The 56,570-nt window shown below is 69.7% G+C and carries 53 protein-coding genes and 1 other RNA gene (2 of these 54 cut by a window edge); 22 read left to right on the top strand and 32 right to left on the bottom strand.

What is annotated here, in order from left to right:
- Positions 1-894, bottom strand: partial view of an FtsX-like permease family protein gene (locus tag LDL49_RS30160; RefSeq protein ID WP_225295803.1) — the 5' end (the start) only. Its footprint begins 1,500 nt before the window's first position; the window shows 894 of its 2,394 coding nt (coding positions 1-894); it begins with the start codon at positions 892-894; its stop codon lies off the left edge, out of view.
- On the bottom strand, positions 888-1,619 hold the full coding sequence (locus LDL49_RS30165) for an ABC transporter ATP-binding protein (protein ID WP_225296063.1): 732 nt from the start codon (positions 1,617-1,619) through the stop codon (positions 888-890). Before LDL49_RS30165 ends, LDL49_RS30160 begins: the two co-directional genes overlap by 7 nt.
- Before the next feature lie 284 nt (positions 1,620-1,903).
- Here LDL49_RS30165 and LDL49_RS30170 point away from each other — a divergent pair, with 284 nt between their 5' ends.
- The gene (locus LDL49_RS30170; RefSeq protein WP_225295805.1) at positions 1,904-2,422 is read left to right on the top strand and encodes a DUF4142 domain-containing protein; all 519 of its coding nucleotides are present in this window, start codon (positions 1,904-1,906) and stop codon (positions 2,420-2,422) included.
- A 12-nt stretch (positions 2,423-2,434) separates the two neighbouring features.
- Here LDL49_RS30170 and LDL49_RS30175 read toward each other — a convergent pair whose 3' ends face one another.
- On the bottom strand, positions 2,435-4,321 hold the full coding sequence (locus tag LDL49_RS30175; protein WP_225295806.1) for an MOSC domain-containing protein: 1,887 nt from the start codon (positions 4,319-4,321) through the stop codon (positions 2,435-2,437).
- Positions 4,322-4,596: 275 nt separating this feature from the next.
- Between LDL49_RS30175 and LDL49_RS30180 the strand changes: the two genes are divergently transcribed.
- The 3 genes from LDL49_RS30180 to LDL49_RS30190 all read left to right on the top strand — a co-directional run bounded on the left by LDL49_RS30180 (position 4,597) and on the right by LDL49_RS30190 (position 6,132).
- Positions 4,597-4,848, top strand: a complete 252-nt coding sequence (locus tag LDL49_RS30180) for a hypothetical protein (protein ID WP_225295808.1) — start codon at positions 4,597-4,599, stop codon at positions 4,846-4,848.
- Between the two features lie 69 nt (positions 4,849-4,917).
- A complete protein-coding gene (locus tag LDL49_RS30185) occupies positions 4,918-5,079 on the top strand; it encodes a hypothetical protein (protein WP_225295810.1) in 162 nt (53 codons plus the stop codon).
- 138 nt (positions 5,080-5,217) lie between these two features.
- A complete protein-coding gene (locus tag LDL49_RS30190; RefSeq protein ID WP_225296065.1) occupies positions 5,218-6,132 on the top strand; it encodes a M55 family metallopeptidase in 915 nt (304 codons plus the stop codon).
- 74 nt (positions 6,133-6,206) lie between these two features.
- On the opposite strand, the gene LDL49_RS30195 is transcribed toward LDL49_RS30190, so the two are convergent.
- The 5 genes from LDL49_RS30195 to LDL49_RS30215 all read right to left on the bottom strand — a co-directional run bounded on the left by LDL49_RS30195 (position 6,207) and on the right by LDL49_RS30215 (position 11,157).
- The gene (locus tag LDL49_RS30195) at positions 6,207-8,054 is read right to left on the bottom strand and encodes a hypothetical protein (protein ID WP_225295812.1); all 1,848 of its coding nucleotides are present in this window, start codon (positions 8,052-8,054) and stop codon (positions 6,207-6,209) included.
- Complete coding sequence (locus tag LDL49_RS30200) at positions 8,039-8,800, bottom strand: ABC transporter ATP-binding protein (protein WP_225295813.1); 762 nt, start codon at positions 8,798-8,800, stop codon at positions 8,039-8,041. Before LDL49_RS30200 ends, LDL49_RS30195 begins: the two co-directional genes overlap by 16 nt.
- Complete coding sequence (locus LDL49_RS30205; RefSeq protein WP_225295815.1) at positions 8,797-9,402, bottom strand: TetR/AcrR family transcriptional regulator; 606 nt, start codon at positions 9,400-9,402, stop codon at positions 8,797-8,799. The genes LDL49_RS30200 and LDL49_RS30205 overlap by 4 nt, the downstream gene beginning before the upstream one ends.
- Positions 9,403-9,595: 193 nt before the next feature.
- Positions 9,596-10,465 (bottom strand): LysR family transcriptional regulator, encoded by an 870-nt coding sequence (locus LDL49_RS30210; protein WP_225295817.1) that lies wholly within the window; start codon positions 10,463-10,465, stop codon positions 9,596-9,598.
- Entirely contained in the window at positions 10,462-11,157 is a 696-nt protein-coding gene (locus tag LDL49_RS30215) for a CTP synthase C-terminal region-related (seleno)protein (protein WP_263655680.1), read from the bottom strand. Before LDL49_RS30215 ends, LDL49_RS30210 begins: the two co-directional genes overlap by 4 nt.
- Positions 11,158-11,659: 502 nt before the next feature.
- On the opposite strand from LDL49_RS30215, the gene LDL49_RS57260 reads away from it, so the two are divergent.
- On the top strand, positions 11,660-11,782 hold the full coding sequence (locus LDL49_RS57260) for a hypothetical protein (protein ID WP_263655681.1): 123 nt from the start codon (positions 11,660-11,662) through the stop codon (positions 11,780-11,782).
- Between the two features lie 75 nt (positions 11,783-11,857).
- On the opposite strand, the gene ssrA is transcribed toward LDL49_RS57260, so the two are convergent.
- The 5 genes from ssrA to ftsE form a co-directional block, all read right to left on the bottom strand.
- Positions 11,858-12,241: a transfer-messenger RNA gene (gene ssrA, locus LDL49_RS30220) on the bottom strand.
- A gap of 282 nt (positions 12,242-12,523) precedes the next feature.
- Positions 12,524-14,398, bottom strand: a complete 1,875-nt coding sequence (locus tag LDL49_RS30225; RefSeq protein WP_225295821.1) for a penicillin-binding transpeptidase domain-containing protein — start codon at positions 14,396-14,398, stop codon at positions 12,524-12,526.
- Positions 14,395-14,862: an SsrA-binding protein SmpB gene (gene smpB / locus LDL49_RS30230; RefSeq protein WP_225295823.1), complete on the bottom strand. Its 468-nt coding sequence runs from the start codon at positions 14,860-14,862 to the stop codon at positions 14,395-14,397. Before smpB ends, LDL49_RS30225 begins: the two co-directional genes overlap by 4 nt.
- A gap of 23 nt (positions 14,863-14,885) precedes the next feature.
- On the bottom strand, positions 14,886-15,791 hold the full coding sequence (gene ftsX / locus LDL49_RS30235) for a permease-like cell division protein FtsX (RefSeq protein WP_225295825.1): 906 nt from the start codon (positions 15,789-15,791) through the stop codon (positions 14,886-14,888).
- 20 nt (positions 15,792-15,811) lie between these two features.
- Positions 15,812-16,501: a cell division ATP-binding protein FtsE gene (ftsE, locus tag LDL49_RS30240; protein ID WP_049564761.1), complete on the bottom strand. Its 690-nt coding sequence runs from the start codon at positions 16,499-16,501 to the stop codon at positions 15,812-15,814.
- A gap of 203 nt (positions 16,502-16,704) precedes the next feature.
- On the opposite strand from ftsE, the gene LDL49_RS30245 reads away from it, so the two are divergent.
- Positions 16,705-16,896 (top strand): hypothetical protein, encoded by a 192-nt coding sequence (locus LDL49_RS30245; protein ID WP_225295827.1) that lies wholly within the window; start codon positions 16,705-16,707, stop codon positions 16,894-16,896.
- Here LDL49_RS30245 and prfB read toward each other — a convergent pair.
- Complete coding sequence (prfB, locus tag LDL49_RS30250; protein WP_225295830.1) at positions 16,882-17,997, bottom strand: peptide chain release factor 2; 1,116 nt, start codon at positions 17,995-17,997, stop codon at positions 16,882-16,884. The genes LDL49_RS30245 and prfB overlap by 15 nt on opposite strands.
- Positions 17,998-18,044: 47 nt before the next feature.
- Here prfB and LDL49_RS30255 point away from each other — a divergent pair, with 47 nt between their 5' ends.
- Positions 18,045-19,061: a DUF8094 domain-containing protein gene (locus LDL49_RS30255; RefSeq protein WP_225295832.1), complete on the top strand. Its 1,017-nt coding sequence runs from the start codon at positions 18,045-18,047 to the stop codon at positions 19,059-19,061.
- A gap of 243 nt (positions 19,062-19,304) precedes the next feature.
- On the opposite strand, the gene LDL49_RS30260 is transcribed toward LDL49_RS30255, so the two are convergent.
- Positions 19,305-19,691, bottom strand: coding sequence for an MmyB family transcriptional regulator (locus LDL49_RS30260; RefSeq protein ID WP_225296067.1), 387 nt, complete (start codon positions 19,689-19,691; stop codon positions 19,305-19,307).
- 50 nt (positions 19,692-19,741) lie between these two features.
- Between LDL49_RS30260 and LDL49_RS30265 the strand changes: the two genes are divergently transcribed.
- A complete protein-coding gene (locus tag LDL49_RS30265; protein ID WP_225295834.1) occupies positions 19,742-20,566 on the top strand; it encodes an NAD(P)H-binding protein in 825 nt (274 codons plus the stop codon).
- Between the two features lie 270 nt (positions 20,567-20,836).
- Here LDL49_RS30265 and LDL49_RS30270 read toward each other — a convergent pair whose 3' ends face one another.
- From LDL49_RS30270 to LDL49_RS30285, 4 genes are all read right to left on the bottom strand, one after another.
- Entirely contained in the window at positions 20,837-25,708 is a 4,872-nt protein-coding gene (locus LDL49_RS30270; RefSeq protein ID WP_225295836.1) for an NAD-glutamate dehydrogenase, read from the bottom strand.
- Positions 25,709-25,746: 38 nt separating this feature from the next.
- On the bottom strand, positions 25,747-26,550 hold the full coding sequence (locus tag LDL49_RS30275) for a tryptophan 2,3-dioxygenase (RefSeq protein WP_225295838.1): 804 nt from the start codon (positions 26,548-26,550) through the stop codon (positions 25,747-25,749).
- Positions 26,551-26,634: 84 nt separating this feature from the next.
- The gene (locus tag LDL49_RS30280; protein ID WP_225295840.1) at positions 26,635-26,832 is read right to left on the bottom strand and encodes a zf-HC2 domain-containing protein; all 198 of its coding nucleotides are present in this window, start codon (positions 26,830-26,832) and stop codon (positions 26,635-26,637) included.
- The gene (locus LDL49_RS30285; protein ID WP_225295842.1) at positions 26,832-27,497 is read right to left on the bottom strand and encodes a sigma-70 family RNA polymerase sigma factor; all 666 of its coding nucleotides are present in this window, start codon (positions 27,495-27,497) and stop codon (positions 26,832-26,834) included. The genes LDL49_RS30280 and LDL49_RS30285 overlap by 1 nt, the downstream gene beginning before the upstream one ends.
- Between LDL49_RS30285 and LDL49_RS30290 the strand changes: the two genes are divergently transcribed.
- A complete protein-coding gene (locus tag LDL49_RS30290) occupies positions 27,496-28,137 on the top strand; it encodes a DUF4142 domain-containing protein (protein ID WP_225295844.1) in 642 nt (213 codons plus the stop codon). The two genes, LDL49_RS30285 and LDL49_RS30290, sit on opposite strands and share 2 nt — an antisense overlap.
- A gap of 149 nt (positions 28,138-28,286) precedes the next feature.
- Here LDL49_RS30290 and LDL49_RS30295 read toward each other — a convergent pair whose 3' ends face one another.
- Positions 28,287-28,496 (bottom strand): hypothetical protein, encoded by a 210-nt coding sequence (locus LDL49_RS30295; RefSeq protein WP_225295846.1) that lies wholly within the window; start codon positions 28,494-28,496, stop codon positions 28,287-28,289.
- Between the two features lie 15 nt (positions 28,497-28,511).
- Here LDL49_RS30295 and LDL49_RS30300 point away from each other — a divergent pair, with 15 nt between their 5' ends.
- From LDL49_RS30300 to LDL49_RS30345, 10 genes are all read left to right on the top strand, one after another.
- Entirely contained in the window at positions 28,512-29,633 is a 1,122-nt protein-coding gene (locus LDL49_RS30300; protein WP_225295847.1) for a DUF1996 domain-containing protein, read from the top strand.
- Between the two features lie 54 nt (positions 29,634-29,687).
- A complete protein-coding gene (locus LDL49_RS30305; RefSeq protein ID WP_225295849.1) occupies positions 29,688-30,467 on the top strand; it encodes a hypothetical protein in 780 nt (259 codons plus the stop codon).
- A 55-nt stretch (positions 30,468-30,522) separates the two neighbouring features.
- Positions 30,523-31,998 carry a ferredoxin gene (locus LDL49_RS30310; protein WP_308016210.1) on the top strand — a complete coding sequence of 492 codons (1,476 nt, stop codon included), beginning with the start codon at positions 30,523-30,525 and terminating at the stop codon, positions 31,996-31,998.
- A gap of 155 nt (positions 31,999-32,153) precedes the next feature.
- Positions 32,154-33,590 (top strand): FAD-binding oxidoreductase, encoded by a 1,437-nt coding sequence (locus LDL49_RS30315; RefSeq protein ID WP_225295851.1) that lies wholly within the window; start codon positions 32,154-32,156, stop codon positions 33,588-33,590.
- A gap of 42 nt (positions 33,591-33,632) precedes the next feature.
- The gene (locus LDL49_RS30320) at positions 33,633-34,262 is read left to right on the top strand and encodes a GNAT family N-acetyltransferase (RefSeq protein WP_225295853.1); all 630 of its coding nucleotides are present in this window, start codon (positions 33,633-33,635) and stop codon (positions 34,260-34,262) included.
- Positions 34,263-34,637: 375 nt separating this feature from the next.
- Positions 34,638-35,009: a YybH family protein gene (locus LDL49_RS30325; RefSeq protein WP_225295855.1), complete on the top strand. Its 372-nt coding sequence runs from the start codon at positions 34,638-34,640 to the stop codon at positions 35,007-35,009.
- Positions 35,010-35,146: 137 nt separating this feature from the next.
- Entirely contained in the window at positions 35,147-36,454 is a 1,308-nt protein-coding gene (locus tag LDL49_RS30330; protein ID WP_225295856.1) for an MFS transporter, read from the top strand.
- Positions 36,451-37,488 carry a hypothetical protein gene (locus LDL49_RS30335; RefSeq protein WP_225295858.1) on the top strand — a complete coding sequence of 346 codons (1,038 nt, stop codon included), beginning with the start codon at positions 36,451-36,453 and terminating at the stop codon, positions 37,486-37,488. The genes LDL49_RS30330 and LDL49_RS30335 overlap by 4 nt, the downstream gene beginning before the upstream one ends.
- On the top strand, positions 37,485-38,606 hold the full coding sequence (locus LDL49_RS30340) for a DUF917 domain-containing protein (RefSeq protein ID WP_225295860.1): 1,122 nt from the start codon (positions 37,485-37,487) through the stop codon (positions 38,604-38,606). Before LDL49_RS30335 ends, LDL49_RS30340 begins: the two co-directional genes overlap by 4 nt.
- The gene (locus tag LDL49_RS30345; RefSeq protein ID WP_225295862.1) at positions 38,603-40,324 is read left to right on the top strand and encodes a helix-turn-helix domain-containing protein; all 1,722 of its coding nucleotides are present in this window, start codon (positions 38,603-38,605) and stop codon (positions 40,322-40,324) included. Before LDL49_RS30340 ends, LDL49_RS30345 begins: the two co-directional genes overlap by 4 nt.
- Before the next feature lie 33 nt (positions 40,325-40,357).
- Here LDL49_RS30345 and LDL49_RS30350 read toward each other — a convergent pair whose 3' ends face one another.
- The 3 genes from LDL49_RS30350 to LDL49_RS30360 all read right to left on the bottom strand — a co-directional run bounded on the left by LDL49_RS30350 (position 40,358) and on the right by LDL49_RS30360 (position 45,081).
- Complete coding sequence (locus tag LDL49_RS30350) at positions 40,358-41,986, bottom strand: hydantoinase B/oxoprolinase family protein (RefSeq protein ID WP_225295864.1); 1,629 nt, start codon at positions 41,984-41,986, stop codon at positions 40,358-40,360.
- On the bottom strand, positions 41,983-44,031 hold the full coding sequence (locus LDL49_RS30355) for a hydantoinase/oxoprolinase family protein (RefSeq protein WP_225295866.1): 2,049 nt from the start codon (positions 44,029-44,031) through the stop codon (positions 41,983-41,985). Before LDL49_RS30355 ends, LDL49_RS30350 begins: the two co-directional genes overlap by 4 nt.
- A 90-nt stretch (positions 44,032-44,121) precedes the next feature.
- Positions 44,122-45,081 (bottom strand): AraC family transcriptional regulator, encoded by a 960-nt coding sequence (locus LDL49_RS30360; RefSeq protein WP_225296070.1) that lies wholly within the window; start codon positions 45,079-45,081, stop codon positions 44,122-44,124.
- Positions 45,082-45,171: 90 nt separating this feature from the next.
- Here LDL49_RS30360 and LDL49_RS30365 point away from each other — a divergent pair, with 90 nt between their 5' ends.
- The gene (locus tag LDL49_RS30365; protein WP_225295868.1) at positions 45,172-46,074 is read left to right on the top strand and encodes an NADP-dependent oxidoreductase; all 903 of its coding nucleotides are present in this window, start codon (positions 45,172-45,174) and stop codon (positions 46,072-46,074) included.
- A complete protein-coding gene (locus tag LDL49_RS30370; RefSeq protein WP_225295870.1) occupies positions 46,071-46,631 on the top strand; it encodes an NADPH-dependent FMN reductase in 561 nt (186 codons plus the stop codon). The genes LDL49_RS30365 and LDL49_RS30370 overlap by 4 nt, the downstream gene beginning before the upstream one ends.
- Positions 46,632-46,639: 8 nt before the next feature.
- On the opposite strand, the gene LDL49_RS30375 is transcribed toward LDL49_RS30370, so the two are convergent.
- The 3 genes from LDL49_RS30375 to LDL49_RS30385 are packed head-to-tail and all read right to left on the bottom strand — an operon-like array spanning position 46,640 to position 50,431.
- A complete protein-coding gene (locus tag LDL49_RS30375; RefSeq protein WP_225295872.1) occupies positions 46,640-48,601 on the bottom strand; it encodes an acetoacetate--CoA ligase in 1,962 nt (653 codons plus the stop codon).
- A 58-nt stretch (positions 48,602-48,659) separates the two neighbouring features.
- The gene (locus LDL49_RS30380; protein WP_225295874.1) at positions 48,660-49,517 is read right to left on the bottom strand and encodes a serine hydrolase; all 858 of its coding nucleotides are present in this window, start codon (positions 49,515-49,517) and stop codon (positions 48,660-48,662) included.
- The gene (locus LDL49_RS30385; RefSeq protein WP_225295877.1) at positions 49,514-50,431 is read right to left on the bottom strand and encodes a LysR family transcriptional regulator; all 918 of its coding nucleotides are present in this window, start codon (positions 50,429-50,431) and stop codon (positions 49,514-49,516) included. The genes LDL49_RS30380 and LDL49_RS30385 overlap by 4 nt, the downstream gene beginning before the upstream one ends.
- A gap of 114 nt (positions 50,432-50,545) precedes the next feature.
- On the opposite strand from LDL49_RS30385, the gene LDL49_RS30390 reads away from it, so the two are divergent.
- The gene (locus LDL49_RS30390) at positions 50,546-52,102 is read left to right on the top strand and encodes a penicillin-binding transpeptidase domain-containing protein (protein WP_225295879.1); all 1,557 of its coding nucleotides are present in this window, start codon (positions 50,546-50,548) and stop codon (positions 52,100-52,102) included.
- A gap of 64 nt (positions 52,103-52,166) precedes the next feature.
- Here LDL49_RS30390 and LDL49_RS30395 read toward each other — a convergent pair whose 3' ends face one another.
- From LDL49_RS30395 to nagZ, 6 genes are all read right to left on the bottom strand, one after another.
- Positions 52,167-52,931, bottom strand: coding sequence for an HAD family hydrolase (locus LDL49_RS30395; RefSeq protein WP_225295881.1), 765 nt, complete (start codon positions 52,929-52,931; stop codon positions 52,167-52,169).
- A 30-nt stretch (positions 52,932-52,961) separates the two neighbouring features.
- Positions 52,962-53,588 (bottom strand): HAD family hydrolase, encoded by a 627-nt coding sequence (locus LDL49_RS30400; protein WP_225295883.1) that lies wholly within the window; start codon positions 53,586-53,588, stop codon positions 52,962-52,964.
- 104 nt (positions 53,589-53,692) lie between these two features.
- Positions 53,693-54,145, bottom strand: a complete 453-nt coding sequence (locus LDL49_RS30405) for a DUF2690 domain-containing protein (RefSeq protein WP_225295885.1) — start codon at positions 54,143-54,145, stop codon at positions 53,693-53,695.
- A 97-nt stretch (positions 54,146-54,242) separates the two neighbouring features.
- Positions 54,243-54,755, bottom strand: a complete 513-nt coding sequence (locus LDL49_RS30410) for a DUF6912 family protein (protein WP_225295887.1) — start codon at positions 54,753-54,755, stop codon at positions 54,243-54,245.
- 31 nt (positions 54,756-54,786) lie between these two features.
- Entirely contained in the window at positions 54,787-55,431 is a 645-nt protein-coding gene (locus LDL49_RS30415) for an HAD family hydrolase (protein ID WP_225295889.1), read from the bottom strand.
- Between the two features lie 139 nt (positions 55,432-55,570).
- Positions 55,571-56,570: the 3' portion of a beta-N-acetylhexosaminidase gene (gene nagZ, locus LDL49_RS30420; protein WP_225295891.1), read on the bottom strand. The gene runs 254 nt beyond the window's last position; the window shows 1,000 of its 1,254 coding nt (coding positions 255-1,254); its start codon lies beyond the right edge, outside the window; its stop codon occupies positions 55,571-55,573.

A 56,570-nucleotide genomic window follows, 5' to 3' on the forward strand; every position in this document is an offset into this window, starting at 1 on the left:
CAGCGCCCCCAGCGCGGAGGCGGCCACGGCGACGAATCCGGCCTCCCCGTACACCATGCGCCGCACCTGACGGCGGGTCGCGCCGACGGTCCGCAACAGCGCGAACTCGCGCCGCCGCTGCGCCACCGCGAACGCGAACGTCGACGACACCACGAAGACGGCGATGAACACGGCGAATCCGGCGGCGATGCCGACGATCGTATTGGCGTTGTTACGGGCCCGCTCGTCACCCTCGCGGTTAGGGTCCATCAGCGCCCGCTCCTGCCCGGTGAGCACGGGTACGCCGCTCGGCCTCGTCCACAGGGCGAGCGCGTCGATGCGCGGAGACAGCCTGGCGGCCTGATCGTCGGTGAAGAACACGGTGGGCGGGCCGTCCGTCACACCCACCACGGTGTACGGCTTCGTCCCCGACCGCGTGATCACGCGCACCTTGTCGCCCACCCGGGCTCCCGCGCTGACCACGATTTCCCGCGCGGTCCGCGGCGCCCGGCCTTCGACCAGCCGCTGCGGCGCCGTACGGGACGCCGACCAGGGCCGGCCCACCGCGTCCTGTCCCCCCTCGCCCTGCCCCTGGCCGCTCGCGATCTGCGCGGGGAAGATCCGGTCGACGACCGCACCGGGGAAGCGGGCGGCCAGCTCGGCGGTCAGGCCGTGTCTCTCCGCCAGCGGCCGGCTCTGCTCTCCCTGCCAGGTCTCCACGCGCAGCCGCTCGTCGGGCACGACCACGTACGGCGCGGCGGCGTAACGCTGCGGGGCGCGGTCGGGAGAGTCCACAGTGGTGGCCAGCACCTGACCCATCGCGGCGATCAGGGCGGTGCCGAGCGCGAGTGCGAGGAAGGTGCCGACGAAGGAGACCAGGCGAGTGCGCAGGGTGTGCCACGCGATGTTCAGCACGACTCCTCCAGCATCAGCATGCGGGCCGAGACGGCCTCGGCCGTGGGGTCGAGCAGCTGACCACAGATCCGGCCGTCCGCGAGGAACAGGACCCGGTCCGCGTACGCCGCCGCGGCCGGGTCATGGGTGACCATCACGACTGTCTGCGCATGCCGGTCCACCAGCGAGCGCAGCAGCCTCAGCACGTCCCGGCTGGTGTTGGTGTCCAGCGCGCCGGTCGGCTCGTCGCCGAAGAGCACGGCGGGTCTGGCGACCAGCGCCCTGGCGATGGCCACGCGCTGCTGCTGGCCGCCGGACAGCTCGGCGGGACGGTGCCCGGCCCGCTCCGCCAGACCGACCGCGTCCAGGCTCTGCCGTACCAGCTCACGGTCCACCCTGCGGCCCGCCAGCTTCAGCGGCAGCGCCACGTTCTGCTCCGCGGTCAGGGAGGGCAGCAGGTTGAACGACTGGAACACGAATCCGATGCGGTCGCGGCGCAGCAAGGTCAGCTTCCGCTCCGTAAGCCGGGTCAGGTCCCTGCCGTCCACCATGATCCGCCCCGACGTGGGCTTGTCCAGACCGGCCGCACACTGCAACAAGGTGGACTTGCCCGATCCGGACGGCCCCATCACAGCGGTGAAGGTGCCCCGGCCGAACCCGACGGTCACGTTGTCGAGCGCGGTGACGCCGTGCGCGTAGTGCTTCGTGACCGCCGTCAACTCAACCGCGGAGTCCAAGGCTTCCATGAGTTTCACGATCAGAACGCTAGGGACGCCGGCCCGCCCGCGGTATCGGACAAGTGACTAGGACCAGACCTCCGCCGCCGTGTCCCCGTAGAAGCACGCACGAAGAACCCGACGTTCGTCCTCCAGGACCATCTTCAAGAGCATCTTCCAGGGCGGCGCGCCCCAAGAACCTTGGTGGCCGATTGGGTGCGACCCATGCGTTCATTTTGATCACACATGAGTTCCCCTGGAGCCAGCGGAGGGCACCAAGCAGAGACGGATAAACCGACCAAAGGGGACATTCAATGCCCAAAGCGATCATCCCCATCATCTTCGCCCTTGCGATTGCCGTGATGCCCACTGCGGCCGCCGGCGCGCTCACGCGCCTGGACCTGAACGAACAGGACCGGACCTTTCTCCGGCAGGCACACCAAGGAAACCTGGCCGAGATCCAGGCCGGACAGGCCGCCCAGGACAAGGGCGCCAGCCATGCGGTCAGGGAACTGGGCGCCAAACTGATCAGCGATCACACCAAGATGGACGACGACGTGAGCCGGGTCGCCAAGCAGGCGGGGGTGGACCTGCCCACCCAGCCGAGTGCCGCCCAGCGCCGCCAACTCGGGGAGGTGGCCGGCAAGAGTGGCGAAGCATTCGACCGAGCATGGCTGGCCGCGCAGATCGCCGGGCACCGCCAGAGTCTCGCCAACGGCGCCAAGGAACTGCGGAAGGGATCCTCGCCGGAGGTGAAGAAGCTCGCCACCGATGCCAAGCCCATCGTCCAGATGCACCTGGACCTGCTGCAGGAGGCCAAAGGCGGCACCTGAGGCGTGAGCGCGTCAAAGGTCCAGAATGACGTCCTCTCGTGGGCGGGAGCAGCAGATGAGCGCGTCGCCTTCGGCGGGCGCGTCGAGCGGCTGGGGCGAGTAGTCGACGCTTCCGGCCAGCAGTCCGCTCTCACAGTTGTGGCAGACGCCGGTGCGGCATGACCAGCGGGTGGGCACGTCGCAGGCTTCGGCGAGCTCCAGCAGGCTCATGTACGCGCTGCTCCAGCTCACCGTCAGCCCGCTGCGCGCGAAGGAGACCGCAGGCCCGTCGCCCGGCGGACCTGCGGGCGGGTGCACGGGAGTCACCGAGGCGCCCGTGACACCGGGTGTAAGAGACGGACCGGCGCCGAAGATCTCCGTACGGACATGGGAGGGAGCCAGCGCGGAGCCGACGAGCGCGGCCGGCAGGTCCCGCATGAGCGCGGGAGGGCCGCACACGTAGGTGTCGGCACCGCGTGGCAGGCCGAGGCCGCAGAGCAGGTCGAGGGAGAGCCGGCCCCTGGAGTGGTAGTCGACGCCCTGCCGGTCGCCGGGGGCCGGACGGCTGTAACAGACGTGCCGGTGCGCGTTCGCCAATCGGCCGAGCAGGTCGCGGCTCTCGTCGGCGAAGGGGTGCTCGGTGCCGTCTCGAGCGCCGTACAGCCACCACACCTCACGGGAGGATCGCTCGGCGGCGAGCGTGTGCAGCATGGCCATGACGGGGGTGGCGCCGATGCCCGCCGAAATGAGGACGACGGGACCGTCACCGGCCACGAGCGTGAAAGCGCCTCGCGGAGCCGCGCACTCGAGAACGTCTCCGGTACGCAGATGGGCACGCAGGTATCCGCTGGCCACCCCGTGCGGCTCCTGCTTGATGCTGAGGCGATACTCCCCGCCGCCCGGCGGGCCGGACAGCGAGTAACTGCGGATGAGCGACGCCCCGCCTTCCTCGGCCGGCACCCGGACGGTGAGGAACTGGCCCGGCAGCGCGGCAGGGAGCGGGCCGCCGTCGCCAGGCGCGGCAGGACGCGGGCCGCCATCGGCGGCGGGAGGACGCGGGCCGCCATCGGCGCCGTCGGCGGCGGGAGGGCGCGGGGTGCCGTCAGGGGCGGCAGTGAGTGGGGCGCCGTCGGCGGCGGCCAGCGTCACGGAGAACACGCTGGCGCTCTCCGCCGCGATCCGCTTCACCCGCAGTGGCCGGAACCCCGTCCAGGCCGGAGGCGGAGAGACGGCGGGGGCCAGGCCCGCGTTGCCGCCCGCTGCGCCGGAACCGTCGTCGGCCTGGTCGAGCAGCGCCTGCAACGACGTTCTCCAGCCGGGGCTGAGAGCGGGAATGCGCAGCGCCCGCGCGAGCTGCCGACGGGAGTGGCCCGGCAGGTACAGCAGCGCGTCTATGTCGGCGACCGTCACCCCCTCGGGACCGGAGGCGACCTTGACGAGCTCCTGTCCCGCCTCCACCCGGCCCTCGACGAGGACCTTCAGATAGAAACCCGGCCGCCGGTGGGACACCAGCAACGCGGCCATCTGGGGCTCCCCCATCCGCAGCCCCACCCGGTAGCAGGTGACACGCGGCTGGGTGACCTCGAACAGCGCGTCGCCCACCTTGAACTGGTCTCCGATGCAGACCTCGTCGTCCGGCAGCCCGTCGACGGTGAAGTTCTCCCCGAACTGCCCGTAGGCGAGGTCGTCGCGGCCCAGGTACTCCTGCCAGTGGCGGTAGGAGTCGAGCTGGTAGACCAGGACGGCACGGTACTCACCGCCGTGCCCGTCCAGATCCCCCTGGCCGTCCCCCTCGATGTTGAGCCGCCGCACCATCCGCGGGCCGGTGACGGCGTGCTTCCACACGCCGGTGTGCACCGTCTTGCCCTGCCAGGCGATGTCCTGCGGAAGGCCGACGTTGACCGATACCAGCCGCGCCATGCGTCCCTCCTCGCGTCTGAGTCCGCGTACGGGGTACGGAGCCGGGCCACCCCTGGCAGACGGCAGTGGTGACCATCCCGGGTCACCGCGTGCGAAACCCCTTGACCCGCTGGACCATGGATCTCCATGGAAGTCGCCCTCTTGGGTTCCGGGCGGCGAGTCGTGGCGTAAAACCGAACGTACAGAACGAATAGCAATAAAACGGTCAGGCGCCCTTTGCCGGAAACGGGCGGCGGTGCATTGCCTGTCATGGAATTATTAGTTAACTTTCCTGTATGAAGTCGCGCCCCCTAGCCGCGCTCACCTTGGCCGCGGCCACCCTCATCACCACATTCAGCCTCGCTTCGCCCGCCCAAGCAGAAATACCCGGCTACGTCAAGCAGGGCACCTACGGCTGGCCCGACCAATGCGCCGGGATCGGCTACAACGGTCAGACCAACCACACCTGGAGCCTGTACTACTGCGAGACCGTCATCCCGACCAACTGGAACGCCCCCGGCCTTTACTACCTGTGGGTTCAGTACTAAACGCAACGCGACGGCAGATCTACGCCGGACCGGCACCGTCAGCGACGTGCGGAAGAACCATCTCGACCAGTGCGGCGACCTCGGCGTCGACCATCTGACGACGACGTCGCCGAAGAACAGGACCCGGTCCTCCGGCTCGCCGAGCGCCTCCTGGAGCGCGAGCCGGTACGGGTCCTGCAACCGCGCGGACAGGATCTCGCCCACGGCCGGATCACCTGGCTGGGTGAGTAGTCGGGCCTGTTCATGAACGTCCTTCTGGCCGACGCCGCAAATGGCGGCAAGTGTGCCGCCTCTCCGGCAAACCTTATATAGAGGGCTTTCGCCTAATTGCCAGAGGTTCGTCGTCGAACCATTCGGTCGGCTTTGGAGGTGCTGGCGAGCAATTTCTCCACCGCGAAAGCGCTCGATACCATGGCGCTTCAGCCGCAGGCGCACGTGCGAACGACCTGGAAAGGCGTGATCGAGATGCGGGTGCTCGTCTCGGTGGACATGGAGGGAATCGCCGGGGTGGTCGACGGCGATGATGTCATTCCCGGCCACAGCGAATACGAGCGCAACCGCAAGCTGCTCACAGCGGAGGCCAGCGCAGCAGTCCGCGGCGTCCACGCCTACGAGGCAGGCGCCCAGGTGCTGGTCACCGAGGCCCACGCGCGTTTCCGCAACCTTCTCCCCGAACTGCTGGACCGGCGTGCCGAATTACTCCGTGGCGCGCCCAAGCCCGGCGGAATGATGGCCGGACTGGCGGACACCATCGACGCGGTGCTGTTCATCGGCTACCACGGCAAGGCGGGCACGCCCCGCTCGGTCATGGCTCACACCGTCTCTGGCGGAGTGATCGCCGACGTGCGCTGCAATGGCCGCTCCCTTGGTGAGATCGGCCTGAACACCGCACTCGCGGCGCACAGTGGCGTACCGCCGGTGCTGGTGAGCGGCGATGACACCGTGGCGGCAGAGGCGGCAGAGGTTGCCCCGGGCATCCGCTCCGTGGTGGTCAAGCAGGCGCTGGGCGCTCGCGCCGCCGCGCTGCTGCATCCCGACGAGGCATGCGACAGGATCGAACAGGCGATACCTGAGGCATTGGCCGGCCGCGGGGCCGTCCGTCCACTGCGCTTCGACGGCCCGGTGCGGTTGGAAGTACGGGTACATCGGCCGCGGATGACCGAGCACGCGCTGCTGGTGCCGGGAATGGAACTCGGAGACGGCTGCACGCTGCGCTACGCGGCACCGGACTTCCCGACCGCGTACCAGGTCACCGAACTCATCGCCACGCTCGGCGCCGTCTGAAAAGGAGACGGCAGGCAGACCGTGCCTGGCCGGCACCGCCGTGGCCCGATCGCCACCGGTATGACCCAGATGGATCAGGAAGCCTTCGGTTGTTTCCGGTGCCGCCATGGGATCCACAGGCCGAGACCGGACATGGTCAGGCCGAGCAGTGTCATGAACACGATCGTCGGCCACTGCAGCCATTCGGGCAGGTAGAGGGCCAGGAACCAGCCGCGTGACCCGGCCCCGGTCAGCTTGAAGATCCCCGGCACGATGCCCTGCGGGATCAGCGGGATCGCGCCGAAGCCCCAGCAGATGGCGGTGATGATCCGCTCGCGTTTGGGCAGGTTGTACGGGGTGTTGGTGGGACGGCGGCCGGTTCGCATCAGGTCGAGCAGCTCGGGCCCCTGCGCGCTCAGCCGCCGCTGGGCGAGGAGGCCGAAGCCCCAGGCACACAGGAGGCCGGTCACCACGCCGACGGGGACTCCCGGCCAGCCGTACAGCCAGGCCACCAGCCCGGCGGGGGCGGCGGTGAGCGCGCACAGGGCGAGCATGGCGTACACCAGCCCGCTGGCCGAGCCCTCGTCCTCGGTGGAGCGCAGCGGGTTGCCCGACCTGCGGTGCGGGTCGGTGCCGGGGACCAGCGCGTACGCCGACATCAGCGGCACCAGCCCGGCCCCGCCGCCGAGCAGCGCCGCCAGCAGCGCGAGCACCACCGGCCACGGGCCGTCCACCGCCGCCGTCAGCGCCAGGGTGAGGACGGTTGCGGGCGGGGCGACGCTCAGCAGCCAGGCCAGCTGCCTGCCTCGTACGTCTTCGGCGTTCGGGGTCATGATCGTGAGCCAGAGGGCGGTGCCGTCGCCGCTGTACAGGTTGGCGGACATGCCCGCGGCCATGACGATGAAGATCGGACCGGCCCAGGGGAGCATGCCCGGCCAGCCGAGGATGAGCGGAGCGGCGGCGAACGCCAGGCCGTAGGCGAGGGCGAAGGTGAGCTGGTGGGTGCGGACGAGGTCGCGCGACCAGGTCCGCAGCTCCTTGCCCAGCACGGCCCGGCTCTGCCGCGTCGCCTCCCGGCCTTCCGGCTCGACACGCCGTTCCCCGCCCGCTCGTCGGCCCGTCCGTCCGCTTGCTCGGCTGCCCGTCCGTCCGCTCGTTCGGCCGCTCGTTCGGCCGCTCGTTCGGCCGCTCGTTCGGCCGCTCGTCCGGTTCGCGCTCGTACGCCTGGTCAGCAACGCGGCCCACGCGGCCAGCAGGAGGGCCACCAGCAGCGCCAGCGCGGCCAGCGCCACGACCGCCTGCCGCCAGTCGCCCTGGACCGCCAGCACCCCCCACCCGGACGGCAGATACCGGACGAACTGCGGCACCTCGCCGCTCACCCCGAACGCCACGGCGAACACCCAGCCCTGTCCGAGCGCCGCCAGAATCGTCCCGTTGATCACCCCCGCCAGCACCGCGCCCAGCCGCGAGCGCAGTACGATCCCCAGCACCGCCACGGCAACCTTCGACAGCAGCACGAACGCGGCCAGCTGCAACACCACCGCCGGCACGGTCACGAGGACGGCACCGGCGCCGTGCCGCACCCCCTCGGCCACCAGCCCACCCAGCGCGAGCAGACTCGTGGCGGGCGCGACCCCGACGAACGCCGCCGCCAGCAGCCCCGCGGCCAGCCGCCGCGGCGGTAACCCCAGCAGCGCGAAGTATTCAGGGCGCAGTGTCTCGTCCCCGCCCCCGGCGAAGACGGGCCCCAGCATCCAGCCCAGCATCCACACGGCGTACGCGGCGGGCAGCAGCGCGGGGGCGGACACGGCCAGCACGATCGTGCCGCCCGCCAGCGCCACCCCCAGAATCCCGCCCGTCGCCACGATCCCGGCGCGCTGGCCGGTCATCGAATGCCGCAGGACGGCGGTCTTCATCCGCACCATGATCAGCTCGACAGCCACGTCAGTCCCTTCATGGCGCCGCCGTCGCCGGTCGCGACGAGTTCCACGAACCTGTCCTCCAGCGACTCATCGCCCTTGACGTCCACCAGCGTGCCCGCCGCCACGACCTTGCCCTTGTCGATCACCGCGACGTGGTCGCACAGCTGCTCGACCAGCGCCATCACGTGGCTGGACAGCACCACGGAGCCGCCGCCCGCCACGAACCCGCGCAGAATCTCCTTGATCGTCGCCGCCGACACCGGGTCCACCGCCTCGAACGGCTCGTCCAGCACCAGCAACCGGGGCGCGTGCAGCAGCGCCGTCGCCAGGCCGATCTTCTTGCGCATGCCGGTCGAGTACTCGATCACCAGCGTCCTGTCCGCCTCGGCCAGCTCCAGCACCTCCAGCAGCTCCCCGGCCCGCTCGGCCACCACCCGTTCGGGCAGACCCCGGAGCAGACCGAGATAGGTCAGCACCTCCCGCCCGGTCAGCCGCTCAGGCATGGCCAAGCCGTCGGGCAACACCCCGACCAGCTCCTTGGCCCGCTGCCGCGGATCCCCCCAGACGTCCGTCCCGAAGATCCGCGCGGTGCCGCTGTCGGGCCGTAACAGCCCGACGGCCATCGACAGGGTGGTGGTCTTGCCTGCCCCGTTCTGCCCGACCAGGCCGTAAAAGGAGCCCTGGGGGATGGTGAGGTCGAGGTGGTCGACGGCGGTGTTCGTGCCGAAGACCTTGGTGAGACCGGCGAGATCGAGCGCCGCCGTCATGGCTGCCTCCGCGTGGCGATCGTGAACAGGGTGGTCAGTTCCCGGGCCAGCAGCTCCAGGTCGAAGTCGGGGTTCCGCAACAGCTGCGCCGGCACGGCGTCCACCGCCCCCCGGATCGCGATGGCCATCGACCGCAGATCGAACTCACGGAACTCGCCCGTCCCCTGCCCCCACGCCAGCACCCTCTCGATGTCCTTGAGCGCGAGCTCGTGCTGCGCCGTGTAGGGGCCGGGCGTGTCGGTGCCGCCGCGCGCGTGCGTGATGATCTCCACCAGCGCGAGGAGCGGCTTGCGGTGGCGACCCATGAACTCCAGGTTCGTCTCCAGGTAGACGCGCAGCGCGTCGGTCGCCGTGGGCTGGGCGACGATGGCGGGTTCCATCATCTCGGTCGCCAGCTTGGCGACCTCGCTGACGACGGCCTGGATGAGCTCGTCCTTGCTCCCGAAGTGGTACGAGATCGACCCGGGCGAGAGCTTGGCCAGCTTCGCGATCTTCGCCAGCGACGTTCGGGCGTACCCGAGGGTGGCGATGGCGTCGATGGCGCACTCCATGATCTGCGCCCGCCGCGCCTCTTCAATGAACGTTCGACTTTCTGATGGCACGTTCAGGATTTTAAACGCCCATTCAAAGATGTGGCAATGCCTTAGTGCCCCCCGTTCGAAAGTTCATTTCTTCTGAAGGTGCTTCAGTCTTCAGATCAATCAATTGATCTTGTTGTCGTTCTCATCGTGATCTTTGGTTCTGTCGATGACAAGTAACAGCCCTGGGGGCTTGCGGTGAGAGCGGCAGCGTGATTCAGACCCTTTCGAGCGCATGTTCGAGGAGCGCGGTGGCCGCAGGGAGCGGGTCGGCCGGGAGGGCCAGCAGGATGGTGCGCACGGAGGCCGGTTCGAGGGGGATGGCGTGAACGCCGGCGTGGTGAGCGGGTAGGGAGAGCTCGGGCAGGATGCTCACGCCGAGCCCTTCGGCGACCATGGCGAGGATGCTGTTGGTGTCGCGGACTCGATAGTGGCAGCGCAGGCTCGCGCCTGCTTCCCGCGCGAGCGCCGTGATGAGCGGCTCGCATCCGCCCGTCGACATGATGAACGGCTGCCGGGCCAGGTCCGCGACCGGCACGGAGTGACGTACGGCCAGGTCGTGACCGCTGGGTAGGGCGGCCAGCATCTGGTCGGTGGCCAGCGGGCGCATGACCAGATCGGGCCCGCCGGCGGAGACGGCCCCGGCCGTCAGGGTGCCGATGTCGGCGGCCCCGGTCTGCAGCCAGTCGAGTACCTCCCCGTCCGACCCCTCGATCACGGTGAGCCGCACGTGTGGATGCGTCTCGCCGAACGTCCGCAGGATCCGCGGCAGCAGGCGGGCGTTGGCGCTGGGGATGGCGCCGACGCGCAGGCTGCCGCGGTCCTGCCCGCGCGCCGCGGCCACCTCCTGCTCCAGGGCTTCGAGCTGGGTGAGGATGAGCGTGGCGCGGCGGCAGACGGCTCGCCCGGCGGCGGTCAGGCTCACCCCGTGGCTGCCTCTGACGAGCAGGGCCAGGCCGAGTTCGCTCTCCAGGCCGCGCAGCGCATGGCTGACCGCGGACTGTGTGGTGTTCAGCTCCTCGGCCGCGCGGGTCATGTTGCCGGTACGCGCGACCGTCTGCAGGATCCTGAGCTGTGTGAACGTCATAGCGCCGCGCGCAGCAGCCCCACGACCAGCGGGTGCGGGCGCCCGGGCCACGAGCTCGTCTGTGGCACGAACAGTGTGGCTAGGTAGTACGGGTGGCCGGGGATCTCCAGCACTCGGGCCTCGCCGGTGTCGTCCACGCCAGTCACCCGCAGTCCGCCCTCGTGCAGGGCACTCTGGTAAGCGGGATTGAGGCCGAAGTTGCAGTAGTACTGCTCCTTGACCTCCTCGCGCCCGTACACATCGGCCACCAGGGAGCCGGGCGTGAGCGTGACGGGCATGGTCCGGCCGGCGAGCGAGCAGGCCAGCTCGGTGACGAACAGGCTGGAGGCGTAAGGGTCGTACTCGGCGTGCTGCGCGTCCTCGAACCGGAGTACGTGGCGGGCGTACTCGATGATGATGTGCTGGCAGCCGCCGCACGTCCCCAGAGTGGGGACGCCGTGCTCGCGGCCGTGCCGAAGCGCGGCCAGCGCGCCGCGCAGGCTGCGGTACGGGCTTCCCGGGGCGCACCACAGCACGTCCGCGGCGCGCACGGCGGACAGGTCCGCTTCGAGCGGCTCGGTGGCCAGCCAGCGGACCTCGATCTCGACCCTGAGGTGGTCGGCGGCGTGGCGCAGCGCATCGTCGGTGGCCATGTGCGGGGGGTATGTCTTGTCGTAGTCGCCGATGACCGCGACCTGCAAGGAGGGCTTCATGCGCCCACTATGCGGGGACGGCGGCATGAGTTCCAATACCTGATCACGCGAACGTCATGAGCGCGAGCTCATGACAGCAGGGGGCCATAAGTGCCGGCGAGCCGACGTCCGGGTACGGCCAGAGGGCGGCCGTTGTGATGCGAGTGACCGCGATGTCCGTGACACGCACGCTACCGACGCCAGTGCCTTGCAACCTGGCTCTCCTCAGCCACCGGCAGCAGCACCTGCATATCGATGAATCTCCTGATGTCCTTGGACAGCGAAGGCGGCCCGATGTTCGGCCGTTGACCTGGGCGGGCCTGATCAAGTGGCACGACGAGCCGGACGGTTTTGCCGCCGACGATCGAGACCCCCAACCTGGGGCGGGCCTCATTCGATGGCACAGGGCCGACTTCGCCGGCAACGGACACCTGATGGTGGGTGCTGCTATATCTCACCAACACTCCGCGCCCGGCCAGCCCTCGAGTGCTGAGTCGGCGGTTCGGCTGCGTGGCTGTCGGCCTTGCGCGTACACGACAGCACAGATCTGCCCGAACATTCGGGCCACCTCAGCGTCGTACGGCAGGGGATCGCCGAACGCCGCCTCGGCATGCTGGAGCACCGCGACCGTGGAAACAACGCCTGAGGCCCAAGCGCGCCAACGAAGTCCTTAGCAGCAAAACGGCGGCACCCATGACAGGTGCCGCCGCTTCATGATCAACAGTGGAGGTGGCGGGAATCGAACCCGCGTCCTTCAACCCCAAGACAGGGCTTCTCCGGGCGCAGCCTGCTGTGCTTTTCTCAGCCCCGGCAATCACGCAGGCGTGTCGCCGACGGGCTCAGCCACTGTTTGATTTCCCGCTCTCCCCCGTGGCCGGGTTGAGCGGTTGAGCCTTCTAGCGATGCCAGATCCCGGGCCGAAGGCACTCCCGGGCTGACAGTGGCTACGCTACTTAGGCAGCGAGGGCCAGGGAACCCTGGCCGACCACAGTGCTCTTAGAATTGGCACTTGTTGTTTGCGGTCACAGTGTTAACGAGGTTATGTCCGCAGTCCTCGGCCCGCTTCACCTGACTTGCAAAGTCGAAGTCGAAGCCAGTCACCCCCATGTGCAGTTGTCAACACGGCCCCGAAGAGCCGAGCAACATGACCTTACATCCCCCAACGCCTGCGACGTCAACTTGATTCCCCCGCATGGCGAAACCCCCGGAAACGCGTAGGCGTTCCCGGGGGCCGACCGGCAGGGTCGAGCCGGTCCGGACGGCAGGACTTCCCCCGAGATGAAGTCCTGAACTCATCACGGCGACTGCACCCGCAACCCCCCGAGCGGGGCAGTCACTGGGTAAGACGCAGCCGGCCACCCGAAGGGTTGCCTAGGGTGACAAGAAATCACTTAGCGTCGCGGAGGCCGGAGAAGAAGTCACCCGCGACCGCCGCGGGATCGTAGTTCTTGGCCAGGACGGCTATCGCCACGTCACCCTGCCAGCCCACGAACCAGCCCATCCGCTTCTCCTGATCGCCCGCGGCCGTCACGCCGTAGACCTGGCCGCGGCCGGCCTGGGCGGGCGAGCCGGTGGCGCCGGCGAGCATCATGGCGGTCAGTGCCGTGCGCACCTTGGGTTCGACGGCGACCGGCTGCGGCGGCTTGACCGAGACCGTCTCCGTCGAGGAGTCGGGCGCCTTGGGGTCGGTCACCAGCACCGGCGGGCGCCAGGTGCCCGAGGCGATCGCCCCCGCAACGAGGGCCATGCTGAGCGGGCTGACCTCGACGTTCTGGCCCGCGATGGCCCTGGCCTTGTCGGCGTCACTGGCCAACGCGGGCAGCGAGCCGCTGAACGACTTGAGCGGCAGCCGCCAGTCCTGGCCGATGCCGAGCGCCTCGGCACTCTTCTTCAGGTCCGCGGCGTCGACGCGCCGGGCGAGGGAGGCCAGGGCCGTGACGCAGCCCTTGGCGAAGTTGTCCTTGAACGTCGGCGAGGTGCCGGCGACCTGGCTCGCCGTCACGAAGCGCGCGCCGCCCACCGTGCGCTCGGCCGGGCAGGCGAGCTTCTGCTTGGTCTTCATCCCGGCATTGATCAGCGCGTCGGCGGCCACGATCGAGAAGGCGGTGCCGGCCGGGAACTTGCCGGCGAGGGCGTCCTTCTCCTGGTTGAGGCCATTCGTGCCCACCGCCAGGATCTGGCCCGTCAACCGGTCGACCGCGACCAGCGCGCTGGTCTCCGTCTGCGCCACGGCGGCGTCGGCGGCGCGCTGCTTGGCGCTGTCGATCGTGGTGTGTACGGGTACGTTCTTGCGGCCGGGCCACTCCTTTAGCTGCGCCACCTCGTTGTCGGTCTTGAGGTCGAGGATGACCACCCGGGTCTGCGTGGATCCGGTGAGGTAGTCCTGATAGGCGCGCTGGAGCCCGCTCTGTCCGTAGGAGTCACCCGCCCGCTGGGGGCCGCCGAGTTTCTGCTCGGTCTCCGGGGTCAGCTCGCTGACCTTGCCGACGATGTCCTTGGGGTCGTCGGGCGCGACAGGCTGCCTCTGCGGTCGGGTGATGAGCTGCGGGATCTTTTCGAGCCTGTCCTTCACATCGCGGTAGCGCTTGGCGCCGAAGTTGGCGAGCGGGACGAACTGCTTCGGCGGCGACGACCTGATGCGGCTCAGCAGCCGGTCCTGGGCGAACAAGGTGATCGCCGAGAGCTGCTCGACGACCTCCTCCGCCTGGTCACCGAGCTGCGACGGGGTGACACCGACCACGTAGAGGAACTGGGGGCTCTGAAGCGGGTTGTTGTTCCTGTCGACGACCGACTCGCGCGGCTTCGGGTCGGTGGAGACGGCGAACCGCTGGCCGTCCTTCAGCTGCGGGTGCAGCACGGAAGGCGACCAGCGCACCTTCCACAGACCGTTCACCAGGTGCAGCGGCAGTACGCCGTCATACCCCCAGAGGGGGTTGTTCTCCCCCAGGTCGACCTCCGCGTGGAAGTCGGCCCGCGTCTGGTCGCCGGCCCGGGTGATGCTTTTGATCTTGAATCGGAACGAGGCCGCGTCGAGTTCCGCCTTCGCGTCCGACAGCGCCTTGCGTACGGTCGCCCGGTCACCGTCGGTACGGCCGGCCGCGAGGTCGTAGTCCTCCGACTGCCAGCCCACCAGGAAGTCCCGCACGGCATCGTGCGGGGACGACTCCTCGAAGCAGGCGGTCAGCGACATGCTCGCGACGGCCAGCGTGACGGTCGCGGCCAAGCCGCGGCGTACGCGGCCCAGGCGTACGGGACGGCTCATCGGTTGCGTTGCCGCACTGCCCGGGCCATCTCGCGCTTGGCCTGCTGCTCCGCCAGCGTCTGCCGCTTGTCCCAGTCCTTCTTACCGCGGGCGATGCCGATCTCGATCTTGGCCCGGCCGTCCTTGAAGTAGAGGGACAGCGGCACGATCGTCAGCCCGCCCTCCTTGGTCTTGGCGGCGAGCTTGTCGATCTCCTTGCGGTGGAGCAGGAGCTTGCGCTTGCGGCGGGCGGCGTGGTTCGTCCACGTCCCCTGGGTGTATTCGGGGATGTGGACGTTCAGCAACCACGCTTCGCCATCGTCGATGGAGGCGTAGCCGTCGCTGAGGGACGCGCGTCCCTCGCGCAACGACTTCACCTCGGTGCCCTGCAGCACGAGCCCCGCCTCGAAGGTGTCCTCGACGTGGTAGTCGTGCCGGGCACGCTTGTTCTGGGCGACGACCTTCCGCCCGGTCTCACGTGGCATGCTACGACCTTACCGGCGATTCGTCAGACCCTGAGGTAGCGGCGGAGCGTGACGAAGGACGCCAGCACACAGATGAACACACCGATCACCATGGTCAGCGTGATCACCGAGGCCACCGAGTCCCAGCCGAGCTGACTGCCGAACGCGAAATAACGCGCGATCTCCTCGAACAGGAAGACCTTCGCGACGATCAGCATCACGGCGGCGATCACCCCGCCCATCAGCCCGGAGATCACGCCCTCCATGACGAAGGGCAGCTGGATATAGAGGTTGGACGCCCCGACCAGCCGCATGATCCCGGTTTCTCGACGGCGGTTGAAAGCCGACAGCCGCACGGTGTTGCCGATCAGCAACGCCGCCGCCAGCACAAGAACGATGGCCACCGCCAACGCACCTGATCTCAGCTTGTCGAGCAACCCGAAGAACTGGTTGACCAGGTCCTTCTGGTTCGTCACCTGCGACACGCCGGCCTTGCCCTGGAGCGCCTGCACTATCGGCTGGTAGTTGTTGGGGTCCTTCAGTTTGACGCGGAAGGACGTGGGCATGTCGTCGACCGTCATCGCTTCGACGAGCAGCTTGTTGCCGGCATAGGTCTTCTGGAAGTTGGCGTAGGCAGCGGCCTGGTTCTCGTAGAGGACCTGCTCGACACCGGTCATGCCCTGGATCTCACCTTGCAGATCCTTGGTCTGCTGGGCGCTGATCGCCTTGCCCTTGCAACTGGGCATCGGCGTGTTCTTGCCGCACAGGAAGACCGATACCTCGACCTTGTCGTACCAGAAGCCCTGCATCATCGTGACCTGGGCGTTGATCATCAGGCCGATGCCCAGCATCGCCATGCCGACGGCCACGGTGATGACCACCGCGATCGTCATGGTGAGGTTGCGACGGAGGCCGATCCAGACCTCGGAGAAGATGAAGTTCGCCCGCATGTTCTGTCTACTGCTCCCTGTCAGTACGCCTGGCCGTACACGCCACGCGACTGGTCGCGGACGATCTTGCCGTCCTCCAGCTCCACGACACGCTTGCGCATGGAGTCGACGATGGCCGCGTCGTGCGTGGCCATGACGACCGTAGTGCCAGTCCTGTTGATCCGGTCGAGCACCTTCATGATGCCGATGCTCGTCGCGGGGTCGATGTTGCCCGTCGGCTCGTCGGCCAGCAGGATCATGGGCCGGTTGACGAAGGCGCGGGCCATGGCGACGCGCTGCTGCTCGCCGCCTGACAGCTCGTCGGGCATCCGGTGGGCCTTGCCTTCCAGGCCGACCAGCTCGATGACCTCGGGCACCACCTTGCGGATGAACCGCCGCGGCTTACCGATGACCTCGAGCGCGAACGCCACGTTCTCGTAGACGTTCTTGTTCGGGAGCAGCCTGAAGTCCTGGAACACGCAGCCGATGCGGCGGCGCAGGTGCGGCACCTTGAAGTTGGACAGGCGGGCCAGATCCTTGCCGGCGACGTGAATCGCCCCGGAGTTGGGCCGCTCCTCCTTCAGAACCAGACGCAGGAAGGTGGACTTGCCTGATCCCGAAGGACCGACGAGGAACACGAACTCGCCCTTGTCCACGTCAACGGAGACATGGTCGAGAGCGGGCCGGTTCTGGTTCGTGTAGACCTTGGTGACATTATCGAAATGGATCACGAGAGCATCACGGCATGCCAGTCTAGGGGTCAGGACGGAAGCGAGGGTGGCACATGCCCACTTCCCGCCACACACCTATCGGGGACGGCTTTCTTTACTGATGATCGACGTTCCGATTGGCCAGAGCACAGTCTAGGGGGAAGACTGGCATGGAACGTCCATAACGGAAACAAAACGATTGTGCGGCTAGACTTGGGGCTGACATGAGTTGCCAACACCTCGTATGCGCGCAGTGCGCCCACCCTGTGATCGAGGGCCGCTGCCCCCTGTGCCGAGCCAACCGCGAGCGGATGCACAACCACGGCTTCGCCGGGCTGTCACCCGCCCTTATCCTGCTGCTGCTGGTCGTGCTGCTCTTCCTGGCCCTGGTGCTCAAGCACCTAAGCGGGCTCTGACTCCTGCCGGCGCATCCAGCGGATCTCCGACTCGATGAACTCATCGATGTCGCCGTCGAGAACGGCGGTCGGGTTGCCCGCCTCCGTGCCCGTGCGCAGATCCTTCACGATCTGGTAGGGGTGCAGCACATAGTTGCGGATCTGCGTGCCCCATGACGTGGTCGAGGCGCCACGCAGCTCGGACATGCGCTCAGCCTCCTCCTGCCGCTTGCGCTCCAGCAGCTTGGCCTGCAGCACGTTCATCGCCGAGGCGCGGTTCTGGAGCTGCGAGCGCTCGTTCTGGCAGGAGACCACGATGTTGGTCGGCAGGTGGGTGATGCGGACCGCCGAGTCGGTCGTGTTGACGCCCTGGCCGCCGGGTCCCGACGAGCGGTAGACGTCGATGCGGAGCTCGTCCTCGTTGATGTCGATGTGGTCGGTCTGCTCGACGACCGGCACGATGTCGACCCCGGCGAACGAGGTCTGCCGGCGGCCCTGGTTGTCGAACGGGCTGATGCGGACCAGCCGGTGGGTGCCGTGCTCGCCACGGAGCGTGCCGTAGGCGTAGGGGGCCTTGATCGTGAAGGTGGCCGACTTGATGCCGGCCTCTTCCGCGTAGGAAGTGTCGTAGACCTCGGTCGAGTAGCCCTTGCGCTCGGCCCACCGCAGGTACATGCGCAGCAGCATCTCCGCCCAGTCGGCGGCGTCGACGCCGCCCGCCTGCGAGTTGATGGTGAGCAGCGCCTCGCGCGCGTCGTAGGGGCCGGACAGGAGGGTGCGGACCTCCAGCGCGCCGATGTCGGACCGGAGCGAGGCCAGCTCCTTGTCGGCCTCGGCCCTGGTGTCCTCGTCACCTTCCTCGGCGGCCAGCTCGTAGAGGACGCTGAGGTCGTCGAGGCGGCGCACCAGCCCCTCGACGCGGTTGAGCTCACCCTGCATGTGCGAGAGCTTGCTGGTGACCTTCTGGGCCTGCTCAGGGTCGTCCCACAGGTCGGGCGCGGCTACCTGCCCCTCCAGCTCCTCGATCTGCTTGCGCATGGCGCCGAGGTCGAGCACGTCCTGGATGCTCCGCAGGGTGCCCGCGAGCTCGTTGATCTCTTCTGCTGGATCGATGCCTGCCACGTTTCCTTAGGGTACGCGACCCTCGCGGGCCCGAATAACATGGCCACGTGCGTAGTTACGGTCGGCGGAAGGTGCTGGCGCTCGCCGCCGGCCTGCTGGCCGCGGCGGTCGGCTGCTCGGCCGCGCCACAATCCGAGCCCAGTCAGGTGGCGGCGACCACGGCGAAGCCCGTGACCCCGACACCCTCGGCGGAGACCCCGCTGATCACGCCGGCCGACGCGGCCAAGGCGTTCGCCACGTTCACCGCCACCGACGACCTGCTGCGGGCCGGAGGCGATCTACGGCTGGCGATGCAGCTGACCCGCGACGCGGAGGCCCAACTCACCTCTGCCGCGTTCCTGTCGACGGGCAACCGGCCGCCGCGCTACACGTGGGGTGCGCCGACGCTGATCGTCCCGCGGTTCAAGCCGGGTGAGGCGGCGCCCTGGTTCACGGTGCTGGCCACGCGCAACGGCCATCCGACGCTGCTGACGTTCGCCAAGGACGACGACTGGCGGCTCAGCGCGGCGACGCAGCTGCTGCCGGGGCAGGACCCGCCCCGCATCCAGTTCGACGCGGAGGGCTACGCGACGGTGCTGGCGCCCGACGACAAGAGCATCACCATCAGCCCGCAGTTCATGGGCCCGCTGCACGCCACGGTGGCGGAGGCGGGCGAGACGGGCGTGGCGGCCGGCCTGATCGAACGGGGTCCCTACACCACGGACGTGGCGGAACAGATCACCACCGACCGGGAGCGGGCCAAGATCGGCGGGTTCAGCTACGACTCGATCTTCAGCGCGGGCGACTACCCGGTCTACGCGCTGCGCATGGTGGGCGGCGGGGCGCTGATCCAATACGCGATGACGCGCACGACGACGACCACGGTGGAGACGGACAAGGCCGACTTCGTCCCGGTGCCTGAGTCGGCCCGCTGGCTCTATCACAACGACAAGGCGCGCCGCTTCCTGAAGACGACGGAGATCAACCAGTACGCGACGGTCGTCCCGCCGTCCGGCACCCCCACCCCGGCCGCCATCATCGCCCACACCGGCGCCCTCACCAAGGCCGTAGGCGGCGATCCCTAAACCCCCTTTTTTCTTTTACGGCAGGCACGGTGGGCCCCACCCGCCGTACGGGGCTGGGGCCTGTCCAGGGGCACGCTCCTCCGGTGGAGGTGGCTTGGCGCCGTTACGTGCGCATTCTTGGCCCCGGCCGTGGTCGTCCCTAACCCACCGCACAGAGTCGGGACACGCTGCTCCCGTTGATGTGGCTGAGCGCCGTGACGTGCGTCTTCTTGGCCATGGCCTTCCCACACACAGTGGTGGTCGCTACGCGAAGGTCTCCCGTAGGCGTTGGAGGGCCTTGTGGGAGGGGGTGCCGGGGGCGGCGGTGTAGAGGACCAGGCGTTGGTCCGCGCCGGCTATGGGGAGGAAGTCGCAGTCGAGCTCGATGGGGCCTGCGATGGGGTGGGTCATGTGCTTCGTCAGGGTGCGCTGGACCTCGATGTCACGGGTCGCCCACAGCTCGGCGAAAAGGGGGCTGCGCTCTTTCAGGTCGTCGACCAGGGTTCTGATGTCGGCGTCCCCTGGGTAGCGGCCGGTGGCTCGGAGGTCGGCCACGCACTTGCGGGCGAGTTGGAGCTTGTCGGCCGGCGCGGCCTGCTCGCCGAAGAGCCAGCGCAGCGTGTTGCGTTCCCGGGGTGGCGTCTCTGACAGGGCCTGGCGGTGCCTACCCGCCCGGTACGGCCCCCGACCAGCATGTCCGCATGACGATCCTGGTAACCGGAGCCCGTGGACACGTGGCCCGGAGTCTCATACGACAGCTCCTGGCGGCCGGCGAGCGGGTCCGCGCCGCCAGCAAAGATCCCGCCGCCACCCACCTGCCCACCGGCGTGGACGTGGTCGACGCGGGCAGTGCGGCACTCGCGCTGGACGGCGTCGACCGGATGTTCCTCTACGCCGACCGGCAGGGGCTGGACGCCTTCCTGGCGAAGGCCCGCGAGGCCGGAGTGCGCCACGTCGTCCTCCTGTCGGCCGCTCTGGCGGACCCCACGGCCTCGGACGCGATCGCCCGCATGCACGGCGTGGCGGAAGAGTCGGTCACCGCCTCAGGGCTCTCCTGGACCGCCCTGCGCCCCGGCAGCTTCGCCACCAACACCCTCGGATGGGCGCCGAAGATCATCGCGGAAGGCAGGGTCACCAGCCCGTTCCCTGACACCCACTCGGCTCCCATCCACGAAGCCGACATAGCCGAAATCGCGCTGAAGGCCCTGACAGAAGATGGCCATGAGAACACCGTCTACAAGTTGACCGGCCCCGAGTCCCTCACCCAACGCGACCAGATGAACACGATCGCGCGAGTGATCGGCAAGCCGATCGAGTGGCACCTACAGGACATGGAAGCCCACCGCCAGGCTCTGTCCAGCTGGGGCTCACCGGAAGTAGTGGAGTCACTCGTTCAAAACTCCATAGCGGCCATAAACACCCCAGAAACGCCATCAACCACATTCGCTGACCTAACCGGCAAACCCTCAAGAACCTTCGCCCAGTGGACAGAGGACCACAAGCACGCCTTCACGGCCACAAACTAGCCAGACGTCGAGGCCAAGACGCGACCACGGTCGGGGTCAAGAACGCGCGCGTCACAGCGCCCAGCCACCCCACCAGAGCAGCGTGCCCCGGGACGGGGGTCCGGCTCTGTGCGGTGGGTGGGGAGTGACCACGGCCGGGGCCAAGAAGACGCACGTCACGACGCCCAGCCACCCCCACCGGAGGAGCGTGCCCCTGGACAGGCCCCAGCACCGTGCGGCGACTGGGGCCCACCGGGCCTGCCGTAAAGGATGGAAAAGCTCTGAAAGCGATCAGCCCTCGGTGTGGGGAAGGCTGCTTGAGGCGACGAGTGTGCGGATCGCGCGGAGGGCCACGGAAAGCGTCGCGAGGTCGAAGTTGTCGCTTTCCCAGATTTCCGAGAGCGTCTGACGGGCTCGGTGGACCGCCGCCGAGTTCGCCTCCGTCCAGCGGGCCAGTCGCTCCTCCGGAGACAGCCCAGGCGTGCTGTGGGCCAGCACATCGCGGGTCAGCGAGGCGTGGGCCGCGTACAGGTCGTCCCTGAGTGCCGCCCGCGCCATCGAGTTCCAGCGGTTGTCACGCGGCAGCGCGATCACCCGCTCCCTGAGGAGGGCCAGCTGGAGGCGGTCGGCGAGGTCGAAGTACACCTCCGCCGCCTCGTTGACCGGACGACCCGTGAGCGACGAGATCTCCACCAGGTCGAACGTCGAATAGGCGGGCACCATGGCCGCCACCCGCTCCGCGAGGTCCAGCGGCACGCCGCGGGCCGCGAAGGAGTCGCGGCGCTCCTCGAAGGCCGCCAGGTCGGGCCCGGCGAGCAGCTTCGGGATGTGGCCGAGCAGGCCGTTCACGCCCTTGACGAAGAAGCTCACCGACCCGGCCAGGTCGAGCGGCGGGCGGCGGTTGCCGAGCAGCCAGCGCGTGCCGCGTTCGGCCAGCTTCCTGGCCTCCAGCAGCATCGCGATCTGGATCGACGTGTCGGCCTTGTTGTCCAGCGCTTCCACCGCGCGGTGGAAGCTGGCCAGGTCGAACACCTCGCGGGCGACGAGGTAGGCGCGGACGATGTCGGGCGTCGAGGCCCCGGTCTCCTCGCTGAAGCGGAACATGAACGTGGTGCCCATCGAGTTGACCAGCTCGTTCACCACGCAGGTGGTGATGATCTCGCGGCGCAGCGGATGAGCGTCCATGTACGGCCGGAACCGTTCGCGCAACGCCGACGGGAAGTACGACACCAGCCACGAGGCCAGATACGGGTCGTCGGGCAGGTCGGAGGCGAGCAGCTCCGCGTCGGCCACCAGCTTGGTGTAGGCCAGCAGCACCGAGAACTCCGGCGCCGTCAGGCCCAGCCGGGCCTGGCGGCGTTCGGCCAGCGTCTTGTCGGAGGGCAGGAACTCCAGCTCCCGGTTGACCAACCCGTCACGCTCCAGGCGCCGCAGATAGCGGGAGTGGATGTGAAGCATCTCGGGGGCCTGGGCGCGGGTCGCGGCCAGCACCACGTTCTGGGCGTAGTTGTCGCGCAGCACCAGGTCGGCGACCTCGTCGGTCATCGAGGTGAAGACCTGGTTGCGCTGCTTGTCGGTCAGCTCGCCGTCGCGGACGACCTGGTCGAGCAGGATCTTGATGTTCACCTCGTGGTCGGAGGTGTCGACCCCGGCCGAGTTGTCGATGAAGTCGGTGTTGACCAGCCCGCCGCCGCGCGCGAACTCGATGCGGGCCAGCTGGGTGAACCCCAGATTGCCGCCCTCGCCGATGACCTTGCAGCGCAGCTCCGCGGCGTCGACCCGGAGCGGGTCGTTGGCCTTGTCGCCCACGTCGGCGTCGGACTCGGTGCTCGCCTTGACATAGGTGCCGATGCCGCCGTTCCACAGCAGATCCACGGGGGCCCGGAGGATGGCGCTGATCAGGTCGTTCGGCGCCATCGAGGTGATCGCCGCGGGGATGGAGAGCGCCTCGCGGATCTGCGGCGTGATCTGGATGGACTTGGCCGTACGCGGGTAGACGCCGCCACCCGCCGAGATCAGCTGGGTGTCGTAGTCCGCCCAGGAGCTGCGGGGCAGCTCGAAGAGCCGTTGCCGCTCGGCGAAGCTACGGGCGGTGTCGGGGTCGGGGTCGATGAAGATGTGGCGGTGGTCGAAGGCGGCCACCAGCCGGATGTGCGGCGACAGCAGCATGCCGTTGCCGAACACGTCGCCCGACATGTCGCCGATGCCGGCCACGGTGAAGTCGGTGGTCTGTATGTCGGTCCCGATCGTGCGGAAGTGGTACTTGACCGACTCCCAGGCGCCGCGCGCGGTGATGCCCATCGCCTTGTGGTCGTAGCCGATCGAGCCGCCGGAGGCGAAGGCGTCGCCGAGCCAGAAGCCGTACTCCTTGGCCACGCTGTTGGCGATGTCGGAGAAGGTGGCGGTGCCCTTGTCGGCGGCGACCACCAGGTAGGGGTCGTCGCCGTCGTGCCTGACCACCTCCGGCGGGGGCACCACCTTGCCGTCGACCAGGTTGTCGGTGACATCGAGCAGCCCGGAGATGAACGTCCGGTAGCACGCCACGCCCTCGGCGAGCATCTCCTCCCGCCCTCCGCCCACAGGCGGACGTTTTACGACAAATCCGCCCTTGGACCCAGTGGGCACGATAACGGTATTTTTCACCATCTGGGCTTTGACCAGGCCGAGGATCTCCGTCCGGAAGTCCTCCATCCGGTCCGACCACCGCAGCCCGCCTCTGGCCACCTTGCCGAAGCGCAGGTGCACGCCCTCGACCCGGGCCGAGTACACGAAGATCTCGTACTTCGGCCGCGGCAGCGGCAGCACGCTGATCGCCTGCGGGTCGAACTTCAGCGAGATGTACGGCTTGCGGCGCCCGCCGACGGTCTGGAAGTAGTTGGTACGCAGCGTCGCCTGGATCATCTCCAGGTACGCCCGCAGGATCCGGTCCTCGTCGAGCGAGGCGACCTCGTCGAGCGCGCCCAGGATCTCCTCGTTGAGCGCGTCGGTCAGGTCGGCCCGCACATCGTCGCCGCGCCGGGGGTCGAGCCGCGCCTCGAACAGCCGCACCAGCAGCCGGGCCAGCCGCACGTTGCCCGTCAGCACCCGCTCCATGTAGCGCTGGGAGAAGGCGGAGCCCGCCTGGCGCAGGTATTGGGCGTAGACGCGCAGGATCTCGACCTGCTCCCAGGTCAGTCCGGCCCGCAGGATGAGGGCGTTGAAGTTGTCGGCCTGGACCTCGCCCTTCCACAGCGCGGTGAGGCCGTCCTGGAAGAGCCGCTTGAAGTCCTTCCTGTCGACCTCCTCGTTCGGCGTGTAGCGCAGCCCGAAGTCGTAGATCCAGGCGTTCTTGGTGGCGGGGTCGTTGTCCCGGTCGATCTCGTACGGCCGCTCGTCCACGACCTCGACGCCGAGCCGCTGGATCAGCGGGAGCGCCCGCGACAGCGAGATGGGCGTGCCCAGTTTATAGATCTTCAGCCGCCGCTCGCCCTCGGCCGCGTCATAGGGCTCGTAGAGGTTGAGGCCGATCTCGTTCTCATCAGCGCCGACCAGCTCCTCCAGGCGGCGCAGGTCCACCACGGCCATCTGCGGAGGGAAGTCGGCCTTGTAGCCCTCGGGAAAGGCCGACTGGTAGCGCCTGCTCAGCTGGGGGGCCTCCACCTCGGAGGTCTGCTCCGCCAGCGCCGCGGCCAGGTCGTCCTCCCAGGACCGGGTGATCGCGGCCAGCCGCGACTCGAGCTCCTGCACGTCGACGCTCGGCGGCGGCAGCTGCCGGCCGCGCTCGCCGCGGATGACCACGTGCAGCCGGGCCAGGGCGGACTCGCCGATCATCGCGCTGTAGTCGAGCGTCTTGCCGCCCAGCGCCTTGAGCAGGAGCTCCTGCATCTTGTAGCGCACCTGAGTGGTGTAGCGGTCGCGCGGCAGGTAGATCAGGCAGGAGATGTAGCGGCCGTAGTCGTCGCGGCGCAGGAACAGCTTGACCTGCTTGCGCTCGCGCAGCCGCAGCACGCCGAGCGCGATCGGCAGGAGCTGGTCGAGCGAGGTCTGGAAGAGCTCGTCACGCGGGAAGGTCTCCAGGATCTCGATCAGGTCCTTGCCGTCGTGGCTGTCGGGGGCCAGCCCGGCCTGCTCCAGCACGTCGGCGAGCTTGCGCCTGAGCACCGGGATCCTGGAGATCGACTCGCTGTAGGCCACGTGCGTGAACAGGCCGAGGAAGCGGCGCTCGCCGATCACCTCGCCCTCCGGCGAGAACAGCTTCACCCCGATGTAGTCGAGGTAGGCCGCGCGGTGCACGGTCGCCCGGGAGTTGGCCTTGGTGATGATCAGCAGTTGCTTCTCGCGCGCCTTGGCGCGCACCTCGGGGGGAAGCACGGAGAAGCTCTCCGAGCCGATCTTGTCGTCCCGCAGGATGCCCAGCGCCGCGCCGGGCAGCGCGCGCAGCGCGTCGCCCTCGTCGGTGTGCTCCAGGCGGTACTCGCGGTAGCCGAGGAAGGTGAAGTGCCCGTCGGCGAGCCAGCGCAGCAGGTCGAGGCTGTCCTCGACCTCCGCGGGCTCCAGCGGCGGCGGGTTCAGCGTGAGGTCCTCGGCGGTCTGTACGGCCACCCCCCGCATCTTCCTGAAGTCCTCGACCGCCTGCCGCACGTCGGACAGGACCCGCTGGAGGTCGGCCTCCAGCTGCCTGAGCACCTCGGGGTCGGACTGCCGGTCGATCTCGAAGTGCATCCAGGACTCGACCAGCATCTGGCCGGTGACGTCCTCCTGGCCCCGGCCGAGCATCTTGCCGGTCATGTCACGGCGTACCCGCATCTGCGGGTGGACCACCAGATAGGTGTTGATGTCATGCCTGGCGAGCTCCATCGTCACCGAGTCGACCAGGAAGGACATGTCGTCGGTGACCACCTCCACCACGGAATGTCCGGGGTCCCACCCGTTCTCCTCGAGGGTCGGCGTGTAGACGCGGACCACTGCCCGGCCCTGGGGGCGTACCTCGGCCAGCTGCTTCTGCGACATCGCCGGGCCGTACACGTCAACGGGGCTGCGGTCGAGCAGGTCCTCCGGCGCGATGTGCCGGTAGTAGACGCGCAGGAAGGCCAGTGCGTCCTCGGGGCTCACATGGTCGCTGCCCACCGCGCATCGTTGCGCGGCTCGCTGGAGCAACTCATCCTTGGCCTCGTCGAGCGGCATTTCGCTCTCACTCCTTTGTGAGGGTTCGCCATGGCTTGTCACAGCCAGGCCCTTAGTTCCCACAACAGTGGGAAGTAGTGCAGGCGGGTCCTACCTCGCAGGTAGGGGGCACCCGTCGAGCCGCCGGTGCCCGACTTGGTGCCGATCTGCCGTTCGACCATCTGCACGTGGCGGGTCCGCCACTGGGCGGCGGTCTCGTCGTGGGTCAGCAGATCTTCGGCCAGTTGCCACAGGTCGTCGTGCGACCCGCGATCCCTCGCCACGGCCAGCAGCGTGCCCATGATCTCGTCGTCGGAGACCGGCAGCCCACGCTGGGAAAGGGCGGTGACATAAGCATCCCACAGCGTCGGCTCGGCCAGCCGACGGCGCAGCCTGCCGAGCTCGGCTTCGTCGGCGTCCCTGAGCCGGCCGAGGTAGCTCGGATCCTTCAGGCCAGACAGGAACTCCAGCTCGCGGAACTGCACCGACTGGAAGCCACTCGCCGGGGAGAGCCTGGCCCGGAACTCCAGAAAGTCCTGGGGCGTCATAGTCTCCAGCACGTCGACCTGCTCGATCAGCACCCGCTCCACCGCGTGCACCCGCTTGAACACGTGCCTGGCCTGCCAGAGCTCGCCGTTGAACATGGCTTCGCGGCCGGCCTCCAGCTCGTGCAGCAGCAGTTTGAACCAGAGCTCGTAGACCTGGTGGATGGTGATGAACAGCAGCTCGTCAGGCGCCTGCGACTGCGGCCGTTGCTGGGCGAGCAACTCGGGCAGGCGTAGATAGCCGCCGTAGGAGAGCCGGCCGCCCTCCTCGCCGAATCGCCTGTCGGGAGGAACGGCCGCATCACCGTCGATGCCCACCGAACACCTCCCCAAGCCGCCCGGTCTGCTCGACCGGGCGTACACGCCTCGCCGTACCGATATCACCCGAAAAGGGGAAAAAGGTCAACGTGACATCGACATCGGCGGGTCGTCCTCAGCGGCTGAGGGCAGGTGTTTGAGCTCGTCGAGCCGGCTCGGAATCTCGGCCATGTCCTGGAGCTCCGCCTGGCACCTTGCGCATGTGTCGAGGTGGCGCTCGAACTCCTCCAGCTCCTCTTCATCGAGGACACCGAGGACGTAGGCGGCCACCCCTTCATGCATTACCCGGCTACCCCCTTGTCCCGCAGAAGCACACGGAGAGCCCGGATCCCGTAGTAGAGCCTGGACTTCACCGTGCCCGGCGGGATCCCCAGAATCTCCGCCGCTTCATTTATCGTACGGTCCCGAAGGTAGGTCTGCTCAATGACTTCCCGGTGTTCTTCTGACAGGCTCCGCAGCGCGTCAGCGACCACCATGGCCGAGAGCGCCCGCTCCGAGCCGTCAGGGACCGCCAACATGTCGACTTCCGGCGGTTCGACCTCGTGCGGCCGAACACTCTTACGCCGGCGACCGTCGATGACGATACGGCGGGCCACTGTCAGTAGCCATGCCCAGATGAGGCTGGGCTCCCATTGAAGTCTTGCCGAGTGACGCCAGGCTCTAACGATCGTCTCTTGAACGACGTCTTCGGCCCATTGAAGATCGTTCCCGGTCGACTTGCGTACGTGGCGCAGCAGAGGGCCGCCGAACTCCTGGTAGAGCACCGCAATGCGGTGTTCCGCCTCGGCATCCGTACTCTCTAACTTGCCGGCGAGATGACCTAGCACGGGGCACATCTTTACACCTTCGTTATCACTCCGGTAGCCACTCCGATAACTCCAGTCATTTCTGACTATTCCGACCCCGTGAGTGAACCGGTTCCCGAAGGCCCACGTACCTCCGATCATGCACAGGCTTTTGCGCGGCGAACTGCTCATGTTCGGCGGCTTCGCAGTGGCTGCCACGGTCACGATCCTGCTGGTCCTGCCACCAGGGAGCTCCGCAGGATCCACTCAGTACACGCAGTCGGCCGCCGGTCCCCTCGGGCCGGCGGACCGCGACCTGCTAGTCAGAGTACGCCAGGCGGGCCTCTGGGAGATTCCTGTTGGCCAATGGGCCCAGACACGCGCCGAGTCAGCGAGCGTGAAGGAGACCGGGAGGCACCTGGTCGAAGATCACACGAAGCTGGACGAGGCGACACGCGCGCTCGCCGCGAAACTCGGCGTGCCCATCCCAGACGTGGCCAATGCCGATCAGCAGAGCTGGATGGCCCAGCTGTCCGCGGAGAAGGGTCCCGCCTTCGACAAGGACTTCGCCAACCTGTTGCGAGCCGCGCACGGCAAGGTCTTCGCCGTCGTGGCAAACGTGCGGGCGGGGACCCGCAACAGCGAGATCAGGAAGTTCGCCAACACCGCCAACACGGTGGTGCTGAAGCACATGACGCTGCTCGAAGGCACTGGCCTGGTCGACTTCGGCGAGCTTCCCGAGCCCCCCACGCCCTCACCGGTTCCACCCGTCGCAACGGCGGTCGATACGAGGAGACAGTAATGAGGAGATCCAGACGCACGGCCGCGGCCGTGTCCGCCCTGGCCGTGATGGCCAGCGGCCTGGTGTCCGCGGCCGTGATCGGCGTCGGTCCGGCGCTTGCGGACCATTGCGATCCGGCGCAGCAGAGCAACAACCAGCAGCCGTCTCAATCACCGACGCAACAAAGGCGACAGCAGCAGGCTCCGGACAACCAGGACCAGCAACAGCAGCAGGACCAGGGTCAGCAACAGAACAACCAGGATCAGCAGCAACAGGACCAGGGGCAGCAGGACCAGCAAGGTCAGCAGCAACAGGACCAGCAGGGCCAGCAGCAGCAGGACCAGGGGCAGCAACAGCAGCAGGGTCAGCAGCAGCAGCAAGGCGGCGGAGCCCTCTTGGCCGCGCCGACCCCGGAGCCGGGAACGCAGGACACCGGTAACGGCCAGGACCAGCAGAACAACAACCAGGACCAGCAGCAGGACCAGCAGGACCAGCAGGACCAGCAAGGTCAGGATCAGCAACAGGACCAGCAGGGCCAGCAGCAGCAGCAGTTCCGCCGCCGGGGCAACAACAACAACCAGAACCCGACGAAGCGCCCGTCTGCCACCCCCTCCCCCACCGAGAGCGACCACGACGAGGGCGAGTGCGCCGACCTCGGCCCGTTCGTCGAGGACTTCGTCGACATCCGCCAGGTCGGCCGCGGCCAGCTCGCCAACCCCCAATTCGGTAGGAACGGTTCAAGGGGCACCTTCGTCTCCTCCTGCGGGACGAACGGCAACAAGCACAACAACCCCGACAACTTCATCGTCGCTCCGGGCGTGAGCAACGGCGCTCACCACCTGCACGACTACGTGGGCAACCTGACGACGGACGGGTTCTCGACGGACCAGAGTCTCGCCGCGGGCGGCACCACCTGCCGGTTCGGCGACAAGTCGGCCTACTTCTGGCCGGTGCTCCGCGATCGCAAGGTGGACGTCAACACCAGCGACCAGGACGGCAACGTCGGCCAGGTCCTGCGGGCCCGCCAGGTGACCCTCCAGTTCCGCGGCAACGCCTCGTCCAGGGTGGTCGCGATGCCGAGGTTCCTGAGGATCATCACCGGTGACGCCAAGGCGGCCACGAACGGCGGGGCGAACGCGAAGGCGGCGTGGACGTGTACCGGCTTCCAGAACCGCATCACTAATAACAAATATCCACTCTGCCCACGCGGCAGCCAGGTTGTCCGTATTCTAGATTTCCCAAGTTGCTGGGACGGCCAGAACACCGACAGCGCCAACCACCGTACGCACGTGGTGTTCCCGGGACAGGGTGGCGCCTGCCCGCAGGGAACCAAGGCCATCCCACAGCTGCGCATGTCCCTCACGTACTCGGTTCCACAGGGGCCGTCCTTCGCCGTGGACGCGTTCCCTGAGCAGAAGCACAATCCGGTGACCGATCACGCCGACTTCGCCAACGTGATGTCTGACCAGCTCATGAACTTCGTGGTCAGCTGCATCAACCGCGGACGTCGTTGCTGACGTAGATCGGCCCTCCCGAGTCGCACCCTCAATCGACGACCATGGAGGGAATCGATGCTCCACAGAAGACTGCCCCGGCACGCTCCGAGCAAGCTGGACTCCAGGTATGTCCGGTTCGGAGTAAGCGCCGTGCTCGCCGCGTTGGTCCTGGCGGGGTTCGCCCTGACCAGGACCGACAGCGGAATCTCCGTGCTCGGCCAAGGGGTGGCTTTCCTCGAGTTCTACGCGGGCGTGTTCGCCCTGGTGCTGCTGAGCGCGACGGTCGGGCTCGGCCTGCTCACTACCGAACGCGTCTTCCTGTCCCCGTCCAACAGGGTCAGGGCACAGCTGGCACACCGGGCCACAGCGATGATCGGGATGGCCTACCTGGTCACGCACATCACGCTCATGGTCAGTCTGGGGCATGCCCCACTGGCCGCGACAGTGGTCCCAATTGCCGGTATCTATGTGGGATTCGGCGCTGTAGCCTTCGACATGATGGTGATCATCGTTGTGTCGGGGATGGTCCGAGGACGGTTCGCGGTGACGGCCAAGCCATGGATTTGGCGGGCGCTCCACGCCACCGCGTACCTGTCCTGGCCCGTGGCCATCATGCATGGCCTGACCGCGGGCCGCCCTCCGGCGGCCTGGGTGGCGTGGTCCTACATCGCCTGCCTCGCGGCGGTCGGTGGGGCGCTGCTCGTACGAGTGCTCGCCACCATGCTCAGGCCGGCTCTCCAGCCGGAATGGGTGAAGACGCCGGAGGTCGACACCTCACCGGTCGAGCGGCCGGTGGACGTCAACGCGCCGGTGAGCCTGGACGCGGCGCGCAGGAAGTACCGGGAGGCGGGATGAGACCGCACAGGAATGCCCAGGAGGCGCCAGAGTGATCCCGCATAGAGTCCCACGCGTGTTACGCGTGGGCCCGGCCCGGCTGACCGCCGGGCTGGAGCACACGAGGCGGATCGATCTGCCGGCGCACCGGACGCTTCATGGCGAGCCGGTGTTGCGCGATATCGAGACCCTGATCGCCCAGGTGAACGAGGTCGACATGCGCGGCCGAGGCGGAGCGGCGTTCCCCGTCGGCCGCAAGCTGCGCGCCGTCGCCGACGCCGCCGGGGCCCGCGAGAGTGTCGTGCTGGTCAACGGCTCGGAGGGCGAGCCGGCCAGCTTCAAGGACACCATGATGCTCATCCGCAACCCGCACCTCGTGCTCGACGGAGCGGTTCTCGCCGCCGAGGCCCTGCACGCGCGCGAGGTCGTCGTGGCGATCGGGTCCGGCGGCGAGGTGGCCGAGTCGTCGGTCTCCGCGGCCGTGGCCGAGCGGCGCGCCGCCAATGTGGCGGGCGGCCAGGAGAGCCACGTACGGATCCGGGTGGTCGGCCTGGAGGAGCGGTTCATCTCGGGCGAGGGCGGCGCGCTGGTGCGCGGCGTCAACGGCGACCTGGCCATCCCCAACGGCCGCAAGAAGCGCGCCGCCGAGAGCGGCGTGGACGGCCTGCCCACACTGCTGTCGAACACGGAGACCTTCGCCCAGCTCGCCCTGCTCGCCGAGTTCGGCCCCGAAGGCTACGCCGAGTACGGCACCGCCAAGGAGCCCGGCACCGTCCTGCTCAGCGTGAGCGGCGGCGCCACCAACCCCGCCGTCGTGGAGGCGCCCACGGGCACCCCGCTGATCGACGTCCTCGACCTGTGCGAGGCGGAGATCGGCGACGGCGTCCTCATGGGCGGCTACCACGGCGCCTGGATGAGCTACGAGAACGCCCTCTCCGCGGTGATCTCGCGCGAAGGCATGAAGGCGATGGGCAGCGAGCTGGGAGCCGGGATCATCGTCCCGCTCGGCGACTCGACCTGCCCACTCGGCGAGACCACCCGGGTGGCGGCCTACCTCGCCGCCCAGTCCTCGGGCCAGTGCGGTCCGTGCCGCCTCGGGCTGCCCGACGTGGCGCGGGCACTGCTCGCGCTGGCCGAGGGCACCGGGTCCACGGACGCGGTACGCCGCACCGTACGGGCCGTCGAGCGGAGAGGCGCCTGCTTCCACCCCGACGGCACCGCCAGGTTCGTCCTCTCCTCCCTGGACGCCTTCGAGAGCGACATCGCGCTTCACCTGGAGTACGGCTCCTGCGGCCGGCCGGTCCGCGGCGTGCTGCCCCTCCCGGAGCACGAGGACGAGCCCGAGTACCGCCTGGACGTGGACTGGACCCGTTGCGAGGGCCACGGCCTGTGCGCGCACCTGCTGCCGGAATTCGTGGAACTGGACGAATACGGCTTCCCGTCCTTCAAGACCGTGCCGGGCTGGATGGCGAAGGAGGCGCGTCGGGCCGTCGACATGTGCCCCGCGCTGGCCCTGCGCCTCAACGAGTCCATAGCGGTACGGGCGGGTTAATCCCCCGGTCCGTCCGCCTGAGCGCGCTCAGGCGGACGGACCGGGCGCCCCTCCCGCACCCTGACCGGGCTCCCCTGGTTATGCATTTGTGACCAACCCGGCGGCTTCCAGGGTCGTCTCACCGATCGGTTCACCACGATCACCAGGAGACGACCATGGACCGCCGCGACTTCCTCCGCGCCGCCACGCTGGCACCGGTACTGGGCTTGGTCTCCGTACCGCCCGCGCTCGCCTCCTCCGCCCCCGACTGGCCGGGGTTACGCCGCCGCCTCACCGGCAAGCTGGTCCTGCCGGCCGACGCGGGGTACGGCGCGGCGCGACGGCTGTTCAATCCCGCCTTCGACGGCATCAGGCCGGGCGGCGTCGCCTACTGCGCGACCCCCGCGGACGTCTCCGCGTGCCTGTCCTTCGTCCGCGCGAACCGCCTGCCCGTCACCGCCCGCTCGGGCGGCCACTCCTACGCGGGCTGGTCCACCGGCACCGGCCTGGTGATCGACGTCTCCCGGATGAACTCCGTCAGCTACGCGGCCGGCCGCGCCACCGTGGGCGCCGGGGCCAAGCTGGTCGACGTCTACGACAAGCTGGCCCGCCACGGCGTGAGCATCCCCGCCGGTTCGTGCCCCACGGTCGGGGTGAGCGGCCTGGCGCTGGGCGGCGGGATCGGCGTGGTCTCCAGGAAGTATGGGCTGACCTGCGACACGCTCGAGTCCGTACGGATCGTCACGGCCGACGGCCGCCTCCTGACCTGCGACGCCGACCACCACCCCGACCTCTACTGGGCGTGCAGGGGCGGCGGCGGCGGGAACTTCGGCGTGGCCGTGTCCTTCACCTTCCGCACCCACCAGACCCGCGACACCACCGTGTTCTTCCTGCACTGGCCGTGGGCCAAGGCCGAGGCGGCGGTCAAGGCCTGGCAGTCCTGGGCGCCCACCGCGCCGGACGAGCTGTGGTCCACGCTGCACCTGACCCGGAACAACGGGCTGGACGTGCAGATCGGCGGCACGTACCTGGGCGGGAAGGCGGCGCTCGACCGCCTCCTGGCACCGCTCGTCGCCGGGATCGGCCGCCCCTCCTCCCGCTACGCCTCCACGACGTCCTACGGACACGCCATGATGGTCATGGCGGGCTGCTCGTCGCTCTCGGTCGCACAGTGCCACCTTCCGGGCCAGACCGCCGCGGGCCGCCTCAGCCGGGACACCTTCGCGGCCAAGTCGCACCTGGCCTACCAGAAGCTGTCGGCGGCCGGGGTCAGGGCGCTGGTCGCCGGGGCGGCCCAGGCTGGGGAGCACACCGTGCAACTGGACGCGCTGGGTGGCGCGGTCGCCCGCGTCCGCCCGGACGCCACCGCCTTCCCGCACCGGGCGGCGTTGTTCGGCGTCCAGTACTACTCGAAGGGCACCGGCCGGGCCTGGCTGCGCGGCATCCACGGCGACATGCGTGCGCATCTGGGCGATCACGCGTACGTGAACTACATCGACCCGGACCTGACCGACTGGCGGAGCGCCTACTACGGAGCCAACGCGCCGCGCCTGGCCGCCGTGAAGGCCGCCTACGATCCCGGCCGGGTCTTCCACCTGCCCCAAGGTGTCTAAATCGGTCGCCGGACCGGGCCGTGAGCTGGGAAGATCAGTGACATGCGCAACTGGCCGCTCTTCGGGCTCTCCGTGACCACCCCGCGTCTCGAACTCCGCGTGCCGTCGCTCGCGGACCTCGACGAGCTCGGTGATCGAGCGGCCGAGGGCGTGCACGAGCCGGGCTACATGCCGTTCCTGTTCCCGTGGTCCGACGCCGAGCCGCAGGAGCGGGCCAAGGCCACCGTCCGCTACCACTTCCGTACCTGGGCCGAGTTCAGCAGGGAGAAGTGGACGCTGGAGTTCGCGGTGGTCTCCGAGGGGCGGGTGGTCGGCGTGCAGGCGCTGATGGCCTCCGACTTCCTGGTCACCCGGGAGGTCGGGACGGGCTCGTGGCTCGGCAAACGCTTCCAGGGCAGGGGCATCGGCAGGGAGATGCGCGCGGCGGTGCTCCACCTGGCCTTCGAGGGTCTGGGCGCGGAGTACGCGACGACGGAGGCGTTCCACGACAACCACGCCTCACTCGCGGTGACGCGCCGCCTCGGCTACCACGAGGACGGCATCATCCTGCACAACCGAAAGGGCACGGTGGCGACGGGCCGCCGCTTCCGCCTGCCCCGTACCGACTGGAAACCGATGGACGGCATCGACATCCACAACCTGGACCCCTGCCTCCCCCTCTTCGGCCTCTAGCACGACGCCCGCGGGCCCCTTTCGTCCTCTCCCTCGGAAGGACCCATGGGGCGGACCGCCTTCTTCCCCGCCTCCGAAGGCTGCGTCCCTCCCGAGAGGCCCAGCCACCACTCCTCGCCACGGAAGAGGGCGTCCGTCCATAGGACCTCTGCCACAACAGGCCCTCCCCTTGCCCGCCCCCGAAAGGGGACCCCAAAGAGCCCAGCCACCACGGACCGCCTTCTTCCCCTCCCCCAGAGGGGGTATCTCCCAAAGGAACCCCAGCCACCACGGACCGTCACAGGGACCGAGACGGGTCGGAGAGGCTGACAGGGCCTTTAAAGTGACTGGTCGACCGCAGGCCATCAAGCAAGCGACCCGAATGAGAGGCCAACGATGACTCGCCAGGCAGTGTGGGCGGTGGTGACGAACATGTACGACGCCTACGCCAGAGGCGACAGGGCCGGCATCGACCGCCTGCTGCACCCCGAGGCCACGATCTTCGACTCCGAGGCGCCCGACCTGATCACCAGCAGAACCCAGCTGGACAAGGTGCGCGACGCCCGCCCGGCCGACGGTCCCAAGGAGACGGGGGTGACGCCGTACGACGAGGTCGTGGACGTCTGGGGCGACACCGCACTGGCCCGCTACCTCCTGCGCGTCGACTACGAAACAGGCAAGCCCGAGATCGTACGAACCACGACCGTGCTGCGACGCTTCGCCAGCGGCGAATGGCTCATCGTGCACGTCCATGAGAACACCCGCTGACCTGCACGTATCCTGAAATATCAGGGCAAGGTGCACAAGGCGGCAGGCCAGGCATGGGCGCCGTGCACACAGGGAGGAAAAGGGGCGGTCCTAGGGTGCGCCATATCCCAGCAGCGCCCCTGCTCCGAGGAGTACCCATGACCGCCACCGACGCCAGGACACTGCCCATCGGGGCGGCGTTCGACCGGATGCCGTTCACCCGACGGCATCTGCTCATCGCCGCGGCCCTGTTCATCGCTTTCGTCATCGAGTCGTGGGAACAGCTCGCGCTCATCTACGTCTCCGGCGACCTGGGCGACGACCTCGGCATCGGACCGGCGGGCATCGGCGTGGTCCTCTCGGCGGTGGCCTTCGGCATGATCCCCGGCTCGCTCGTCTGGGGACCGCTCGCCGACCGCATCGGCCGCAAGCCCGCCTGCTTCTGGTCGCTGCTGGCCTACGGAGTGATCGCCTTGGCCTCGGCCTTCGCCCCGAACATGGCCACCCTCGTCACCCTCCGCGTCGCCTCGGGTCTGGCCCTCGCGGGCGTCTACACCATCACCTTCCCGTACTTCCTCGAACTGCTGCCCACCAGGAGCCGAGGCAGGGCGGCGGTCTACCTGTCGATCGGCTGGCCCATCGGCATGCTCGCCGCCATCGGCGCCTCCGTGACGCTGGGCCACCTGGGCTGGCACATCGTGGTCCTGGCCAGCGCGGCGGCGGGGCTGTGGGCGTTCGCGATCAGGGCGTGGGTGCCCGAGTCGCCGTACTGGCTGGCCGCGCGCGGCCGTCAGGACGAGGCCCGCCAGGTGCTGCGCGCCCTGAGCAGCCCCGACGCCGACGCCACCTTCACCGTCGCGACCCAGCGCGTGGGCCACCCGCTCGACCTCCTGCGCGGCCGGCTGACGAAGATCACCGTGGTGATGCTGCTGCTGAACTTCGCCTTCAACTGGGGCTACTGGGGTCTGCAGACCTGGCTGCCGTCACTGCTGCAGGAGAAGGGCCTCACCCTCGACTCCTCGCTCGGCTTCGCCGCGCTGAGCGCGCTGATGATGATCCCCGGCTACGTCAGCGCGTCGCTGCTGACCGGCCGGTTCGGCCGCAAGAAGGTCTTCCTCGTGTACGTCGTGGCGGCCGCGCTCGGCGGCCTGTGGTTCGCGCTCGCGGACTCCACCTTCGAGCTGTACGCGGGCAACTTCGTCCTGTCGTTCTTCAGCCTGGGCGCGTGGGGCGTCTGGAACACGTGGAACGGCGAGTTCTACCCAACCGCGCTGCGTGGCACCGGCTACTCGTGGGCGACGGCCGCGCAGCTGGTGGCCACGACGATGGCGCCCTCGGCGGTGGGCGCGCTGCTGGCGAACGCGACAGGGTTCACCGCGACGATGCTGGTGATCAACGCGTTCATGGCGGTCACGGCCCTGCTCGCGGTGCCGCTGCCGGAGACAGAGGGACACGAGCTGGAATGATCCTCGGCCTCGCTCCCGGACGGCTCACGACCACCGTCGTGGCCGTCCGCGATGGCGTCCCGGTGTCCTCATGGTCCTTGCCCGGTACGGCAGACACCGCGTTCCCCGCAACAGGCGCGCTGGACGCGCTCGCGGAGGCCCTCCCTGACAGCAGCCGGGCAATCCCGGCCAGCGGCTTCAGCGCTCTCGGGGCGGAGCGGCCGGGGGAGATCCGCGCGGCCTGCGTGGCGATGGATCTCGACGCCGAGCCGACCGCGCCGGTGGCCGCGATCAGGGTGGGAGGGCCGTGTCCCCCGGCTCTCGCCCCGCACGTACCGCACCCTCAGGGAGCCGCGACGATCGTGCGCGGCGGGCACAGCCTCACCGGCCGCCCCCTGGCCGCCCTCGACACCGACGCCGTACGGGCCTTCGCCGCTGGGTGCGGCCTGGTGGACTTCGCGGTGACGGCCACCGGGTCGCCTGCCCTCGCCGACCACGAGCTGGCGGTGGCCGACCTGGTGGCCGCCGAGGTGCCAGAAGCCCGCATCACGCTGTCCTACGAGTTCGGCAGGCCGGGACTGCGCGAACGGGAACGCGAGGCGATACTCAACGCGTCTCTGCGCCCCCAGGCTGAACGGCTGGCCGACCTGGTGGCCTCGTGGCTTCCCGGCATCCCCGTGTACTTCGCGCGGACCGGCGGTGGCCTCGTCTCGGCCCACTACTTCCGCCGCTACCCCCTGGTGTGCGCCCGAGGCGCCACCGCCGCCGCCCTCCGTGGCGGGCAGCCGGAGGCGGATCGCCCCGATGCCGCAGTGGCGTTCGGTGCGACGCTGGCGGTGCCGGTGGCTGAGGTGGAACGCATCGTGCAGGCCAGAGGCAGGGCCGAGCTCGACCGGGAGCTGGGCGACGCCCGTGACGAGGCGCTGACCCGAGTGGTGAGCGCGGGCGCCGTCCCAGGCTCGGCCCGCATCGAGGAGATGACGGTCAACCCGGTGTCCTACCTGCCCGACGGCCTCTACCGGGTACGCGTCACCGCCGCCGGGAGCACCCCATGACCACCCCCGGCGAACCCCCACCCGAGCGGCACCGCCCCTCCGCCTACCGCCCGATCTCCGCGCACCAAGACGGGGTGGCCCCTGAGGCTGGCATGATCGGGCAGGCGGAGCTGGCGGCGCTCGCCGCCGGGTCGAGGCTGTTCGCCACCGGAGCGGCCGAGTCCTCCTTCCATCTGACGCTCGACTGGGCCGACGCGGTCCTCGACAAGCCGGTACGGCTCGTGGCGGCCACCGACCTGCCTCCCGACACCCTGTGCGTCGCGATCACCCTGGTCGGCTCCACGACGGCCCTGGGCGAGCAGTTGCCAGGAGGCGGCGAGCCCACGAGAGCCGTACAGGCGCTGGAACGTCGGCTCGGCACCCGCTCAGGCGCGATCGTGGCCCTGAACCTGGCCGCCGAGAACGCGCTCCTCCCCCTGATCACCGCAGCGACACTTGGCCTGCCGCTGGTCGACGGCGATGGGACGGGCCGGGTGTTCCCGCTGGTGGAACAGACGACCTACACCCTCGGCGGCATCAGCTCCGCCCCGCTGGCGCTGGCCGGTCCCGGGGAAGAGCTGGTGCTGATCGAGACGGCGCCCGACCGGGTGGAGGAGACGCTGCGGCCGGTGGTTCTGTCGTTCGGCGGGTGGGGGCTGGCCGCCTGTTATCCCATGCGGGCCGCCGACCTCGCCCGGACGCTGGTGCCCGGAACCGTGTCGATGCTGATGGCGGCGGGCCGGCCGGGCGCGCTGCGGTCGGCCGCCGCGCCGTACGGCGTGCGCCGGCTGTGCGCGGGGCGGATCGTCGCGGTCGAGGGCAGCAGCGGGCATGGCGCGGACCTGGCGATGCCGTCGGTCCCGTCGAGCATCGTGGTGGAGGAGAGCGAGGGGCTCGGCAGGCTGGTACGCCTGGAGGCACACAACGAGATCGTGCTCGCGCTGGCCGACGGGGCGGCGGTGGCGATGGCGCCCGACCAGATCTGCATGATCTCCTCGGCGGACGGGATGGTGGTGGACGTGGACAAGGCGGAGCCGGGGATGGCGATCGAGGTGCTGGTGCTGCCCGCCGCCCCCGCCTGGCACACCGACGAGGGCCGCGCACTGGGCGGCCTGCGCGCGTTCGGGGTCCCGCTATGACGACGGGGAGCGGGACGCGGGGCTGGGAGGTGCCCGTCACGGTGGCCGAGCTGGTCAACGGGGGGCCGCTGGCGGGTGCGCGCATGTACGGCACCGGTGAGCGCCCGGTTCATCACGTGCGCATCGTCGACGACCTGTCGGTGTTCTCCACGGTGGCCCCGCACACGGCCGTGGTGCTGATCGGCCAGGCCGCCGGTGGCGGCTGGGCGGTGGAGATGGCGATGCGGCGGGCCTGGGAGCAGGCGGCGGCGTGCGTGATCGCGCCCGCCGAAGGCGCGGGCACGGTCTCGGGCGGTTCGAGCGCGGTGCTGGCCGAGCGCCTGGGCATCACATTGATCTTCGTGGACGCCGATCCGCTGGTGACGGCCGTGGAGGTGGCGTCGGCGGCGGCCCGTCCCGCGGCCGCGCGTACCCAGCTCGTCGCCCGCTGCGCGACCCGGCTGGCCGAGGCGGGCGCTTCAGCGCGGCGGGTGCTGGGGGTGCTCAACGCCGAACTGCCCGGCACCTCGGTGGCCTTCGTCGATGAGTACGGCCTGCTCCTGGCGGGCCGGGCGGCCGCTCTGTCGCCGGGCCGCGCGTCTGGCCATCGCGCCGCCCCAAGCGCTGCTTCGGAGCCCTGGCCCGTCGAGGTGGTGGTACGCGGCCCTGACGGGCTGGTGCTGGGCAGGCTGGTAGCGGCCGGCCCGGCGAAGTCGGCCGGCTGGCCCGCGGTGGTACGGACGGTGCTCAGCCTGGCCGTCGCTCCGCTGGTGACGTGGGCGGCGGCCGAACGGCTGGCGGCATCCGGCGACTTCGCCCTCCAGTCCGCCTTGGCCGACCGCCTCCTCGCCGAAGCCGCCACCGAGGCTGCCACTGATGTCGCCACCGAAGCCGTTGCTGGAGTCGCCTCCCAAGCCGCCACCGGGAGCACCGCCGCAGAAGCAGGCGCACCGCCGCCAGAAACAGGCGCCAAAGGAAACAGGCGCCCAGGAACGGGCGCGCCGGAAACGAGCCCTCCGGCCGCAGAAACGGACAAGCCGGAAACAGGCGCCCCGGAAACAGGCCCGCCGACCGCAGATACGGCCACAGAGACGGGTGCGCGGGCGGTGGCTCAGGGGTGGGCGGTGCGCGGGCCGGTGGCGGCGTTCATGGTCAGGCCCCAGGGACGGACACCGGATCCGGGCGACGCGGAACGCGTACGAGCGGTCATCGTCGCCACCGTGGGACAGGTGCCGGTGATCAGCAGGGAGGACGGCTGGGCGGGCTGGTCGCCGCTGCCCCCAGACCGGCTGACCGAACGGCTCGGCGCGGCCGTACGCGCGCTGCCCTGGCCATGCGCGGCGGGCGTCGGCGCGCAAGTCGCCCACCTGCGGGCGATGCGGGACTCGCTGCTCGGCGCCCAGGCGGCCGCGTTCCTCGCGGCACCGGGAGGCGTCGCCCGTTCCGACCGGATGGGCCCGGCCGAGCTGCTGGCCGCCATCCCGGGGAGCGCGCTCAGGGCCCCCGCCACCGTGGTGCTCCAGCCGCTGCTGGCCATCGACCGGGACGGCACGCTGCTGGAGACGCTCGCCGCGGTGCTGGGCGAGGGCGGCGCGATCAAGGCCGCCGAACGCCTCGGCGTGCACCGCAACACCGTGACCGCCCGCCTGGACAGGATCAGGGAGGCCGGGTACGACCTGGACGACCGCGCCACCCGGCTAGCGCTCCAGCTGGCCTGCCACGTGATCAAAGGAGGCTAGGCCGCACTGCCGAGTGACCATCCCCTGGCCGCGCTACCCGGTGATCATCCCCTGGGTGAGGTCGTCCGCCACGGCATCAGGATCGCGCAGGTCCGCCTGACCGTACCCACCGCCGCCGCCCGACTCGCAGCGCAGCACGTCCCCCGCGCTGACCGGCAGCGCGTTGACCTTGAGCATCTCGCGCTGCCGCGGCGTGCCGGGGTTGAGCGTGACGCGGGGCGGCGCGCCGGCCGCGCCGCCGGCCAGGCCCCAAGCAGGGGTGACCGAGCGCTCGAACCACAGCGACAGCGAGGTGTCGCCGATGAACTCGTACTCGCGGACCACGCCGTTACCCCCGCGCCACTGTCCCTGGCCGCCGGTGTCGGGGCGGACCTCGTAGCGGGTGACGCGGACCGGGAAGAGCGTTTCGAGCACCTCGATCGGCATATCGCGCAGCGACCCGTTCACGTTGTTGATCAGGCAGTTCTCGCCGTCGCCGCCCTCCCAGGCGCCCCAGCCGCCGACCGTGGCCTCCTGCGAGACGTACAGCTTGCCGGTACGCGGGTCGGCGCCGGTGAACTGGACGATGAGGGAGTCGCCGTAAGAAGCGGCGGCGGCCCTGCCGGGCACGACCGGGGCCAGCGCCTTGACGACGAGGTCGATGAGCAGGCCGAGGTGGGAGTAGTAGTACTGGCAGGCGGCGGGCGACCGGGCGGCCAGCATGGAGCCCGGCCTGGTGGCCACGTCGAGGGGGCGGAACGAGCCGCCGTTGAGCGGCACGTCGGCGCTGATGAGCAGCTTGAACGCGACGCGGACGGCGGCGACCGCCTGGGCCGCCCCGCAGTTGACCGGCCCGGTCGCCTGGTCGGCGCAGTCGGTGAGGTCGACGTGGACGCGCTCACCCTCGACGGTCACGGTGACGTTGACCGGCAGCGGGGTGGACAGGTCGATGCCGTCGTTGTCGAGGTACCCGCCGGCGGTGTAGGTGCCGTCGGGGATGGCGGCGACGGCCTGGCGTTCGAGACGCTCGGTCTGGGCGAAGATCTCGTCGCGGGCCGCCATCACGGTCTCGACGCCCCAGCGCCCCACGATCTCGGCCAGGCGCCGCTGCCCGGTCATCGCGCAGGCGACCTGGGCGCGCATGTCGCCGAGCGTGGCGTGGGGGAAGCGGACGTTCCGGGCGATGACCTCGTGCAGGTCGCGGCAGGGCGCGCCGTTCTCGTAGATCTTCATCGGGCCCATGCGCAGGCCCTCCTGGAAGATCGAGGTGGAGTCCATGGAGCCGCCGGGGTCCTTGGAGCCCATGTCGAGCCAGTGGGCGCGCGAGGCGGCGAACCCCACGAGCTCGCCGCCGACGAAGATCGGGCCGTAGACCGTGACGTCGTTGAGGTGCGTGCCGCCGATGTAGGAGTCGTTGAGCACCCAGACGTCGCCCTCCCGCCAGACGTCACGGCCGAACATCCGCTCGGTCTCGCGGGTGCACACCTCCAGGTTGCCGAGGAAGATCGGCAGGCCGCTCGACTGGCCGAGGACGTTGTGGTCGCGGTCCAGGAGCGCGACGGCGCAGTCCTTGGCCTCGTAGATGACCGGCGTGTAGGAGGAGCGGATGAGCGTGGTGTTCATGTCCTCCGCCGCCTGGAGGAGCGCGCAGCGGATGATCTCTGTGGTCACGGGGTCGATCATGAGGTCACCTTGATGATCAGGAAGCCGTTGGCGTCGACGGTGGCCAGGCAGCCGGGCGGGATGACGGTGGTGGCCGTCTCCTCCACCACGATGGCGGGCCCCTCGACCTCGCCGTTCAGGGGGCCGGGCAGGGCGCTTCTGCGCAGGACGGCGGTGCGGTGCACCTGTCCGTCGAAGATCACGTCGCGTACGGCGGGCGGGTGCGTCTCGCGCGCCGGAGCCGCGGTGGCGGCCTTGGGGAAGGTGCCGAAGCCGGTGCTGCGCAGCATGACGAACTCGACCGGTGCCTCGGGCGTGGCATGGCCGTACCTGCTGGTGTGGGCCTCGGCGTAGCGCTGGGCGATGGCTTGGAGGAAGCCGGGCGACGCGGGCTCCGTGGCGTCCAGGAGCGGGATCGTGAGCGTGTAGTCCTGCCCCTCGTAGCGCATGTCCAGCGCGTGCTCGACCCGCCGCCGGTCGTGGGCGACGCCCTGGCTGTCGAGCGCGGCCATGGCGTCGCGTTCGAGCTCGGCCAGCCGCGCCGCCAGGTGCCCGCCGTCGAGGTCGTCCTGCGCGCGGAAGTACGGATGGGTGAGGTCGCGCCGTACGTCGGCCTCCAGCATCCCCCACGCGGAGAAGGCGCCGGGAAAGCGCGGCACGACCACCTCGCCGATGCCGAGCTCGCGGGCGATGAAGACGGCGTGCATGGCGCCCGCGCCGCCGAAGGCGACCAGGGCGAACTCGCGCGGCTCCACGCCGTGCTCGACCGTGAGCGTACGGATGGCCTGGGCCATCTTGGCGTTGGCGATGTCGCAGACGCCCTCGGCCAGCTGGAGCGGGTCCATGCCGAGGGTCCCGGCGAGCGTGGCGACGGCCGTCCCCGCGGCCTCGACGTCCAGCTCCATCAGACCGCCGGCGAACCAGGCGGGATCGACCCGGCCCAGCACCACGTTGGCGTCGGTCACGGTCGGCCGGTCGCCGCCCCTGCCGTAGCAGGCGGGCCCCGGCACGGCTCCCGCCGACTCGGGGCCGACGCGCAGCGCGCCCGCCTCGGCGTAGGCGATGGAGCCGCCGCCCGCGCCGATGGTGTGCAGGTTCACGATCGGCATCAGGACGGGGAAGCCCTCGATGTGCGCCTCGGCGCTGACGTCCGGGCGGCCGTTGACGACGAGGGAGACGTCGAAGGAGGTGCCGCCCATGTCCACGCAGATGGCGTTCGCGCGGCCGAGCAGGCGGGCCGCGGCAACCCCGCCCATCGTGCCGCCGACGGGGCCCGACAGCAGGGTCTGCAGGGGCCGCCGCATCGCGAAACCCGCGTTGACCAGGCCGCCGGACGACTGCATCACGTGTACGGGCACGGTCAGGCCGCGCTCGGCGAAGCGCCGCTCAATCCGCGACAGGTAGGTGCGCACGACCGGTCCGGCGTAGGCCTCGAGCACGGCGGAGGAGGTGCGCTCGTACTCGCGCCACTCCCTGGCCACCTCGTGACTGAGCACGACCAGGACGTCGTCGCCGAGCTCCTGCCGGAGGATCTCGCCCGCGCGGAGCTCGTGGGCCGGGTTGGCGAAGGAGAACAGCAGCGTGACCGCGACGGCGTCGAAACCCTCGGCCCTGACGCGCTGCGCGGCCCGCCGTACGGCCTGCTCGTCGAGGGGCTCGAGCTCCGCGCCGCGCCAGTCGAGCCGGCCCGCCGCCTCCATGACGTCGGCACGAGGCACCAGCGGCGTCGGTTTGCGGTAACGCAGGTCGAACATGCGCTCGCGGTTGCCGCGGGCGATCTGGTAGACGTCGCGCGCGCCGGCGCTGGTCAGCAGCAGGACCTTGGCGCCCTTGCGTTCGAGCAGGGCGTTGAGACCCTGGGTGGTGCCGTGCACGAAGAAGGAGATCCACGAGAAGGAGATCAAGGTCGGGTCGTCGACCACGCGGCCGAGAGCGGCGAAGACGCCCTCGGCGAGATCTCCGGGGGTGGTCGGCGCCTTCGAGGCCAGCACGGCACCGGTCTGCTCGTCGTAGCAGACCACGTCGGTGAAGGTACCGCCGATGTCCATGGCGACACGAAAAGTCATGGCCGCACCGTATGCGGTCTGGGCTGTCCGCAGGTGTGCCGCGTGCACGGCTTTCGCGCCCACTTCATGCGTCTCGCACCTCCCTAGGCGCTAAGTCGTTTGTGCCATCCCAGCAGGCGCAGGTGACGGGCAGACGTGGCGGCGGTATCTGCCAGGCGGTGTGCCGTACTCGCGCTTGAAGGCGTTGGCGAAGGCGAACTCGGAGGTGTAGCCGACGCGCGCGGAGATCTCGCTCAGTGAGTCATCGGACTCGCGGAGCAGGCGGGCGGCCGTGGTCAGGCGCCACCACGTGACGTAGCTGAGCGGCGGCTGGCCGATCAGGCTGGTGAAGCGGCGGGAGAAGGCCGCGCGGGAGAGCCCGGCCTTGCCGCCGAGCGCCTCGACCGTCCAGGGATGGGCGGGATCGCGGTGGATCGCGTCGAGCGCCGCGCTGATGGAGGGGTCGGCCAGGGCGATGGCCCAGCCGCCGACCTCGCACTGCCCGGGCTCGGTGTCGAGCCAGGCACGCAGGATGTACAGCAGCAGCATGTCGAGCAGCGAGGTGACGACGGTGTCGGCGCCCAGGCGCGGACTGCCGATCTCGCTGCCGAGCAGGTCGACGGCCGCGCGGAGCTCGGGGTGGTGGCCGAGCCGGGCGGGCAGGTGGACCATGTCGGGCAGGTCGCGCAGGACCGGATGGGCCCGGCTGGGGTCGAGCCGGTAACCGCCGCAGAGCAGGACCGTGGCCGCGCCGGGCCCCTCGATGGAGGCCGAGGCGAACAGATCCCGCTCCTCCAGCGGGTCGCAGTCAGGGTCGGCCAGCGGGGTGGCCGGGCTGTCGGCCATCGCGTAGCCGTGGCCGTGCGGGAAGAAGACCACGTCGCCGACGCTCAGCTGAACGGGGTCGCCGTCCGGCGGGATGAGCCACGGCGAGCCTTGGATGATCACCTGGAAGCCCGCCGAGCCCGGAGCCGAGGGGAACCACTGGCCCCAGGGGGCGTGCCACTCGACGAGCGCGGATCGGGGCTGTCCGGTGCGCATGATGGCGATCACGTCGCTGAGCACGTCTATGGTCGAAGTCTATCCCGCGAGACGCTCGCGTATAAAAAGCAGATACGCAAGCATTGGCCATCTCGCTCCTGACTCCTACCGTTGTGCCCCATGAGCCCAACCATGACCGCCGCCCGGATCCACGAGTACGGCGACGCGTCCGTGATCCGCTACGACCGGATCCCCCGGCCCTCGCCGGGACCCGGGGAGGTGCTGGTCCAGGTGGCCGCCACCTCGTTCAACCCGTCCGAGGTGGGGCTGCGGGCCGGGTACCTGCGGGACCTGCTCCCGGTCACCCTGCCGTACACGCTGGGCCTGGACCTCGCCGGCACGGTCGTCGAGGTGGGCGCGGGCGTGGACGTGCCCGCCGCCGGCGACCGGGTCGTCGGCCTCGTGGAGGGGGCGGCGGCCGAGTACACGGTGGCGGCGGCGGGCTCGCTGGTCAGGGCGCCGGAGCGGCTCCCGCTGGCGGACGCCGCCGCCATCCCGGTCGCCGGGCTCACCGCCTGGCAGGCGGTCCACGAGCACGCCCGCGTCGAGCCGGGGCAGCGGGTGCTGATCAACGGGGCGGGCGGCGGGGTGGGGCTGTTCGCCGTACAGCTGGCCAAGCTGGCGGGCGCGACCGTGATCGCGACGGCCGGTCCGCGCAGCGCGGCGGCGGTGCGGCGCTACGGTGCCGACGAGGTCGTCGACTACACCACGACCCCGTTACCCGGCGGCATGGACGTGGTGCTCAACCTGGTGGCCATCGGCCCGGAGCAGGCGGCGACGCTGGCCACGCTGGGCGAGGTGATCGTCACCATCGCCACCCCGATCGACTCGCCGCGAGCCACCCACTTCGTGGCCCGCAACGAGCCGGCGCACCTGGCCCGGCTGGTGGCGCTGATCGACAAGGGCGAGCTCCTGGTGGAGGTCGCCGAGACACACCCGCTGACCGGCCTCGACGAGATCCATCGCCGGGCCGAGGCCGGTCAGACACGCGGAAAAATCATCATCCAAGGGGATAAATCATGATCAGGATTGGCATCATCGTCGGCAGCACCCGGCCGGGGCGCAACGGGGACACCGTGGCCGAGTGGGTGCACGGCCTGGCCGCCAAGCGCGGCGACGCCGAGTTCGAGGTGGTGGATCTGCGGGACTTCGACCTGCCGCACCTGGACGAGGCGTTCCCGGCGGCCTATGGCCAGTACGAACACCCCCACACCCGCGCCTGGTCGGAGCGCGTCGCCTCGTTCGACGGCTTCGTGTTCGTGACCCCGGAGTACAACAGCTCCACCTCGGGTGTGCTGAAGAACGCGATCGACTTCCTCTACGCCGAGTGGGCGGACAAGGCGGCCGGGTTCGTCAGCTACGGCGTCGACGGCGGCGCCCGCGCGGCCGAACACCTCAGGCAGGTGCTCGGCCGGGTCAAGGTCGCCGACGTGCCGGCCCAGGTCACGCTCTCGCTGCACACGGACTTCGAGGGGTTCACCGACTTCAAGCCCGCCGCGCACCGCGAGGAGATGGTCACCACGATGCTGGACCAGGTCGTCTCCTGGGGTACCGCGCTGCGCCCGCTCAGGGCGGCCTGAAGCGGGGGTCAGGGCTTGAAGTGCCGCAGCACCTCGGGGTTGGCCATGGCGTCGGGGTTGGCCGCCTGCTCGACCGGGGTGCCGAGGAGGATCTTGCGTACCGGCACCTCCAGTTTCTTGCCCGACAGGGTGCGCGGGATGCCGGGCACCGCGTGGATCTCGTTGGGCACGTGCCGGGGTGACAGCTCCTGCCGCAGGGCCGTACGCAGGGCCTCGACCAGCGAGTCCGACAGCGTGGCACCCTCGGCCAGCGTGAGGTAGAGCAGCAGCCGCCCCTCCTGGCCGAGCTGGCCGGTGTCGATCACGAGGCTGTCGGCGATCTCGTCGAACCGCTCGACGACCCGGTAGAACTCGCTGGTGCCCATCCGTACGCCGCCCCGGTTCAGCGTCGAGTCGGAGCGGCCGTAGATCACGCAGCTGCCGTCCTCGTTCAGCTTGATCCAGTCGCCGTGCCGCCACACGCCCGGGTAGACGTCGAAATAGCTCTCGCGGTAGCGGTCACCGTCGGGGTCGTTCCAGAACATGACCGGCATCGACGGCATCGGCTGCGTGAGCACGAGCTCGCCCACCTCCCCCACGACCGGCTCGCCCAGGGGGTTGAACGACTCCACCCGCGCCCCCAGCGACCGGCACGGGATGATGCCCGCCCGGATCGGATGCAGCACGGTCGCGCCGACGAAGCCGGTGCACACGTCGGTGCCGCCGGAGAACGACCCGAGCGGTATCCCCGGCAGCTCCTCGGCCACCCAGGCGAACCCTTCGGGCGGCAGCGGCGACCCGGTGGAGCCGATGCCGCGCAGCGCCTCCAGCCCCTCGGGCGTGATCCCGGCCTTCAGCGAGGCCATGATGTACGGCGCGCCGACCCCGAAATAGGTCACCCCTTCCGAGGCGGCGATCCGCCACAGCACCGCGGCGGAGGGGTAGGTGGCCGAGCCGTCGTACAGCACCGGGGTGGCGCCCACCAGCAGGCCGCCGATGAGGTAGTTCCACATCATCCAGCCCGTGGTGGTGTACCAGAAGAACACGTCCCCCTCGCCGAGATCCTGGTGGAAGGAGAGCGACTTGAGGTGTTCGAGGATCACTCCCCCGTGCCCGTGCACGATGGGCTTGGGCAGCCCGGTCGTACCGCTGGAGTAAAGGATCCACAGCGGGTGACCGAACGGCACCCGCTCGAACTCCAGCGGCCCCGCCTCCGCGCGCAGCCCTTCCCAGCCGATCACCTCGCCGTGCGGCACGGAGTCGATGTGCGCGGCGCCGGGCTCGGCCCGCTGCGGCGGCTGCCCCTCCTCGGCCGCCGAAAGGTAGGGGATCCACACGGTCGCGCGGAGCGTGGGCAGCTCGGCGGCGATCTCGTTGACGGCCGCCGACCGGTCGTAGCTCTTGCCGTTGTAGTGGTAGCCGTCGACCGCGATCAGCACCTTGGGCTCGATCTGCTTGAACCGGTCGACGATGCTCGGCACGCCGAAGTCCGGGGAGCCGGCCGACCAGATCGCGCCGAGGGACGCGGTGGCAAGGAAGGCGATCAGGGCCTGCGGGATGTTCGGCAGGTAGCCGGCCACCCGGTCGCCGCGCCCGACGCCGAGGCGTACCAGGCCCGCCCGGACCCGGGCGACCTCGTCGCGCAGCTCGGCGTAGGTCAGCTCCTGGCGGGCGCCGTCCTCCGAGAGGAAGACGACCGCGGTGCCGGTGCGTTCGCGCAGCGCGTTCTCGGCGTAGTTGACGGAGCTCCCGGTGAACCAATCGGTGCCCGGCATCGTTCCGGTCATGACGGGCCCGTCACCACGTTCGCCGATGACCTCGAAGTAGTCCCAGATCGACGTCCAGAACTCCGCCGGACTGTCGACCGACCAGCGCCACACCTCCTCGTAGTCCGACCCGGCCCGGCCCAGCCACTCCAGATAGTGCGTCAGCCTGGCGCGCGCGATGATGTCTTCGGTCGGTTCCCAGAGAAGTGTGCCTTCAGCAACCATGTGCCCCATCCTGTCGGCCGGTAGGGGGAAAGTCATACCCGAACCGCCACATAACTAGCTACCGACGTAGGTGGTCCACCGCCATACGCGCAGCCGTGCCGATCACCGCGTCGGCGCGCGGCTGGTTGAGCGCGGTGCTGACCGAGCGGGTGAACACCGCCACCGCGTACTGGCCGCCGTCGGGGTACTCGATCACGCCGGCCTCGTTGCGGAGTGTCGGGAGCGTCCCGGTCTTCCCGCTGACCTCCACGTCGTCGTACGGGAAGCCGGAAGCCAGCCGGTGCGGCCAGACCTGTAGGTTCAGGACGTTGCGCATCCAGGCGCACGATTCCGCCGAGGCCGCCTGATCACGCCAGATCAGCCCGAACAGCGTGGTCGTCTCGCGCGGCGTGGCGCTGTTGGCGCGCGGGGGGTCGAGCACCCGCAGCCGCGCGACGTCCTCCGGATCGAGGTACGGCCAGCCGTGCCCGGCGTCCTCGGCCATGCTCTCGTAGATGTCCCGGCAGCTCTGCCGCACCCGCGTCTCGCGCAGTCCGAACCCGTCGAGCATCGCGTTGACCTCCTCGCGCCCGACCCTGGCCAGCAGCGCGTCGGCGGCGGTGTTGTCGCTCAGCGTGATCATCAGGTGGCCCAGGTCGCGCAGGGAGATCGTGACGTCGTCGAGCATCGCGCACAGGCCGGTGGGCCCGGTCACCCGGTCGGCGGCCCCCACGGTCACCCGGCTCGCGGGATCGAGCAGCCCGGCGTCGGTCTGGCGGCAGAACTCCACCATCAGCGGCACCTTGAACATCGAGGCGGTCGGCAGCGGCTCGTCGGAGCCGAGCCCGATCTCCCGGCCCGAGCGCAGGTCGGTCGCGTGCAGCCACCCGGTCACGCCCGCCGCGCCGAACAGCGCGGCCAGATCCGGCTCGTTCATGCCAGCATCCCGGGTCTGCGGCTGATGTGCCGCACGGGCGCCGCGGCCTCGTCCGTCATCCCGGCGCTCTCTTTCAGCGTTCGTACGGCCACCGCCGAGAAGCCGGCGACCGCGTCCGTCTCCACTCGCCAGGCCGTAGAGACCCGGGAACTGATCGGCGAGCCTAGCAGCGGGCGCCAGACGATCCCAGGGTGGTCCATCCTGGCCCCGAACGCCACCGCCGCCCCGGCGAGCACCAGGCCGAGCCCGGCGCCCTGGTGCACCTGGGCGGGCACGTAGCCGTGGCGGCGGCACTCCGCCAGCGTCGCGGCATGCAGCCCCGGCTCCCCCTCCTTGGGCGGCATCAGCAGTTCGCGGCCCGCCAGGTCGGCCAGGTGCACCTCCCCGGCCACGGCCAGGGGGTCGCCCTCGGCCAGCAGCACGCCCTGCGGCTGCACCAGCACCTGCCCGAACCGCAGCCCCGGCGCGCTGATCGGGTGGCGCACGATGCCGACGTCGATGGCGCCTTCGGTCAGTGCGGCCACCTGATCGGCCGTCCAGATCTCCGCCGGCGTGAGCCGTACGTCCGGATTGTTCGCGCGGAAGCCCTCGACCAGGGCGGCGATTACCGCGGCGGCCAGGTCGGGCGGGACGCCGAGCTTGAGCGTCCGGCCCTCGCCGTGGCGGACGAGCTCGCGCAGCCGGTCGGCCCTGGCCACGATCTCGCGAGCCTCCCCGACCAGCAGGCGGCCCGCCTCGGTCAGCCGGACCTGGCGGGCGGAGCGGTCGAAGAGCCGCACGCCGAGCTCCTCCTCCAGGCGCTTGATGCGTTGGCTGAGCGGCGGCTGGGCCATGCCGAGCCGGATCGCGGCATTGCCGAAGTGGAGTTCCTCCGCCACCACGGTGAAGTAGCGCAGATGCCGGACAAGGTCCATGACCAGCAACTATATCCACATTTATATCTATCTAGCGCTCATATCGGTATTGGACACCGCGCGGCGGGCTCTGGTGTGCTCGGCCGCATGGGGCCACCAAGGGGGACAATGTTCATGAATCTTCAGCCGGAGTCGCCGCCCAGGCGAAAACGCCGATGGCCGTGGGTCACCGCCGCCGTACTGGTCCCCGCTGTCGCGGCGGCCGGCACGATCTGGGTGCTGCGTACGAAGGGCACCCCGGAGGAGACGGCGGACTCGTACCTGTCCGCCTGGTCCGTCCAGAACTATGCGCGGATGCGGGAGCTCGTCGCCGACCCGCCCGCCGACTTCGAGCGCTGGCACCAGCGCTTCCGTAACGACCTCAAGCTGACCGGCGCGACCTTCAAGCGCGACGCCAGCGGCTCGGATGGTGTGATCGCCTTCCACGCCGGCCTCACCGGCCCGAAGAGCTGGACGTACGAAGGCAGGCTCAAGCTCGTGGAACGCGGCGGCGGATGGAAGGTCGACTGGACCCCCGCCGCCATCAACCCCTCGCTCAAGCAGGGCCGGTCCCTGCGGCTGGTCACGGAGAAGGCCGCGACGGTCCCGGTCCTGGCGGCCGACGGCAGCCGCGTCGACACCCCGGACGCGCCCGGCTCGGTGCTGCAACTCGTCGAAGGGCTCAAGCAGACCTATCCGGACCGGCTCGCCGACGGGCAGTCCCGCAGGATCGACCTCTACCAGGGCGAGCAGTTCCTCCAGACCGTGGTCAAGCCGGCGGAGCGGACGCCGCTGCACACCACGATCGACCTCAAGGTGCACCGGGCGGGCGCCGCCGCGCTCGACGGCGTGCGCAAGCCGGCCTCGCTGGTCGCCGTCCGGCCGTCGACCGGCGAGATCCTGTCGGTGGTCAACAAGCCGGGCGGGTTCAACCGGGCGCTGCTCGGCAAATACCCGCCCGGCTCGACGTTCAAGGTCGTGACGGCCTCCGCGCTGGTCGCGGACGGGGCGGAGGCGGACGAGCAGGTCGAGTGCCCGGCCGAGCAGAACATCGGCGGGTTCCCCTTCCACAACGCGGGCTTCCACGACTACGGCAGGCTCTCCTTCCGCGACGCCTTCGCCCACTCGTGCAACACCACGTTCGGCGCCATGGGGGTGGCCAAGCTCGGGAACGGCCGGCTCGCCGAGGTGGCCGGCGCCTTCGGCTTCGGCTCCGCGATCACGCCGGGCGTGCCGGCGGTGAAGGCCGAGTTCCCGGCGCCGAAGGACGACACCGACCTGGCCTCCGCCTCGATCGGGCAGGGCAGGGTGCTGGCCAGCCCGCTCAACATGGCCTCGGTGGCCGCCGCCATCGCCGACGGCTCCTGGCGCCCGCCCCGGCTGGTCGCCCAGAAACTGGTGCCGGACCGCACCCTCCGGCCGCGCCCCCTGGAGGACGGCGTGGTGCGGGCCCTGCGCGAGCTCATGCCCGCCGTCGTCACGGACGGAACCGCGCAGGCGGTGAAGTTCCCTTCCGGTACGGCCGGCAAGACCGGGACGGCGGAGTACGGCTCGGGCAAGGAGCCGCCGGCGCACTCCTGGTTCATCGGCTACCGGGAGGACCTGGCGTTCGCGGTGATCGTGGAGGGCGGCGGCGCGGGCTCCGCGGTGGCGGCCCCGATCGCGGCCCGCTTCCTCAGCGCGCTGAGCTGATGTGCACCCTGAGCTGATGTGCGGACCGGCTGATGTGCGGACCGGCTGATGTGCGGACTGGTGGTCAGGGGCTGACCGGTCGGCGGTCGACCGGCGTGGTGAGGCCCGCGACCGCGGCCACCACCTCCGAGGCGTTGGACAGGTCGGGCAGCACGAGATCGGCCCCGGCCTCGCGCAACTCGCTCGCCATCGACCGCCCCGAGGCCACCCCGATCATCGCCGCCCCGCCGATCTTGGCGGCCTGCACGTCACGCGTCGAGTCGCCGATCACCACGGTGTTGGCCGAGGTGAACGGCACGCCGAAGCGCGCCTTGGCCCGCCCTTGGGCGACCTGGAGCAGCGTCGCCTTGGGGTAGACCTCCTCGCCGTAGCCGCCCAGCTCGAAGTCGACGTGCTTGTCCAGCCCGAACGCCCTGAGCTTGTGCACGGCGTTGCTCTTGATCGTGCCGGTGAGCACCGACTGGACCACGCCGTCGAGCCCGGCGACGGCCTTGAGCGCCTCCTTGGCCCCCGCCATCACGCGGCCCTCGGTGGCCAACCGCTTGCGCCGGTCGGCGAAGGCCATCGCCAGCGCGGACAGGAATCTCGGCAGGGTGTCGTCCTCGGTGACGATGCCGTTGACCGCGAGGGTCTCGAAGACGATCTCGGAGTCGGGCCGGCCGCGCGCCGGCGCCAGCTTGAGCAGCGGCCGCCCCGTCACGGCGCGGAACGCCTCGGCGTAGGCGTCCCTGGTCACGATCGCGACGTCGACCAAGGTGAGGTCGATGTTCCAGAGCACAAGGCGTTTGATGGCGACCTCCTGTGGGGGATTCAGCCAGGGTACGGCCATCTGCCCGTTGAAGACTGCCTGCTGAGGGATTCAGGCATAGGTGAGCGCTTGCGCGAGCGTGTCGACGACCGGCAGCCCGGTCGCCTCCAGCTCGGCGCGCGTCGTCATGCCACCGGTGTAGAGGACGGCCCTGGCGCCCACGTGCTTGGCGGCGAGCCCGTCGTCGACGCTGTCGCCGATCACCAGGATCTCGCGGGCCTCGACGTCGATGGCCTCGATGTGCGCGGTCAGGTGCGCGGCCTTCTCGCCACCGGTCAGCCCCACCAGGCCGTCGACCCTGGTGAAGTGCCGGGTGATGCCGAAGGACTCGATCAGCGGCACCAGGTGGGTGTGCGGGGCCATCGAGCAGAGCGACTGGGTGCCCGTCCAGCTGGTGAGCGACAGCTCGGCGTCGGCGGCCAGCCGGCAGGCGACGCTGAGGCGGAAGTAGTGCTCGTGGAAGCCGTTGTCGAGCAGCTCCCACTCGCCCTCGTTGAGCGGACGGCCGAGCAGCCGCTCGTAGGCGACCCAGATGGGTCGCGTGTAGACCGCGCGGAAGTCGTCAGCGGTCAGCGGCGGCAGCTCGTACGGCCTGAAGACCTCGTTGGTGGCCCCGACCACGGCGTCGATGTCGTGGAACAGCGTGCCGTTCCAGTCCCAGATGATGTGCTTTGTCATGTCACGATCAGTTTAACCGGGGGGTGTGACATCCCGGTTAAGGCTGGACGGCGAGGCCGCGGCCGGTCGGCCGCGGCTTCACCCGTGACTGCGGGTCAGACCCGCTAACCGCATGCCTTGGTGGTGCCGCCGGAGCCGTTCTGGCCGCCTCGGCCGCTGCCGAACACGACGCTGGCACTGCCCCAGGCGCACATGTTGTTGCCGTACATCATGTTGCCCCAGTGACGGCCGCCGTTGCCCTGCTTGAAGGAGAAGCGGTCGTACCCCTTGTCGGTGTAGACGCTGATGGTGCCGTGCGCGGACGAGGCCGTCCTGATCTCGATCCAGTTGGTCTTGCACCTGCCCGACCACCAGAGCTGGATCGTGCCGACCTTGCCGTCGATGCGGTTGCTCAGCGAGCCGGTCCGCACCACCTTGGCCGCGTTGCCACAGCCGGTCGTGTAGGGGTCCTTGTGATCGTAGTAATTCCTGCCGGCCGCCTGCGCGCTCGCGGGGGAGATCGTGAGGAGGGCCGCCGCCACCGCGCCGACCGCGATGGCCGTCACTCGAAACTTCACTGGAACCGACTCCTTGGGTTCGGGATGGGGATCCGTCAGGACCTTAGCGAGAAGTTTCAAGAAAAGGTCAAGGTACTGTGAGCTATTTAACGTGTACCTAACGTGTCTGCAGCAGATCGGGAATCTCCTGCGTGGCGAACCACATGAGCTCGTGAGCCTCGGCGCCGTCCACGGTGAAGCGGGCGTCGTCATCGCCTTCGTCGGCGGCGGGGAGGGCGGCGACCGCGGCCTGGATGTCCGAAATCGCGTAGAGGTCGTCGACGTGGACCGCGGCCACCTTGCCCATCGGAACCGGCTCCGTCACGCGTACTCGGGCCCGTTCTTCCAGGTCGGCGCCCACGGAGAGCGTACCGTCGGGCACCTCGGCGACGACGACCACCCGCCGGGAGGACGCCTCGACGCCGTCGGCGCGGTCGGCGGCCAGCCTGCGCAGCGAGGCGCGGGCGGCCTCCGTGAGAGCCACGTATTCGAGCTCCTCGGTGTCACCCGAGGCGTACCACTCGGTCAGCGCGGGGGTCACCGCGTAGCCGGTCAGCGGGGCCGGGCCTAGCTCCCCCGCCTCGACCGCTCGGGCCAGCGCGGGGAGCGTGCACGGCAAATAGACGCGCATCACGAACCTTTCACAGCGTGCAGGGGCTCTATCATGCCCGTCGCAACGGAAGTTGGAGCAGAGTCTCGAGTTCCGCGATGGTCGAATCGGCGTCGCGATGGTGGATGCCCGCCATGCCGAGGCCCCGAGCGGCCATGATGTTGATCTCGATGTCGTCGATGAACACGCACGCCTCGCCGGGCAGCCCGACCCGGCCGAGCGCGTGCTCGAAGATGCGCGGCTCCGGCTTGCGCATGCCGACCTCTCCGGAGATCACGACCGCGTCGAAGAGCTCGTCCCAGTCGTCCCGGGGATAGACGTTGGACCAGGAGTTGGACAGCAGGCACGTCTTGACGCCGTTGCGCTTGACGTCGCGCAGCATGTCGTACATCGCGTCGACCCGCTCGAAGCCCGCGAACATCCGCTCCAGCAGCCCTTCGGCCGCGGGCGACACCCCGTCGACGGTCAGCAGCCGGGCGGCCAGGTCGCGCTCGAACGCGGCCCCGTCGATCTCCCCGCGCTCCAGCGCGTTCACGACGCTCTCCTGCTCGCCGCCGTAGGCCTGGTCGATCAGCTCGCGCATGACGGATCGGTAGTGGCGGTCGTCGATGCGGTCCGCCTCGATCCACTTGCCGATGGAGACGGAGAGACTGGTGGTGAGCACGCCGCCCCAGTCGATCAGTACCCCTGTGATCAAGGCCCCTCCTTGGAATCCCGTTCTAGGGTAGTTGAGCGTCGCACATCACCCGCAGACCCACACAAACCCCAGCTAAAGGGCGGCTCAAATTCCCTGACCATGGTCAGGTTCCCTTGAGCTGACCCCACGGAGGACCGCGCTAGCGGGCGGCGCGGGCGGCCACCTTGCGGTGCTCCGCGCTGCGGAGCACCTTGGCCGCCTGCGCGGCCGACGCCACGGGCGCCTTGGGCAGCAGGCCGCGGGCCTGCTTGAGCTTGAGCAGCCGCGTCACCGACTGGTCGAGCCGCTGCGGCGAGATCTTGCCCGACTTCACCGCCGCCAGCACCGCGTTGTAGGCCACGGGCAGGTTGTTCGGCATGAGCAGCAGGTCGGCACCCGCCTGGATGGCTCGTACGGGGATCTCGGCGTCGTTGTACTTCTTGCGCACCCCGTCCATGTTGAGCGCGTCCGTGGAGATCACGCCCTGGAAGCCGAGCTTGTTGCGGAGCAGCCCGGTCAGGATGGGCTTGGACAGCGTCGCGGGGTCACGTGACGGGTCGAGCTTGGGGAAGACGATGTGCGCGCTCATCACGGCGTCGACGCCGGCGGCGATCGCGGCCTTGAACGGCGGCGCGTCGATCCGCTCCCACTGCTCCTTCGTGTGCTTGATCACCGGCAGCCCGGTGTGGCTGTCGATGTTGGTGTCGCCGTGGCCGGGGAAGTGCTTGGCGGTGGCGGCGACCTTGGCGTCGTTGAAGCCCTTGACCGACGCGGCCACCATCTTGGCCACCTCGCCGGGCTGGTCGCCGAAGGCGCGCTTGCCGATGACCGGGTTCCTCGGGTCGATGTTCACGTCGGCGACCGGGGCGAAGTCCAGGTTGACGCCGACCGCGCGCAGCTCCTCGCCGGTGGCCCTGGCCACGGCTCGCGCGTTCGCGGTGTCCTTGGTCGAGCCTATGACCGAGGCGCCGGGGAAGTCGGTCATCAGCGCGCCCATCCTGGACACCAGGCCGTTCTCCTGGTCGGTGCCGATCAGGAGCGGCACGTCCTTCGACGCCTGCTGCAGCCCGTTGGTCAGGTCGACGACCTGGCCGACGCTTTGGATGTTCGCCGGGAAGAGGATCACGCCGCCGAGGTGGTATTTGGCGACCACCTTGGCG

The organism is Nonomuraea aurantiaca (assembly GCF_020215705.1).
GTDB classification, from domain to species: Bacteria; Actinomycetota; Actinomycetes; order Streptosporangiales; family Streptosporangiaceae; genus Nonomuraea; species Nonomuraea aurantiaca.

Coding starts and splice junctions, on each gene's coding strand:
- LDL49_RS30165 (WP_225296063.1), bottom strand. CDS start 1,619: ATGGAAGCCTTGGACTCCGCGGTTGAGTTGACGGCGGTCACGAAGCAC.
- LDL49_RS30170 (WP_225295805.1), top strand. CDS start 1,904: ATGCCCAAAGCGATCATCCCCATCATCTTCGCCCTTGCGATTGCCGTG.
- LDL49_RS30175 (WP_225295806.1), bottom strand. CDS start 4,321: ATGGCGCGGCTGGTATCGGTCAACGTCGGCCTTCCGCAGGACATCGCC.
- LDL49_RS30180 (WP_225295808.1), top strand. CDS start 4,597: ATGAAGTCGCGCCCCCTAGCCGCGCTCACCTTGGCCGCGGCCACCCTC.
- LDL49_RS30200 (WP_225295813.1), bottom strand. CDS start 8,800: ATGACGGCGGCGCTCGATCTCGCCGGTCTCACCAAGGTCTTCGGCACG.
- LDL49_RS30210 (WP_225295817.1), bottom strand. CDS start 10,465: ATGACGTTCACACAGCTCAGGATCCTGCAGACGGTCGCGCGTACCGGC.
- LDL49_RS30215 (WP_263655680.1), bottom strand. CDS start 11,157: ATGAAGCCCTCCTTGCAGGTCGCGGTCATCGGCGACTACGACAAGACA.
- LDL49_RS30225 (WP_225295821.1), bottom strand. CDS start 14,398: ATGAGCCGTCCCGTACGCCTGGGCCGCGTACGCCGCGGCTTGGCCGCG.
- smpB (WP_225295823.1), bottom strand. CDS start 14,862: ATGCCACGTGAGACCGGGCGGAAGGTCGTCGCCCAGAACAAGCGTGCC.
- ftsX (WP_225295825.1), bottom strand. CDS start 15,791: ATGCGGGCGAACTTCATCTTCTCCGAGGTCTGGATCGGCCTCCGTCGC.
- LDL49_RS30245 (WP_225295827.1), top strand. CDS start 16,705: ATGAGTTGCCAACACCTCGTATGCGCGCAGTGCGCCCACCCTGTGATC.
- LDL49_RS30265 (WP_225295834.1), top strand. CDS start 19,742: ATGACGATCCTGGTAACCGGAGCCCGTGGACACGTGGCCCGGAGTCTC.
- LDL49_RS30270 (WP_225295836.1), bottom strand. CDS start 25,708: ATGCCGCTCGACGAGGCCAAGGATGAGTTGCTCCAGCGAGCCGCGCAA.
- LDL49_RS30280 (WP_225295840.1), bottom strand. CDS start 26,832: ATGCATGAAGGGGTGGCCGCCTACGTCCTCGGTGTCCTCGATGAAGAG.
- LDL49_RS30290 (WP_225295844.1), top strand. CDS start 27,496: ATGCACAGGCTTTTGCGCGGCGAACTGCTCATGTTCGGCGGCTTCGCA.
- LDL49_RS30285 (WP_225295842.1), bottom strand. CDS start 27,497: ATGATCGGAGGTACGTGGGCCTTCGGGAACCGGTTCACTCACGGGGTC.
- LDL49_RS30305 (WP_225295849.1), top strand. CDS start 29,688: ATGCTCCACAGAAGACTGCCCCGGCACGCTCCGAGCAAGCTGGACTCC.
- LDL49_RS30315 (WP_225295851.1), top strand. CDS start 32,154: ATGGACCGCCGCGACTTCCTCCGCGCCGCCACGCTGGCACCGGTACTG.
- LDL49_RS30320 (WP_225295853.1), top strand. CDS start 33,633: ATGCGCAACTGGCCGCTCTTCGGGCTCTCCGTGACCACCCCGCGTCTC.
- LDL49_RS30325 (WP_225295855.1), top strand. CDS start 34,638: ATGACTCGCCAGGCAGTGTGGGCGGTGGTGACGAACATGTACGACGCC.
- LDL49_RS30330 (WP_225295856.1), top strand. CDS start 35,147: ATGACCGCCACCGACGCCAGGACACTGCCCATCGGGGCGGCGTTCGAC.
- LDL49_RS30335 (WP_225295858.1), top strand. CDS start 36,451: ATGATCCTCGGCCTCGCTCCCGGACGGCTCACGACCACCGTCGTGGCC.
- LDL49_RS30340 (WP_225295860.1), top strand. CDS start 37,485: ATGACCACCCCCGGCGAACCCCCACCCGAGCGGCACCGCCCCTCCGCC.
- LDL49_RS30345 (WP_225295862.1), top strand. CDS start 38,603: ATGACGACGGGGAGCGGGACGCGGGGCTGGGAGGTGCCCGTCACGGTG.
- LDL49_RS30350 (WP_225295864.1), bottom strand. CDS start 41,986: ATGATCGACCCCGTGACCACAGAGATCATCCGCTGCGCGCTCCTCCAG.
- LDL49_RS30355 (WP_225295866.1), bottom strand. CDS start 44,031: ATGACTTTTCGTGTCGCCATGGACATCGGCGGTACCTTCACCGACGTG.
- LDL49_RS30365 (WP_225295868.1), top strand. CDS start 45,172: ATGAGCCCAACCATGACCGCCGCCCGGATCCACGAGTACGGCGACGCG.
- LDL49_RS30370 (WP_225295870.1), top strand. CDS start 46,071: ATGATCAGGATTGGCATCATCGTCGGCAGCACCCGGCCGGGGCGCAAC.
- LDL49_RS30375 (WP_225295872.1), bottom strand. CDS start 48,601: ATGGTTGCTGAAGGCACACTTCTCTGGGAACCGACCGAAGACATCATC.
- LDL49_RS30380 (WP_225295874.1), bottom strand. CDS start 49,517: ATGAACGAGCCGGATCTGGCCGCGCTGTTCGGCGCGGCGGGCGTGACC.
- LDL49_RS30385 (WP_225295877.1), bottom strand. CDS start 50,431: ATGGACCTTGTCCGGCATCTGCGCTACTTCACCGTGGTGGCGGAGGAA.
- LDL49_RS30390 (WP_225295879.1), top strand. CDS start 50,546: ATGAATCTTCAGCCGGAGTCGCCGCCCAGGCGAAAACGCCGATGGCCG.
- LDL49_RS30395 (WP_225295881.1), bottom strand. CDS start 52,931: ATGGCCGTACCCTGGCTGAATCCCCCACAGGAGGTCGCCATCAAACGC.
- LDL49_RS30400 (WP_225295883.1), bottom strand. CDS start 53,588: ATGACAAAGCACATCATCTGGGACTGGAACGGCACGCTGTTCCACGAC.
- LDL49_RS30410 (WP_225295887.1), bottom strand. CDS start 54,755: ATGCGCGTCTATTTGCCGTGCACGCTCCCCGCGCTGGCCCGAGCGGTC.